Source organism: Chryseobacterium ginsengisoli (assembly GCF_039542325.1).
Classification (GTDB): domain Bacteria; phylum Bacteroidota; class Bacteroidia; order Flavobacteriales; family Weeksellaceae; genus Chryseobacterium; species Chryseobacterium ginsengisoli.
The window spans coordinates 57672-115342 of sequence record NZ_BAABHX010000006.1; the positions used below are offsets into that span (position 1 = coordinate 57672).

Below are 57671 nucleotides of genomic sequence, written 5' to 3' on the forward strand. Positions count from 1 at the left end.
CGGTTTTCTTTTATTTTCGAGTAATATTTTTTTTAAAAACCCGTATTTATCTTTTCTTAGTTTAATTATTTTAATTCTCTTAAAAACAATAAATGACATGTAATGTATTTTATAGAAACTTTTTCCCAATTTTATTTCATTAATACAGTCAGATAGAATATTTTCTATTTTATTTCTTTTAGTATATGGAATTCTTAAAAGATTTTTATTTTCCTTTCTAGCAAACCGGTTTTTTATTTCGTCTCTTTTTACAGCTTCTAAAAATTTATTCAAATCATAATGTGGGGGTTTGGGTTTAAAATGATAAAGTCCATCATATTCAATAAGTAATTTTAAACTTTCAATGTAAATGTCTGGTCTTAATTTTTTTTTGTGTTTTAGCTCGGGAAAGACAGCAATATTATTAACAAAATCTAATTTATATTTTTGTGAAATTATCTCTACAATTTTATTTTCATAATAAGAATTATTTTTACATTCCTTACAAAAACCACCTTTAGAATAGATATGCCGATCATAATTTGTGAAAAAAATACCATGTTCGGGACATATTACAGGAATCTTTTTAAAGTTCTCTAAAATGGCGTTATTTATATCGTTTAAATTATAAAGATATTCAGGATGAATCTCTTTCCCTAATTTTATAAATTCTTCTCCAGTATGTTTTATTTTTAATTTTTTTAAAAATAAACTTCTACATTTATCACAAGGAATTGTATTTGTTTTACTTTGAATAATATCAAATTGTTTAGGCTTTATTCGTTGATTTATGTGGGTTTTACAACTAAAGAAAATAAATATTCTTCCTTCTTCTCTTTCAATTTTATGAATAGGGAAATTTTCAAAATTTTGAATTTTATTTTTTATTTCTAAAATTATTTCTTCGTCAGTTTTTCTAGGAGATCTTAGCTCTTGACATATTTTACAAGGTTTTCTTCTGTGCAGATCTTTTGTTCTAAATATGTTTTCCTCTAGTAAACCATGCTTAATACACTCAACATGAGCATAGGTTCTTTCTTCATCATCATTGTAAATTATATCCCGAATAAAGTACAAACCTTCATACTGTTTATTACTATTAATTTTTTCTTGAAATCTTTTTATTTTCCCGGGTTTCTCCTTTTCTCGTTTTCTTTCTCTTCCACAATCCGGACAAGCATCATTTTCATGGAGAAAATTACTTAAATCTTGTGAAAAAGGCTTTTTATGCTTAAAACAAAAAGCTTTTACCTTTATTCGCCTTTCCGATTTAAAAGTATCGTCCACTCGAAATCTATTTGGTGTCTTTTTATCAATTCTATTTTGTATTTCTTGAACTGTGAGTGCTTTTCCCATTTCCTATATTTTTAATTAGCAAATTAGCTTTTTTAACCATCCGATTAATTTTTGTCAAAAAAGATTTCAATTATCTTCTGTATTTCCAAACAAAGCCTTGTCAAGTTCTTTATAATCTACTTTCGGCTTTTCCGCTGTTGTTTTAACTGAATCTTTTGTTATTGCAATTGAGATCAAAAAGATCATTACAATTAATAGGGTTACAATGCCCCAAACTGAAATTTTGCTCTGTAGTATTTTCATAACTTTTTTTGTTTTTTATAATTATTTAATGATTGTTTGATTTATAGACTTCTGCTTGAAAACTTAAAGTTTCTTTCATTCTCTTCAAGCTCAGCCGATGAATTAGTTTCTTCATCTTCAATTATATTGATTCCGCTAAACTCTTCAGAACTATTATCGGGAGCCGGATTCATTTGCCTCGATCGATCATGCTTGCATTCATTCTTATTAATTTCGCCCTTGAAAAGAGAAATAATTTCATTGACTTCATCCCGAACTTTTTCGTAATAATCAGTAATGACGAAATCGGGTTGGTTTTTAAACTGACTGTCTATCTGATAGGCTAATTGCTTTCTTTTAACAGGTAAAAATTTCTCATGAATATAAGCTTCAGAACTTTCGGCAACTCTTCCAATGAATTCACCAACTGGCAACTCCATAAAAACTGAATTTCTGAAAACGTCTCTTTCTTGCACAGATCGGCTTTGACCAACGTTTCTTTTAAATGGATTGAGAAAATGACGTGAAGTATTGTTACTTTCAAAATATTGATCTTTTTTACCAAACTGTTTACTGAGAATATCTGCAGTATGACTACTGGAAACCTGACCGTAAAAATGATTCAGACAACTCGCAAATAACACATCTGCTTTTTCTTTTGTGTAACCATCCGTAAGTTGTGAAAGATCCTGACAGAAAAACATACTTGCAATTTTATTACTTCTTCCTGTATTAGGAAGAGTTTGGATATCATTAATAAAAACAGTTGGAAATTCATCCAGTAGTACAAAAGAATGGTGTTTACGAGGTTGATTCAATTGTTTTGCAGCAACGGAGATAACCAAGCTGCACAAGGGAGCTAACGTAGTTGCTATGGAAGGATTATTTCCCACCGTTAAAACAATTGGGTTGTCCGGATTATTAATATTTAAATCAAAATCCTCCCCTCCGAAAATATACATGAACTCCGGAGTATTAATTTGTGCTACTGCACCCTGTAATGATCCAACTACTCCCGCTAATTGTGAATTTGCTTCGCTCTCTAGAGCTGTAGCAAGCGACAATATCATTGCCTTGGTTTCGGAATTTGAAGATAGTAAAGCAATTAAATCAGTGTGATTTGTCGCAATTAATGCTAGAGTATGCGGAAGATCACAATATTCGGGATATTCTTTCTTTAGAAACCAAATACAGGCTGTCAGAAGATCTGTTGCAGAACGTGACCAAAAATCTTCTTTCTTGATAGATTCTTTCATCAAATTTTTGGTGATGGCAGAAGCGTACTCCCTTGCATACGCTGAATGAGGTAAATATTTCGGATTAAAAGGATTGCATCTATGGCTTTTAAGTGAATCATTAAAATTCAAAACATAATGCTTAACACCTGAATCTGAATAGAAAAGCTCTATATCATTTGCTAGTGCCGGATATTTAAAATCATAACAGATACCTGAAAACTGTTTTTGTGCTAACTCTCGTATAAATGGGACTGCAAAACTTTCAGATTTTCCTGCTCCGGGGCCGCCTATCACCAAAATCCCACGAAAAGGATTAGGAATTTGAACGGTTCTTTTTTTAGTTTGCAAAGTTAATCCCTGAAATTTTTTCTTTGAATCTCTCAAAAATGAAAAGCCCGTAAACTGTTTATTAATATACCCGAACGGATAAAAAATCAGTTTTTTATAAAAATTGAAAGGTGTTTTCAGTGGCGGAATTAAAGATTTTACAATCCAGAATTGAATCAGAATGTAGAAAAGCTCTGCATATCCGAAACAAATTCCTACTACTAAAAATTTTAATCTTGCCATGAAACTTGCTTCAGAAGATACCACTACTGAAAATCCGTACTGAGATATATTGTAGAAGAATGAATTAATACCTATAATCTTTACTCCTAGCATATACAATAAAAATAGAGACATTGCGACAATGATAAATTTTATCATTAAAATTGGATCTTTTTCCATGTTTATTATTTTTTATAGGCTTAAGCCCTGGTTATTTTTTTTATTTTGTTCAACAGTTTTTTTAATTTCATATTGCTTTGCAAATTCCTGCTTTATCGCTGTTTCTATTACTCTTTTTCTTTCTTCTATTGTACCGTTTTTAATCGCATTACAATATTCAAAAGATTGTTGATAGTTTCTTTGAAAGGCAAACTTCTTATCAAAAGCATCTTCGGATTTTTGAATGAAATTTTTACGGTCAAAACCTCCTTTCACCTGTCCTCTAGTTGTATTTTTATGGTTTGTCATTGGAGAAAGTTTCATTCTTTTGTCTAAAGATTTTCTGCTAACAACTACATGAACATGCATATCAATATTATTTTTCATATTTCTTTCATGATGGATCTTAGCGTAATACATGATATCTTTTGCCTGTAATCCTTTTCCAAAATTTTCTGCATATTTTTGCATCACTTCGTTTCTTACATAATCTTTCAGAGCGTTGCTTCTTTCTTGGGAGGTTTTACCAATTTGTTCTAATTCTTTTTCTGAAGGACTCACAGTAATGACAAAGAATTTTGCATCTTCTTTTGTCAGCTTTTGTTTATTGTTGTCAAGAGATTCAATTACTTCAGTTGAAGGAACTCTATCTTGGTCATAAGAGAAAAAGTGTTCAACCTGTTTTCCCTCCTTCATTCTTTCCAGGTCTTCATGTTCTAAATAATCAACTAGGTTTGATGAACTTCCGGAATTTGAATATTTACCACTTTCACCACCCTGAATTTTAATGTTCATTGTGATTACTTTGATTTAATAATTTCAAAGAATTTTTAGTTTCCATAGCAAAAGAATTAAACCCTCTAATGAACTCATTAAAATGTTCAATTTTCAGAATTTTTGAAAGATCATTTTTAATTCTTTCCTCACTCGAGACAATTGCTTCAAAACTTGGACGTATAGTTTCTTTCTCCTGAGTTTTTATAAAAGCAACAATCTGATCTATTCTTTTTATCACTTTTTCAAGTTCTGCTTTTGGAGATTCATGTTTAACCGGATCCAATCCGGTACGTTCAAAAAAATCTAATGAAACTGTAATAAATTCTTTCTTCGAAAGTCCTTTTTTTCTTACAAAGCTCTCCAGTCTTTTCAGGTCTTGTTGAGAAATAGCAATTGTTGTATTTGGCTTTTTAATAGATTCCATTATATTGATTTATATGTAATAACTTCGATGAATAAAGCTCTACAAGAGATTTATATATCCTTGATATATACTTTCAAAAAGATTAAATATTGTAATTTATTGACGGTCAGTTATTTCCCCGAAGGGGCAAGATGAAACAGTGGCTCTGCCCAGTTTCGTCTTGCTGGATAAATCCACCCTTATCAGCCACGAGAAACTCATTAAAATCCTTGTAATCTTTATATATAAAACTATAATCTACTGCATTGGAAAACGAAGACAACAATTCATCTTTTGTCTTTTTTCCGGCAAGATCATTGTCAAGAAAAAGTAATATTTCCGAATAGTTTTGAAGGTAATTTTTGGCTTTGTTTAACATCGAAATTGAATTCAGAATTAGAATATCTTCTTTCAATTTTTCTTGAAGTTCGATATAAGAAAGCGCATCAAAAAATCCTTCAAAAACAACAATTTTATTGCTGTCATTTTTAATTATCGAAATATCTTTTTTCAAAAGTGAACCTTTATAAAATGAATTTCTTAGTTCCCATCCTCCGGATAAATTTTCGAATCCAACAGCATACAATTTTTTATTATTGATCGTAAATTTTATCTCTTTTAAAAATCTGAATGATCTTTGAGTAAGACCTCTTTCAAATAAATATTTTTTCAGATTCCAATTTTGAATTTCCGCAACATCAGTGATGTTATAATTTGGCTTTTCAATTTCCGTCTGCTGATGAAAAGAAGAAAAACTTTTTTCGGATGCCCAGGAGAGAATTTCGTTGATGGAATAATTAAAATATTTCTTTAAAAAATCGATGTTATTTCCGCCAACACCTTCAGAGTGTAAATACCATATGTTTTGGCGCTTATCGAGCTTAAAAGATGCTTCAGTTTCGGTTCCGAAAGGATTGAGAAACCAAGCTTCTTTTTCATTTTGTTTTTTTGGAAGGTGTCCGAGAGAAAGGAGGACTTCTTCCAATTGTACTGAATTAAATTGTTTACAGTTCATTTTTTTATTTTGATCAGCAAAAATTCCTTTTAATAAAAAAGAGAACTTTTAAATACTTTTAATATATATTTTAGTAATTCCAGCAAACCGTTTGCAGGTGGTCGTTTGAGTTAAAAATGACAGGAGTGCAATACCGCAATTGACAGGAGCGCAATACCGCAAAAACAAGAGTGCAATACCGCAAAAACATCAATTATGTCCGAGCGGAATACCGCAAACAATGGGTGAATTCACCAAGATTTTTCCTAATTACTACTTTTCAGCTAAAAATTTGATGTAGAAAAGAGCGCAATACCGCAAACCTGACGATAAAAACTAGAATTTTAACATTTCCTTAACTTCAGAGAGTGCAATACCGCAATTTGAGAGAGCGCAATACCGCAAATACAGGAGTGCAATACCGCAAACTAAATTATATGATGACTGGATATGCATCCGGAAATCTTTTTCCGGTTTCTGATTCCCGGTAAACTTCAATAAGAAATTCTTGTAATTTCTGAAGGAAATAAATCCCTTTAATATTAGTAGAAGTTTTTCCTCTACTCCTATTTTCTTTAATGAATCTTTTGTAAGCTTCTTCTATTTGGAGCCTTATCTTTAAAATATTAGAATAACTATACAAGAATCTGGTTAAGTCAATATTTTCTAAATAATATCGTTGTTTAAAATATCTTATCCTTCGATTTATAAGTCTAACATCATTAGCTTTCTCTGTTAAAAGCCCTTCTTCAATATTCTTATTTAAATACGGGATAATTGAAATTGCATCATGTTGGTATTTATAATTGAATGATAGATGATTTAATTTATTGAGGTTTAATCTGATTGGCTTCAAAAACTTAATGCAGAAATCATTTGAATTCTTATAATTAAGATTAAACTTCTGATTAAAAGTCGAGAGTTTCAGAGTCGTACCGTTCTCAGGAATCTTCGATAACCATATTGCAAACAAAACGTGTTTGTTATTTCTGATTTTATAAACCAATTCATACATAACATGATTATACTCTGTCAAGACAATCAATTTTTTAAGCCAAAAACTACTTATTAAAAAAGATGTATATCCTCTTTCTTCATATGTTGGTAAAGAGATCAGCCCTCCAAAAGTTTTAATATCCTTACCTGCTATATTTTTTGATGTGTACCAACCCATTCTGAATTTTGTAAGATATTCATATGCTTCAACAATTTGTTTACTGGATCTTTTTTCTGAAATCTTTCTATTTCTGATTTTCATCGAGATAAACACATTATTTTCAGTTTCGAATTCTTCATCAAAAAGAGTGAGTTGCCTCACCTGTTTTTCAGGCATAAACTGATCATTTCTAAGAATTGATATTATATTGAAAATAATTCTTAACGCATTTATGGGTATATCCGTTGCTTTATTATTCTGAAACAAAAAGTCATCTGCAAATTGGTTACCTATTCTTATAAATTCAGCCTTCTCAATGTCATCATAGCTTTTCTTAACAATTTTTCTACTTTGATCGGAAACCATATGTGTCATTTTTAATTTCTCCTTAACGCTTTAAAAATCCTTTGAAAAATTGAAATTGTTTTTGAAAATAATTTCTCTAACGTTTCAATAAAATTTTCTCTGTAATACTTGTCTACGAAATTTTCCTGCACTAGAATGTTACAGGCTAATCTCCGAAGATGGTGTCTTGATAGTTCCGGATTTCTTTGAATAGAATTCAAAAATTCTTTCCTGGTTGTATTATTACGTAAAGAATCTAGCTGTTTAATCAATTCGTGTAATTCGTTCATTACAATTCTGACTATTTACGATTTCTTCTACCGTATTCTAGAAGCTCTTTTTTCGAATAGTAAAACCTCCCACTGAAATTATAATGCGGAAGATTCTTATTTTTTCTCCAGTCAATAATTGTAGGAATAGAAACATGTAGAAATTTTGAAGCTTCAGTCTGAGAAATTAGATCTTCAGGTTGGCTTTCTTCATTTTTTAAAGGAGCTATAAAATTATGAGCCTTATTAAGAATAATCTCAACGGCTTTTTCTAAATCACCTTTAGAATGTGAATAAAGTTGTATTGACATTTTAGTAAACTTTTATTGGTTTTTCTAATGCCAAAGTTCAAGTTTAAAAAGACAAAAAAATAAATTCCGCTAAAAAACGGAATTTAAAAACATTGTAAAATAATGATTATCAGATGAATAATTTTACACTATAAAATTTTTATCGGACTAATGAGTTTAGCTCGTATTGTATTTCTTTGTCTAATTTAAATCTATCCATTCTATGAGCTCTATCTATAGAAGTATTTTTATCTTCTTCTGGTTTATTAGCAAAATGTGTTAATAAATACTGTAAATCAGAAATACTGTAATCAAACTCAATACTTTTATAATTTCCGAAAAAACGCATAATATATTTTATATTTTCAACAGTCAGTTCATTGGTTGTTGGAAATACTGTAATAGATTCATCAGTAATAAACTTAAATAGATCTTTAAAGTCTTTTTTCAGTCGTTTGTTACCGTACAAGCATTTGTCAATAAAGCCATCAAACAATATAATAGTCTTTTTAAGATCGATATTCACTTTAAGTAAATTTCTGTATTTACTACTATTTAGCATATTTTTAATATTATCCTTCAATAAACTCTCTTCTTTCACTTCATCACCGTAAATAAGTAATTCCTTATAACCATAAATACTATCGTAAATATTAATATCATCATCAAAATAATATTTTTCATTATAGTTTTTTACAAATTCCAAGTCAGGTAATTCAAAATCTATTGAAACAATGAAAAAAGTAACATAGTATTGAGGATCATATTTTCTCAGTTTTCTTGGAAAAAAATATTTGTCTAGATATTTAAACAATTCATCATTTTCATCTGAATACCGTAATGCACGACTTCTAAAATTAAAGAAGTTATAACACTTAATATAGTTACATTTAGTTCTCGAAGTAATTTCTTCAAAAACCAAATGAATTTTATTATTAATAATTTGAAAATTATCAATAATTTTATTTTTATCGAAAAAATTGAATTTCTCTGAAATAACATTCATATGACTCTCTAATTCTCTAGTGCCTTTGAATAAAAAAGGATAAAGATTGATTACATCTAAGTCATTAAAAGCAATATCATAGTTTAAAAATTGTGATCTTCCGTAATTAGAATGATCTTGATATCGTTCCATTACTAGTCTCATTATTTTATTAAGTTCTATATTAAAAAACAAATCAATAATACATATGGAGCTATCATTATCTGTGAGTCTGTATTCAATATTAACATCTTCAGGAAAAGAATGATCTGGGGGGATGACCCTACCATACTCACCATATACCGGATCAAATATTGAACAGTTTCCTGTCATATAACCATTTGTTTCTATCATAAATAATAATCCCATGACTGATAATAAATGAGCTGAATGCTTATGAAGAATTTCATGATTTCTATTTATAAATTTTTCATGCTCTTTAAATAAAAAGAAAAATTTTTCTGAAGGACCTAAATATGAAATTTCTTCATATTTTTCTAAAATTGAATATGTACTTGAATCCTTTTCTAAATAAGTCTTTAAAATATTAACAGATTCAGGTGTAATATATTTTAATATAGTTAAATCGTCTATTTCCATGCTTTATCCATTTGATCATCAGTAAATGCTTCAGTAACTTTCATATATTTATCCAGAACAGCATCTTTTTTAATATTTGCTATCTTCTTAATTGCCTTCGGCTCCATACCCAACAGTAGAGAATTTGTGATAAATGTTTTCCTGGCTGTATGGCTTGTAATAAATTTACATTTGGGTTTTGTCAATGATTTTTTTTGATTGCCAACAAACCAATGTATTGTGAAAGGCTGTGTAATTTCGGCTTCCTCACAGCATTCTTTAATATAATCATTGAATTTCTGTGATGAAATATGTGGTAACGGCTCGTAAATAGTGCCTTTATACTTATTCAAAATCTCTTTTGCGTATTTATTTAGCTTAATAGCATGATTTTGAGTTTTAGTTTTTTGAATTGATAAAATAATGTGTTCTTCAGAAATATTTGCCAGGTGAAGCTTTGAAAGATCGGAAAATCTTAATCCGGTAAAACATCCCATACAATAAAAATCCCTTACGTGGCTTAATCTCTCGCTTTCAAATTCTTTATTATAAAGAACCATCAGCTCGTCAAAAGTAAGATAAACGATATCGATATCATGTTCTGAAGCTTTGAAATCTTCGAATTTCCGATTTTCGTTATAGCCTTTTTTAATACTCCAGCGAAGCATTGTTTTAATTACCGCAATAATTTTAGCGAAGTAGTTATTTTTAATCTTCTTTTCAAAAAAACAATACTTGGATAATTCTTCAAAAAAATAGTCGTCAATACTGTCAAATTCAATTTTGAAATTTTTGTCATTTTGAAATTCTTCAAGGAAATTTTTAACCGTATTTTGGGCTTTTGTTGTATTGTAGGCTTTTGAAAGTTTACCACTTTCTATAAATTCTTTAAAACAATCAAAGAAGTCAAAGTGAGCAGTTTTAATTTCTTCTTCACTATCATACTTTTTTAAAAATAGTTCTTTGGAGAACTCAAGCTTATTTGCCCGGAAAAAGAAAAATATATCATTGATTTTCTCTTCAGCTTTCTGAAGTTTATCATTCAAAAATTGGTAATTATTACTTGGTTCTTTTTTAGCATTCGGTTTAACTCTGGAACCACTCCAATATTTTTCCAATACTGAAACGCCAACATTTTTCCTTATTCTTTCTCCTTCAGCTCTAACAACAAACTGAACGGGTATTAATCCATTTGCATTAATTTTCTCTTTTCTTAATTCAAAACTTACTTTCATTTCAATTAAACCTAAATTAAATAAATTAAAGGGTGGCTAAAAAGGTGGTTTATTTTGAAATTAAGTGAATGAAAAATCAGACAAAATTCTATTTCAAAATTCTACACTATTCAAATATACTGATATTTAGATAGTTTAAGAACATTAAAATTAACTAAAAATATACGGTAGTTCGGTCCTGGGTACAGAAAACCTCTGAATTTTTCAGAGGTTTTTATTTTTTAATATATTCACTAAGTATTTTATTGATAAATAATATATAATTTGGTGTAAAATACTTAATTACAAGAAAACACAATATCTTTTAACAGCAGCTGGACAACCCGGAACAGACATATAAGTTAAGCCTGGTCCCGGCTCTAGCTGACAATCAAAAGACTGCATACTGGCTAGACATTCTGGAGTATATCCTCCTTGTACACTTCTTAAATTCTCTCTTGATAGTTTTTTTAGATTTTTCATAATAATTAATTTTTTGTTTAGTTTTTCGGAGTCTGTTTTTATTTTATCCCAAATTAGTGAATTTAATTTATAAAACAAGAATTATTTTAACTTCTTTATCATTAATTAATTCAACAAGATAGATCAAACAGATTTTACGGGTTACAACGGAGGTGAAGTTGAAGAAGCTGGAAAACGTGTTGCGAAATATGCACTTATTGATCAGAACGTACCAAGCGACAAATTTTTCAGTGAAGAAACGAATCCTGAAACGGGTGAAGTCGGGTGGTAAAATAACAAAATTATGCAGAGGTAAAATTATTATCTCTGCATTATAATTTTAAAAACTATTTTCCAATTTAGTTTACTTTTCATTTTTTTCTATCCATTTATATAAAGTTGTTTTTGGAATATTGTAGTCTTTTATGATCTGTTCTTTGGTTTTTTCTTTATTTTCAAGCATTTCGAGCATAAAATCGATAATCTCTTTTGTATATATATTTTTTCGGAAATGAGGAATTTTAGCCTTTCCGTCATCTTCATTTTTAGCATTCCGTTTCAATGGCGGAGCGTACAACATCAAATGCTGTGAATACAGTCTGAAAAAATCATATTTTAAAAGCTTGCTCCATTTCAAGAGAATATCAGTCCTCAGATCGTGAGAATTGAACATATTTTCAATGTCATCTTCTGAAACGTCAAAGAAATTACATATTCGAAGCATCTCTATTTTATTTTCATCTACAATTTCGGTAATTAATTTTCCAATATGTATTTCTTTCAAATTCATTTGCTTACAATAATTTTAATCTATCCTTACAATGTTTATTTTATAAGTAGCTCCCGTCATATTTCCTGTCGAACCATACATTAATCCATAAAAAGAAATTGTCTGACCTGCATTTAATTTGATCACTGCTTTTGCATTTGCATTTTGACCGACCATACTCAATCCATTTTCAGGCGGAACAACTTTGGTTACATGAAAAGCTGGTGAAAAGGGCAAATTAATATACGCATAAGCCGAATAGCCATCTCCATGATCTAATGTGGCAGATCGTTGCGGATATAAAATACTGAGTGTTACAAAATACAATCCTGTTTGTGAAGCTGTAAAAGCATTTCCGCTAAACTCATTAAGATTATCAAATTCTTTTATGGGAGTACTTGTCGCATTTGTACCGTAAATTGTATTATTTACAGGCATATCCAGATTTCCGGAAACACGAACGGCACTTACAGTATTAAGATTTTGTCTTTTAACAATTCCGCTTGAAGTAGAAACAAGATTTTCCAAATTTGAGGCACCTGATCTTATTCCTTCTATTCTTAAAGCATCAGAAACACCGTTTCCTTTAATATGAAGCATATTTGTAGGTGAAGAAGTATTTATACCTACCTGACAAAAAACCTTAATTCCTACAAAAATACTTAGATATACTATTTTTTTCATTTGATTTTAGTCTAAACGTGTAATATGGATATCATATTGGGCTCCTGCAGAAGCATCTGCTCCATAAGATTTAGCCTGAAAACTCAATTGCTCGGAAGCATTCAATTTAATTATAACCGTCGCCTCGGAACTGTAAAAATCAGGAACTCCATTGTTTTCCGGTAATGCAATTTTTGCAGAATTACTTTCTATAATTGTTCCGTTCTTTAAAATGACAGCATATCCTAAATAACCGTCACCTGTGGTTTGCTGCATAAAATCGATTGTAAAAGTTGCCAGATACAAACCCGCTTGAGTTGCTGTGAAGGTATTTCCGCTAAATTCACTAAGATTATCAAAATTTTTCACAGGAGTTGAGCTTACATTTGTTGCATACAAAGTATTGTCTGCCGCAAGATTCATACTTCCTAAAACTCTTACACTGCTTATTGTATTAAGGTTTTTAAGTCTTGTAACTCCATTGGAATCTGCTACCAAAGTCCCCGCCGTATTCTGTGCAAATAGAAGATTTTCTATCCGCAAAGGATCACTGGTTCCGTTTCCTTTGATATGTAAAGTGTTTGTAGGATTTGGCGTATTGATTCCGACATTTCCTGTTTGTGCATACATATACACAGAAGTCATAATCTGTATGGAAGTAAATAATTTTTTTGTCATTGTTTTTTTCTAAAAATTGAAAACTAATTTTGAAATTTTTTAAAGGGAAAAAATTCATCATTTGTGTTATTTTTCATCTGTTTTTGTATTTAAAGAACCGCACAACTCTTGCTAATGTATTTTTATACATTAATTTTTGTTGATCGTAGATTTCTTTGGGTTAAGCTCTTTTATTGGGAAATTTAGAAGAGCTAAAAAGTATATGTGAAATTTGTGTTTTAAAAGCTATTATAAACTTTTCAAAGACCAGGTAACGATATTTGCCATCAGAATTCCAACTCCGGAATCTGTTCCGTTCGCAGCACCTGCCCCGCATTTCATAGGAGTTCTTCCTCTTACTCCGCCAATTGTTGGTGTAAGACACGCAGGTCCTACAGTTGGCTGTCCTCCATAAAATGGAGCTCCGTCGGCAATAACGAAAACATTTTTATTTTTAATTTTAAAAACTCCAACTTTAGAATTCGTTTGAGGTATACCATTTACTAAACCGTCCGCTGCAATAACCTGAATGTTTGAACTTTGACTTAATTTATTATAAGCAAATGATGACGAACCTCCTGCATGATCTACAAACCTGTGAACACCTGCCTGAAGTTTTCCGAAAGGACCATTCACATAAGGAGCATTAAGCGGATCTGCCGTTAAAAAATAACACGGATTTGTAGTGTTTGCATCTCCATTTGCTCCGACAGAACCTACAATATCTGCGCTCGTTAAAGTAATATCGCCAATCAACTGATTCAATAAATTCAATTTTTGAGTCTGGTTAAAATTTTCTGTGAAAAAGTACAGGTGTTTTTTAGAAGTATTGGCAAAAGTCACCATTGCAGTTACTTCAGCAGCAGTTAAATCGACAAACGGACGATAAGAAACTCCGATGATGTCATAACTCTGAAAATTGGTTGTAGCAAAATTCGTATACTGAACTTTATCCGGAACTAAAGATGAGCCATCTGTTCTTACTGTAGAATAAGGAAACGTTCCGAAATTATCCGTCGAATTAAAAAATTCACTAAACTCAGTAGTAGCAAAAGTATACGTTGGATCTTGTTCATAAGACATCAGTTTTACACCGGAAAGTGGCTGCGTAAGAGTCGTTGAGCTTCCTCCTCCACTTCCTCCACAGATAGAAATCCATTGTGCACGATTCCAGAAATCATAGCATTTGGTATCTGTATTGTAGATCCATAATCCGTCTACTGCGGCATCCGTCGTTCCCGGATTGATGGCATCTCTCTGCGCAGTCGTTAATCTTGGGAATAAAACACCTGAATTATTATTTTTAGAAATAATATCCAGTGTAGATTTCATGTTCGGATTGGGCGTATTAATACCCACTTGCGCAAATACAATACGTAAAGAAACGATTGCCATTGCAGATAATAACTGTTTTTTCATCCGTCAAATTTTTAAATGGTTTAGAATTTGGATTGTTTTATAATAAAATATTATGATAAGTCGAAAGTCAATAAATTTTTTCAATCGTTATGTGATTCGATCTATATTGTTAAATTTGTAACTTTATTTTGCAAAATTAGTTGATAAAAGCAATCATATTTCTCAAGTATAAGTAAAATTTTAAATTTCACTCATATTTCATAATTAACTAAAAACCAAATAATTAAATAAATCAATTTAAAAAAAACACTGAGATGATTAATGATATAAAACCAAATAACAACTCTGTAGACTCCTTAAAGAGGAAACTGATAGAAAAATATATCTATTTTATGTCTGCAACATTATTTGGATATTCCACGATATTTTATTTTCTCTTCGAGGATTCTCTTTTTGCGATAAGCACACTTACTTATTCTATTTTAATGCTTCATGTATTTTTAATTATCCGCAAGAATTACAACATAAATACACTCATACATCTCTACCTTACCTATGCTCCATTATTTGCAGCTTATATCATGCTGGATTTCTGGAAATATTCTGCGGCAACCTGCATGTGGCTTTTGCCGGTACCTATTGGTGCGTATGTTTTTTTGTCTAAAAAATTTGTTTATATCTATTCAGCTTATATTTTATTGATAATCATTTTGGTAAACATTTTAACCAAATACTATGATTTCAATTATTTCAGTTTCAAAGACGTAAAATATATGGTAATTTCTGATACATTCGTAGGACTTATCAATATTTCCGTGGTTGCTCTTTTACTGTATTATAACGAAAAAATAAGAAAAATAGAGATCGAAGAAAGTTTCAAAAATACCATGAATCCTTTAGCAAATCTTGAAGATCAGGAGCAAAAAATGGATGATGAAGATACTGTAATTGATATCGAAGATCCTGAAGAAGCCAAAAATTTTGAAAACAGCGAAAGCTTAGAAAAATACATTGCTATATTTGATGATATTAAAAAAGTGGTTGAAAAAGATGAGTATTTTAAAAATGTTGATTTTACCATTTCTGAGCTTTCCAATATATTAAAGGTCAATAATTTATATCTATCAAAATCAATTAAAACCAATGGATATTCCAATTTCAATCATTATCTGAATACATGCAGAATCGAAAATGTAAAAAAATTGATCCAGGAAAATGATATTAATAAAATTACTCTGATGTATATTTACACAGCTGCAGGATTTTCCAACCAGTCGACTTTCAATAGGGTTTTTAAACAAATTGAAGGAATAACTCCATCAGAATACATCAATTCTCAACCTAAAGAAAATTAATCGGATACATAATAATTCCGAATATTTTTTGTGCAGTCTTTTAATTTAGAATCTGTTTAAATTTACAATACGCAAAAAAATACTTGCGTCTTCTTTAACAATTTATCTATTTTCGCTCTTCCAAAAGATTTAAATAAATTTTACATCAAGATAAACTAAATATGCCCACCAATGTCTCTCACAAATTGATTCCGATGACAGATTTTGTTATTGAGTATTATTCAAATGAAGGATATGCCGATCTACAGACATTAAGTCTGATGAATAACTACGCTAATCTCTTAAAAAAGGAATTGGTATTGGGTATGTTTGTTCCTGTGGATTCTGCCGGAAATATCCTGAAAGAACCCAAAAATTACGAAGCATGGAAATCTCTTGCTCACAATAGCAAAAGGAGAGAAACTGACTCTGATAACGAAAGCTTTGAAGAACACAAATCATATCAAAAAGCGGAAAGAAAATGTCTTTTTGAAGGATTTAAAATTGCTTACAACGGTTATTCAGTGGTAAGGATTGTTGCCTCATACAATGATTCTATAGAGCTGTCATTCAATAAAAATGACAAAACATTTCAGAACTTCAAAGATATTGAATCGTTGACTCACTTTGATGAAATCTACCTAAATAATGCCGCTTTGAAAAAGATAGGCATCACTAAATAATTCATCGTATAAAATGATGAAATAAGGCAATAAAAATAAAACAGCAAGGAACGATCGCAAAATATTTCCCGAATTTTGCCAAAGCTTTTGCATATTTATTATTAAAACCTACCGATTGCATCGATGAATAAAAGCCGTGCCAAAGGTGAAAACCCAATAATACAAAAGCACAGCAATACAAAAATACACGGATCGGATTTTGAAATTTGTGAACCAATTCTGTGTAGTATCTTGTCTCATTCGGAGCATTCATTTCTATAAATTTATAGTTCAATTCCTGAAACCAGAAATCATACCAGTGTAAGCAAAAATAAGCCAGAATCACGGCTCCGGAAATGATCATATTTCTCGAACTCCATGAGCTGTTTGATGAACTTGAATTAGACGCATATTTTACAGGTCTTGCTTTACTGTTTTGAATTTCTAAAATAAAACCCATCACAAAATGAAAAACAACCCCGAAAATCAATATCGGCTGTCCAATATATTGCACCAAAGGATTGTAACCCATGAAATGTGAAATCTGATTAAAGAGATTTTCACTAATCACTGAAGTAAAATTCAGCGAAACATGCAATATCAGAAAACTGATGAGAAAAAAACCGGAAAGTCCCATCGCTACTTTCCTCACAATCGATGAATTCATAAATTGCTTTGCCATAATCTTAATTATTAGTTGATAATTTTTATAATGACAAACAGGAATTTATTTTTGGACAGCAAGTCGAAAAATAATTAATAAAAATCCATATAAAATCAACGAAATAAAAAAGTTAGAAGACCGAATTATTCAAATTATTGTTCTTTTACAGCTTTTCCATAAATTTCCAATGCTCTTTTTCTGGCAAAAACATGTTCAACAATCGGCTCAGTATTTATATCTTTTTCGGAAAGCCATTGTTTGATATATTTATGATCTTTATCAAATTTTTTGGTCTGTTCAGAAGGATTAAAAACCCTGAAATAAGGAGCAGCATCACAACCGCAACCCGCCGCCCATTGCCAGTTTCCGTTGTTGGAAGACAGTTCATAATCCAGTAGTTTTTCGGCAAAATATGCTTCTCCCCATCGCCAATCGATCAGCAAATGTTTCGTCAGAAAACTTGCAACAACCATCCTCACTCTGTTATGCATAAATCCGGTTTCATTCAATTGTCGCATTCCTGCATCAACAATTGGATATCCTGTTTTTCCTTCACACCAAAGTTTGAATTCTTTTTCATCATTTCGCCATTGGATATTTTCATACTTTTCTTTAAATGAATGATGAACAACTTTTGGAAAATGATATAAAATCTGCATAAAAAATTCTCTCCAGATCAGCTCACTCAGCCAAGTTTCATTATGTTCTGAAGCAAACTGCACACATTTTCTAATAGAAATTGTTCCGAAACGTAAAGCAATTCCCAAATGTGTTGTATGATCTAAAGCCGGAAAATCTCTGTATTGACCATAATCATCAATAATCGATTTCTTTAAAGTAGGTTTTGTAAATTTTATTTCAGTTTTTTCAAAACCAATATCTTTCAAACTTGGAAATTTTGGAGCTAAGTATTGTAAGAATTTAGAAAAATCTGTTGTATAATTTTCAATTGTATTTGAATGTAAAACCTCCTTCCATTTTTTTGAATAAGGTGTAAAAACTGTGTAAGGCGTTCTATCTTTCTTTACGACTTCATCCTTTTCAAAAATCACCTGATCTTTGAAACTTTTAAAACCAATATGATTCTTTTGAAGAAAATTTTCAACCTTTTTGTCTCGTTTTATAGCTTGAGGTTCATAATCTTCATTGCAAAAAACCGTTTCAACATCATAATCTTTGGATAGTTTTTCAAAAATATCTAACGGTTTTCCCTGAAAAACAGTCAATCCGCTTTTATGATCTTTTAATTCTTCGTGAATTTCACTTAAAACCTGATGAAAATAGTCAACTCTCTTGTCTGATTTATTTTCTAATTTATCCAAAATATCTGTGTCGAAAATAAAAACCGGTAATACTTTTAGACCTACTTTTAATGCGCGATGAAGACCACAATTATCCTGTAATCTCAAATCTCTGCGAAACCAGAAAATATTTATTTTATTCTTAATTGTAGACATGCTGAAATTTATTTATTGAAACGATCTTCAAGAATTTTATATCTGTAATTAAAAATATGTTCCAATTTACTTTTGACGAAAAGTTTGTGAGCAATTTCTCCCAGAAACCCGAAAGGCAATTCATAATCTACTGTATCTTTCATCAAAACGCCATTTTCATTTGCGATAAATTCGTGATGATGATGCCACAATTTGTACGGTCCTTTCTTCTGAAAGTCAGTAAAACTCTTCTGAAAATCAACCTGAATAATCTCCGTTTTCCATTTCATTTTAATTCCCAATAAAGGAGAAACGAAATAATCAATTATCATTCCTTCAAAAATTTCATCGTTTTCAAAATGTGTTAACACAATGAATTTCATATCTTTTGGAGTAATTTTCTCAAGATTATTTGCCGAAGAAAAAAATTTCCAGGCGGTTTCGATGTCACAATTGAGTTGTTGTTCACGGAATAGTTGATGTGTCATTATGATTTAAGTTGATTCAGATTGGATTTGTTACATGCAAAAATCAGACTAAAAAATTTTAATCCAAAACTTATTTATACTTTAAAATTTACGCTTAATTATAAATCCACATCAAAACAGGTTTCTTAGAATTTTGAAGCATCGGATCAATTTCCTTCATCGTATTATTGGAAATCGTAGGACAACCCCATCCTTCGGGAGAACCTTTTGGAAAAACTTCATTATCGCTCATCAAATTCCATGAATGAAAAACGATAACCCTTTTCAAAGAATTGCTGTTAGTTTCTTCCAAACCATGCATTAAATATTTCACATGAATTCCCCAATCACTGTAACTTCTACCCTCCAATTTATATTTTCCTAAAGAAGAAAGATGACTTCCGTCTTCATTACTGAACTTAGGACTATCTTTGGATTCGTCACTACTCCACTGGTTTGAGCCACAACCATGACCAACCAAATATTGTTTCGAAACAGTATTAGTTTTAAAATCCCAAACGAAAAAACGCTTTACGCCGGAATGCAAACTCATATCAATCAGAATACAAAAATCTGTATTGAATTTTTTTGATTTACAGAATTGTAAAGCCTCTTCAGCTTTAGCTTTTATTTTATTTGAATCTATTTCAGGCTTCTTTTCAGCAACAATTTCAGAAGTTTGTTCATTCACAATACGATCTTTCTTTGATTCTGTTGTACATGAAATCAAAAGAAAAACAGAAAGAATTATATTTAAAAAATTCACCGAAAATTATTTGTAATGCTGGAAAATCCCTGAATCTGTAGGCGTCCAAAATGCAGCTTTTTGTCCGGAAGCTTTTAAAGCATCATTCGCCCATGTGTTGCACGTATTTAGAAAACTATATTTTCCCTGAGCATCATAAAATGCATCATTATTACCATAAACCGCATCGGTAGGAATCAAAATATAATTTCCGTTTTCGCCTTTATCGAACTTTTTATCAACAAATTTCACCAGATCTTTATATTGATTTTTGCTGATCATAATTATTTTGCAGTCATCACCTTCCTTCATTGTTTTGTAATATGTACAATGCATCGCAGATTCGCTTAACCAGAAAGCCGCTTTGAAAGCCGTTGAAAACTTCAGATCTGCCCAAGTAGGAGTGTCGAGATAAAAACCTTTGTCACCCCAACCAACACCGACAAAATTATAATCTGTCTGTTTAGATTTTATATTATTAAAAGGAATTTTTGTGCTCCAATCCTGTAAATCGTTCTTTACAGGCATTACAATATCCGTGTGAACTCCGTTTGTATAAATATAGATAGGAACTTCTTTTTTCTGTCTGTCATCTTTCGCAGAAATTTCGATAAAAGGCAATAAATATCCCATTGCAACGTACAAAACAACAATTCCTACAATGACTCCTAAAGTTTTAAGAATAAGAAACAGCATTTTTTTCACAGTTATGTTTTTTAATGATGGTTAATAAAATTTAATCTACAATTTCTAGTAAAAGTATTTGTTTTAATCGGAATTTTCATTAAATTTAAATACAAAATATATCACAAATATGCACAAAAACACGAAATCAAACAAAAGATTTAAAGTTAGAGTAAAAATTGCTCCAAAAAGAGTACAAAAAAGACGTTGATTTTTGGTGAGATTTAATCTTCCGAAAGTCAATTTTTCTTTTTAGGAAAGACTTTTCATAGTTTTTATTCTTAAAAATCTTCACCTCCTTGAAGCTAAAAGTTTAAGGAATGGTCGACAACCCACTTTACTCTGGAACTTCAAAAACTCCAGATAAGGGTTTATCACCAAAAATTTCAATTATTTTTCTCTGAAGATTTCTCCAAAAATTCAATATTTCTTTTCAGCCCGGCAAATTTTGTACGTTTTACAGGCGATTTTCTGAAAATTTCGGAGAACAGTTCCTGAGTTAGTTCTTTCCATTCTCCTTTTTTGAAGTTTTTCAATGCTTCATTTGGCTGGAATTTAGTTTGAAGATTAGGTGCTGAAAATCTGTTCCACGGACAAACATCCTGACAAACGTCGCAGCCGAACATCCAATCGTCCATTTTATCTTTAAAATAATCGGGAATAGCGTCTTTTAATTCGATTGTGGCGTAAGAAATACATTTACTTCCATCAATCAATTTTTCAGAGACGATTGCATTGGTAGGACAAGCATCGATACATTTTCTGCAGGTTCCGCAATGATCAGTTGTTTCATGATCCGCAATTAATTCCAAATCGCAAATAATTTCTGCTAAAAAATAAAATGACCCGTTTTGTTTTGTAATTAAATTAGCATTTTTCCCAACCCATCCAATTCCCGATTTTTTTGCCCAGCTTCTTTCTAAAACCGGCGCAGAATCTACGAAAACCCGAAAACCAAACTCACCGATTTCTTCCTGTAATTCTGCAACCATTTCTCGAAGAATATCTTTTATCACTTCATGATAATCTTCTGCATAAGCATATTTGGAAATTTTGAAATTTTCCAATGTTGAAATTTTCTCTTCAGGAAAGTAATTATAAGAAAGCGATATCACTGATTTTGAACCTTCTACCAATAATCTCGGATCGAGTCTTTTATCGAAATAGTTTTCCATGTATTTCATTTCTCCATGAAAATTATTCTTCAACCACGCTTCTAAAGGTTTTGCATCTTCTTCAAGAAAATCTGCTTTCGAAATTCCACAGCTTTGAAACCCAAAACTATTTGCTTTGGATTTTATTAATTGTGAATATTTTTCTGCGTTTGAATTCATGATTTTACATTGCAAAATTAAGATTATTTTATAATTTTGCCGACGTTTAAAAAAGACCATCAATTAAAAGGTCGTAGTTATTATAAAACTAACAGTGTACCCATGAAAAAAATCATCCTGTTGACAGGAATTATTTCGGCTTGCTTTTTCAATGCTCAAATTAAATTTGAAAAAGGTTATTTCATTGATAATTCAGGACAAAGAAACGAAGTTTTAATCAAAAATCTTGACTGGAAAAATAATCCGACAGAGTTTGAATATAAAACAAACGAATCTTCGAGTATTAACAAAGAAAATATTAAAAATATTCAGGAGTTCGGAATTGATAACGAACGAAAGTATATAAGAAAAACTGTGATGGTGGATCAATCTGTTGAAATTTTGGATAAAATATCACAGGAAAGAGCGCCTGATTTAAAGGAAGAAACCGTTTTTCTGAAATCTTTGGTGGAAGGAAAAGCCAGTCTCTACTATTATGAGAATAGAAATATTCAGAAATTTTTCTTTAGTGTAGATAATTCTGAGATCAAGCCACTTATCTATAAACCTTTTTATCTTAACAACACACAGATTTCTTATAATGAAGATTATAAAAATCAGCTTATTGAAAATCTAACTTGCGGTATTGATAATAAGAATATAAAAAAAATAAAATATCAGCCTAATGATCTTTCGAAAGCTTTTATGAATTATAATATGTGTTCCAATAGTACGAATACCGTAAATTATAATCAGATAAGTGAAAAAAAAGACCTTTTCAATCTAAACATAAGACCTGGAGTTAATTTTTCATCATTTAAAACTACTTTTGCCTCCTATTACAATGTTGCAGATGAGGTAACTAAATTTGATAGAGAAGCTGCATTCAGAATTGGTTTAGAAGCTGAATTTTTATTGCCATTTAACAAAAATAAATGGGCGATTTTCGCTGAACCGACGTATCAGTATTACAAAACAGAAAAGGAGTCTATTGCCTACGCAGGACAGTTTTTTGAGGCAAAATCGACAAGAAACGTTGATTATAAATCTATTGAAGTTCCTTTCGGAATAAGACATTATTTTTTCCTGAATGACAAATCGAAGATCTTCCTTAATGTTGCATACGTTTTCGACTTTCAATTAAACTCGAATATACAGTATGATTATCAGACTTTAAAAATCAATTCAGGAAATAATTTTGCGTTTGGTATCGGATATAAGTACAACGATAAATTCTCGGCAGAATTCCGTGCTACAACAAACAGAAACCTTTTACAAAACTATAACAACTGGACTTCAAATTATCAGACAATGTCTCTGTTATTGGGATATACTTTGTTTTAGGAATAAAAAAACCTTATAACAATCATTTATTATCATTAAAATTTTCCGTATTTTCGTTTAACATTTTTAATCATAAAAAATAAAACAGTTATGTCTTTATCAGAAGTTATAAAATCAGGAAATTATGAATTAATCGACGTTCGTGAACCAATGGAGTTGGAAATGGACGGAAATATAGAAGGTGCTAAAAATATTCCTCTTGGAGAAGTGGAAGACAGAAAAGACGAAATTCTGTCGATCGAAAAACCAGTGATTTTATTCTGCAGAAGTGGAAACAGAAGTGGAAAAGCTTTAGAATATCTTAATTCTCAAGGTTTAAAAGACGGTCACAACGGCGGAGGCTGGGCTGAATTGAAAGCAAATCTGGAAGCAAATCAAGGAACTTTTTAAAGTTCCTTTTTTTATCTAAAAATTTCACTGATGAGCTTAAAAGAAAGATTTTCACAAAACTGTATTTTATTCACTAAAGATCAAAATCTTATTGAAAATTTATGGTCTGAAATTGAGAAAAATTATTCTGAAAAAGACAGACATTATCACAATCTTGAACATCTTGAAAATATGTTTTCCGAGCTTGATTCTGTAAAAGATAAAATTTCAAACTTCGAAAACATTTCTTTCTCAGTATTTTATCACGATGTCATTTACGATGCAACTTCAAAACTGAATGAAGAAAAAAGTGCTGAGTTTGCTGAAATCAAATTGAAAAAATTAAATCTAGATCAAGATTCTGTTGAAAAAATTTCAGAGCAGATTATCGCTACAAAAGCACATCAACAATCAGAAAACAATGATATAAATTATCTTTTGGATGCTGATCTTTCTATTCTTGGAAAAGATTTGGAAACATATTTAGATTACACCCGAAAAATTCGAAAAGAATATTCTATTTATCCGGATCTTCTGTACAGACCAGGAAGAAAAAAGGTTTTACAACATTTTCTAGAACTGGAAAATATTTTCAAAACAGAAGATTTTAGAGAAAAATATGAAGATCAGGCAAGAAAAAATATTTTATTTGAGATTGAAAGTTTAGGTTAAAATAAAAAAGTGAACTCTGATTATGAGTTCACTTTTTTATTTTTTTTAATTTAGAATTCTATTTATAAATTCAATTGATCTGTTCAAAACCACCTTCGGATTTTCTTTGTGTGGAGTATGTCCAATATTTGGAATAATAAATTTTTCTGCGCTTCCGCTCACCTGCGAAATTGTTTTCTCAACCTGATCCAAACTACCATATTCATCGGCTTCTCCCTGAATAAATAATAACGGACTTGTAATATTCTTCAATAGATATTCGATATTCCAAGATCTGAAGCTATCGCTGAGCCAGATTTCTGTCCATGCTTTTACTATCATTTCAACCTTATTACCGTGATACTTGTGCAAACGTTCGGGAAGATTGGTTTTCTTATAAGCTTCAAAAGCATCTCTTACACCTTTTACAGTCACATCCTCCACGAAAATATGTCCGGCTTCACAAATGGTAGCTTTTACTTTTTCAGGGTATTTTGAGGCCGTAATTAACGCAATGGTTCCTCCGTCGCTGTGACCAAAAAGAATCGTTTCTTTGATATGTAATTCATTCAAAAGATCATTTAACAAATCGGCTTCTGCTTCCATATAATTGTTCCCTCTTTCATGGGTAGTCATTGGAAAAGATTTTCCGTAACCTAAACGATCATAAACCAAAAGATTACATTGTGCAGCTTCCGCTAATTTTGCAGGAAAATCTCTCCAAAGTTGAGTGCAGCCTAAAGAGTCATGCAAAAACACAATTGTTGGTTTATTTTCAAACGAATTGTTGTATTCTATATAAAATTTTTTACCATTTACATCAATAATCCTACCTTCCATTCATCTAAACTTTAATTATAAACTTGGATTATTTGCTGCTTCAAATTCTTTTAATAAATTTTGAAAAACTGTTTCCACAGGCAAAACATCATCAATCAAAGCTGAAACCTGTCCGATTTCCAGTTCACCATCTTCCATATCACCTTCGAACATGCCTTTTTTTGCTCTAGCTCTGCCTAAAGAAGCGATCAAAGATTCTTTGTTTCTCCCGACATTATAGATTTCTTCAAGCTCGTTAAAGAATTTATTTTTTACCATTCTTACGGGAGCTAATTCTTTCAATGTCAAATGAGTATCACCTTCCTGAAGCTCAGTAATTTTATGTTTCCAATTGTCATGTGCACTTGCTTCAACCGTTGCGGCAAAGCGAGAACCGATCTGAACTCCATCTGCTCCAAGAATCATGGCGGCTTTTATCTGTGAGCCTAAAGCAATTCCACCTGCTGCAATCAATGGCTTTGAAATATGTTTTCTTACGTTGGGAATCAGGCAAAAAGTTGTCGTTTCGTCTCTTCCGTTATGACCACCTGCTTCAAAGCCTTCTGCAACAATAGCATCAACTCCTGCATCTTCACACTTCATTGCAAACTTTGTTGATGAAACTACGTGAGCTACTTTTATTCCTTCTTTTTGAAGAGTTTCTGTATAAGCTTTCGGGCTTCCTGCAGATGTGAAAACAATTTTTACACCTTCCTCCAAAATAATATTGATAATTTCTTCCAAATTGGGGTAAAGCAAAGCGACATTTACACCAAAAGGTTTATCGGTAGCCTTTTTACATTTTTGAATATTTTCACGTAAAATATCGGGATACATACTCGCAGAACCAATTAAACCCAATCCGCCACAGTTAGAAACCGCAGAAGCCAGCTTCCATCCGGAATGCCATATCATTCCCGCCTGAATTATTGGATATTGAATATTAAATAGTTGTGTAATTCTATTTTGACTTTGCTGCATTTCGTGAAGTTTTTTAGCCGAATTAAAATCTATAAAATTGCTCATGTTGTAAAAATACTAAAAACAGTTCTTTTCAGTGAATAAAAAATATGGAAAATCGTTTAAAATAAAGGTTTATTAAGATTTAAAACTATCTAAAGTCTCATCAATAATCGGACTTATTTTTAAAAAATTCAAAGCCAAATCAATGATATCACTTTGAATGGTTTCGATATTTAAATTGATCCACCCTTCCATTAAAGTTAGTGGTCCAAAATTTATATCTACATTTTTCCAGTCTTCCTTATATTCAATAAATTGAGTTCTGAATTTTTCAGCAAAATCTCTACTTGAAATTTTATAACCTTTCAATTCACGAAGTTTTAAAGCGTGAATATTATAATACATTTTTCCTTCTTTAATAGTTTTATCATTTACCCAAACCGAAAAAAATATTCTACTTTTTGAGTTTAAGGGAGATTGAATCTCATTTGCCCATTCAGGTTTATAAATTTTCAAAGCAACAGATTCTAAAACTTCTTCAACAGATAATTTCAGACCAAGATCATCAAATTGCCTGAAAGAAATATCTTCCAGTGCTTCTCCAAAATTTCTCCTGTAAAAATTATAATCCATTCTTTACTGTTTGTATCAAAAATAATAAGTTTTTATAAATTTCAGACATAAAAAAAACCTCCAGAAATTCTGAAGGTTTTTTTTATTATTTTTTGATCGAATCTTTTTTCCAGCTTCCCTTGAAATTACAAGAGTTGTAGCGGCTGTCGATTGAAATAAATGTAGTTGGTAATTTTGAGTTCACAAACTTTTCAACCATTTCGTTTCGTTTTTTGTTGAGAGCCAACTGTTTTATTCTGTCGTAATCCGTTTCCAAAGTAATCTGGTGTGCAGGAATTACATCTTCAACTTTTACAATTTTTACAACTTTTCTATCTCTTTCGTCCTTATCATCAAAAGCATTTGTAATATCTCCTTTGTTCAAACCTGCCAATTCGTAGCTGATTGTTCCCGGAACTGTTTCTCTTTCGATTTTACTAGAACCATCTGCACCAGGAATTACCCCTGCGTTGAATTTTGTTCTTTTATCATCAGAAAACTTGAAAGCTGCATCCTTGAAAGTTATTTTACCACTATTGATCAAACCTCTGATACTGTCAAGCTTTATTCTCGCTGTTTTCACCTCATCGTCGGTTGGAGTTGTCATTAAAAGAATATGTCTTGCTTCATAGATCTTACCCGATTTTTTAACCAATTGAATCAAGTGATATCCAAACTCTGATTCTACAGGCTCCGAAATTTCTCCTTCCTGAAGGTTCAAAGCTGCAGCTTCGAAAGGTTTTACCATTTGACCTTTAGAAATATTTTTCATCAAACCTCCGTTTGAAGCTGTTCCTGTATCTTCAGAAAAAATTCTCGCCTGACTTTCAAAAGTTTCTCCTCCCTCAATATCTTTCTTGATCTTCTTCAACTTGTTGACCAGCTCCTGTTTATGAGCTTCTGTCAATTTAGGAAACATCATGATCTGAGATAACGAAACCTCGTCTTTGATCTCCGGAAACTGAGATTTGTACATATTGTAAAAATCAGTCACTTCATTTGGTGTAACGTCTGCTTTATCAGTAATTCTCTGATATTTAGCCTGCCCGTAATATTGATCTGCATCGATTTTTTCGATGGCATTTTTCATTTCGTATCCGTTTCTGAATTTATAAGCTGTTAACATTGCTTTTTCGTCAGGAAACTGAGAAAGTAACTGTTGATATTTTGCATTTGCACCTTCTTTAATCTGTGCAGTACGGTTTTCAATCAACGTATCTTTCTTTGCTTCGTAAACAAGAAGTTTGTTATTTAGAAGATTTTCCAAAAACTCACACTTATCTATATTAGAAGCTCCCTGCTGTTTTGCATAGTTCATCTGTTCGTTCACATCAGATTCCAGCACGATTTCATCACCAATTACAGCAGAAATACCATCCACTAAATCTCCTTGTTTCAGCTGTGCATTCATTGTATTTGCACCAAACAACATGATGAAAATTCCAAAAAGAAAAGTGATCTTAAGTTTATTTGTCATTTTACTATTTTAAACAAGTTGCAAATTTAGAATTCTTAATGAATTACACTAAATTTTTTATTATAAATATTTCTTAAAAAGACGTATTTATTGTAGTTCTACGTCGAAAGTTGTCAATTCTTTGAATTGTCTTAATCTTCCGAACATATCAGATTCGTTAACTTCCTGAATTCTTTCTGTTCCGAATTTTTCAACGGTGAAAGAAGCCATTGCAGAACCAACGATCAATGCAGACTTCATCGTCTCGAAATCGAATTTTCCTTTTTTAGCCAAATAAGCTGCAAAACCTCCTGCAAAAGTATCTCCTGCTCCAGTCGGATCGAAAACATCTTCCAAAGGCAATGCAGGAATCGCAAATACTTTATTATCATGGAAAAGTAAAGCTCCGTGCTCTCCTTTCTTAATGATAACATATTCAGGTCCCATTGTATGGATTTTCTTAGCTGCTTTTACCAAAGAATATTCTCCTGAAAGTTGTCTTGCTTCCTCGTCGTTGATTGTGATTACGTCTGTTTTAGCAATCATATCCATCAAAATATCCAATGCAGAATCCATCCAGAAATTCATTGTGTCCAGAATAACCAGTTTCGGACGGTTGTTCATTTTTTCAAGAACTGAAAGTTGTACTCCCGGGTGAAGATTTCCTAGCAACAATATTTCCGCATCCTGCATAGAATCTGGAATTTTCGGATCGAAATTTTCCAAAACATTAACTTCAGTTGCTAATGTATCTCTTGTATTCAGATCGTTGTGGTATTTTCCTGCCCAGAAGAAAGTTTTTCCTTCTTTTACAATTTCAATTCCTTCAATATTTACGTCTCTTTCTGTAAACATATCAAGATATTCTTGTGGAAAATCTCCTCCTACTACAGAAACGATTCCAGATTTTACACCCAAAATAGATGAAGTGATCCCGATATAAGTCGCTGCACCTCCTAAAATTTTATCAGTTTTTCCAAATGGCGTTTCGATTGCGTCGAACGCAACACTTCCTACAACTAAAAGTTTCATATTTTTTTCAAAGTATATTTTAAAATTAATTTTTCCATTCAAATGTGTCGAGCAAATGTTTCATATCTTTTTTGATATAATCCACTGCAGGAGCCAAAGAATCCGGCTTCGGTCTTGTGTTAAAGTATAAATAAGCAGTCACGAAATGTTTCGTACTATCCGTAATGTAAAATTGAAGATTGGAAGCACTCTGTCCTTTCAGTTCATAAAAATTCCCGTATACCTTTTTTGCAGGATATTCGAAAGATTTAGTGTCGATTGCGCTTGCCTTAATTGTGTGTTCGTAAACCATTTTTTCAGCTTCCTGAATGTGTGACGCAAAATCGTTTTGTATCGGATAATACGTTACGAATATTTTCGCCTTCATTTTAGGGTAGTTCAAGTAATACCAACAAGGCTTTTTAGCATCTGTTATTTTCGCAAAATCAGAATATTCAAATGTATAGTTACAATTGTTTTCAAATTTCTGATATTTCGGTTTGGGATATTCCAAACGAAGCTCTCCATAAGGTTTGGGAGTCGTTTCTTTATTACAAGACACCAAAAGTAAGGCAACAAAAATAAAAATGGCGTTTTTAAACATTTTGCAAAAGTACAAATTAGATTTCAGATATTGGAAGACAAATTTCAGGATTTCAATGAGTTTATATTTGAATTGATAAACTTAATTTGTTTTTAACGCAAAGAGCTATCATATGTCTTTAATTTCGAAAAGGTGCTTCATACTTTTTAATTGCATTGCTATCATTCTGACGAAGGAAGAATCTGTAATAATCATCATTAATCAATTTCAAGGTTGTCATTCAGAACGAAGCAAAGCATCTAAATAAGCCCAATAGATTTCTCCTTCGTCGAAATGACAAGCTGAGCATTTAATTACAAAATCCTATACGCTGTATGATAGTTTTCAATATAATTTTCCAAAGGTTTCGGGAAGGATTTTTCGTGAGAATCTTCAACGTTGGTGACAATGAAGTCATTTTTAGCAATAAAATCTTTCCAGACTTCTTCTGAATCAACCTCAACATTAAAAATTTCTATGCTTAAATTTTTGTGTGTAAGTTTATGATTAACCGTTTTTACACTTTTAATAAAAGGAATTAATTCCTCAGAAATCTCAGGCGGAAATTCAAACAATTTTTTCCAAATGAAATCATCTTTTCTTTGTTGAATCAAAAATTCTCCGTTTCTGTGAACGAAATAATATTTCAAATCTAAATCATTTGCTTTTACTTTTTTCGTTTTAACAGGAAATTCAGAAACTTTGTTCAATGAAAATGCTAAACAATTTTTATTTAAAGGACATTCATGACAGAGAGGATTTTTCGGTTTACAGATTTCCGAGCCCAAATCCATCATCGCCTGATTGAAATCTCCAACATTTTCGGGTAAAATCAAATGAGCTAATTCAGAAAAATAAATGAAAGCTCTCGAATTTGAAATATCAAAATCATCAGCAAAAATACGGCTTAAGACACGGTAAAAATTTCCGTCAACCGCAGGAATTTTCCCATCAAAACAAATACTTGAAACTGCAGCAGCTGTATATTTTCCGACACCTTTTAATTTTAAAATTTCATCGTATTCATGAGGAAAAGCTCCATGATAATCGTTCATGATCTGTTGAGCTGCTTTATGAATATTAATTGCTCTGGAATAATATCCTAATCCTTTCCAATACAGTAAAACCTCATCTTCCAGAGATTCTGCTAATGTTTTCACATCCGGAAATCTTTTAATGAAATTATTATAATGATTTAATCCCTGATTGATTCTTGTCTGCTGAAAAACAATTTCACAAATCCATATTTTATAGGGATTTTTTGTCTGCCTGAAAGGTAAATCGCGAGCGTTTTCCTTGTACCAACTTAAAAGCTTGTTACCGATTTGTTTAAAGTCTGAATTTTCTATTTTTTCCAAAAGTTTTCTTCTTCATTTTTAGATGTTTCGACAGACTCAGCATGACAACGCTACAATATTCTGCTATAAAACAGTTAGTATTAGAAATATCATGTTGAGCCTGTGGAGACATCCGTTTATTAATGCAAAGATAAAATTTTATTTATCAGCTTTCACGGAATAAACAGGCGCTGCTTTCAACCATTGATATTTTAAATTCATTTCTTTGGCAATAAAACGATAGCCTTCAAGTTTTTTAAGATAAATATAAGAAACAGAGTCTTTTTTAAACTTTAATTCCTGATTTGCAAGAAATTGAAAAGGAAAATCCACAATAGAATCTCTCGTCGTTTTCTCAACTTTACCAGAATGAACTCTATAGATAAAAATAGCTTTTCCGCGACCAGAAGATTTGTCGATAAGTTTAATATTTGATGAAGAAACAACCATATCACTTCCCTCAAAACACTCCTGAGGTTTCATAATATAGGCTTTTCCCTCCTGTCTTTCATCTGCAAAAAGGTCAATCGGATGATCTTGCTGAAGCTTTTTCTCCTCGCAACTGAAAATCACAAGAATTATTGGCAAAAAGTATAGCAACCTGCCTTTCATATTCATAATTTTTAATGATTTGGTAGAAAAAAACCGATGAAAAATTTGCATCGGTTTTAGTATTTTAATTGGAGTTAAATTAATCCTGAATGTATTCAGCATCCCATTCGTTTCCGTCGTCTCCTTTGTGTCCGTCCAATTTAATAACGAAACTTTTAGTAGGAAAATAAGGCGTCAAACGAATATCCAGCCAAACTCTGTCTTTGTTCACTTTATCCTGCTCAAAACGAACAATTTTGAACTTTTCGATCAGCTTATCTGCACCTTTGATACCGTCTAAGAAAGTAACGATTTGTCTTCTCAAGTCATCCTCGTTTCTTGCATTCCAGTTTTCGAAAGCTCTTCTGTTTAGGAAATCAAGCAAAACTTTCGTCACATAATCGAATACACGAACCACGGAATACGTCTGAAGTCCGATATTGTCTCCTGTAAATAATGTTTTTGCAGAGAAAGCCATAATTTTACCGTATTCGTTCACCATCGGAACCAATCCCATTTTTTCCAACTGAGAGATTTCACTTTTCTTCAATTCGAATTTTACGGCATCAACTTCATTAATGTTACCATGCTTTTTACCTGCAGCAACCTGAGACATCAGTGTTTTATGGATTTTCCCAGCCAATGAAGTTGAAGGCGGAAGTTCTACGTTTTCCTCTTCACCTACTTCTTCGGCTCTTCCACGACCAACCAACCAATTACACGTCATAATTACATTACTTCTGTGCAATTCGCCTCCCGTAAGGTTTGCAGAATGGAATAAATCTACAACGTCGTCCGGTTTATCAAGATTTGCGAAATCCGTAACCATCATCACTTTGTTCTCGTTACAGATCTTTGCCCATTTTTCAATGACCTTATTTGATCCCAAATATCCAGGAATTGCCAAAATTGAATAATTATCTCTAAGATCTAAACGATCGTAGTAATTTTTAAACTCATCTGCAATTGCATCAATGAAAATTGGATTATCCAAATCTGAAACCTGATCAAGACTTGCATTAACAATACTTACATTGTCAACTTTGTCAAGCTCGGTATTTTTGTAGAATTGAGCGACAGTTCTATAGTTTGTTTCCAACTGACGAACTGCGTCAAGAGTATTTTTTAAATTTGATTTTAAATTTTGATCCGCAGATTGCGCTTTTGTTTTGCATGTATCCGCCATTTTATCAGCTGATTCGTTTCCTTCCAAAAGATTCATCCAAAGATTGATTTTTTGAAGAAGCTCTTTTCTTTCGTCTGATTTATTATTGTCCGTAAGGAAGATTTCCTTTCTGGCTTTTCTCGTCGGGTTCATGTTTGCGATGCCGTCTACAACGGATTCTACAAAACCAAAACCACCAATTTTATTAAGTTCGGCAAGCGGATTTCCTTTCGGTTGTCCTGCGTGTTGCTGCTGCCCTTGTTGTTGGTTATCAGCTGCCTGTAATTTACTATCCATGATTAATGTAAAGTCTTTAGATTATTTTTCAAGTTCTTGTGCCACTTCTTTCAATACTTCTACAAACGCAGCTCTTGTCTGATCGTTTTCCAGCATATTACGCAGAATTTTATTCGTTTTCAACTGGCGCACAATTTTGTTATATTGTTCCTGCTCCATGCTGAGTTGCTGTAAATAATCTGATTTCTGAGTAAGACTTTTCGGGGTGAAGTCCGCAAGATTTTGAAAACGGAACTCCTCTTCCACTACATTACCGTCCTCCGTTTCGTGTTGTACCGCCACAGAAGGTTGGAAATGTTTGAAGACGTCATCCACAGTTTTTAATCCTGTTACAATTTCAGGAACGTAAGATTCATCTGTTGTAAGCTGGCTCACAATCAGCGACTTATTCTCCTGGATTTCCTGGATAGCTTCATTAGCGTCTACTTTTACTTCGTTTCCGCCAACGCCATAATTAAACATTGCCATATTATTGTTATTTTGAGATTTTATATTTTGGTGTGAATCGTATTTATCAGCATCAAATAACTGACCAATCCAATGTTTAAATTTAAAAAAAAACTGTAACATACAAAATTTTGTTAAGAATTTTCTTGAAATATTTAATATTAGTAGTTAAATATTAATCAAAAATCGATATTTAACGATGTCACTAAACTAGGAAAAATTAAATAAAAAAACGCATCATTTCTGACGCGTTTTTCGTTTCTAACAATTTTTGGCTTGTCTTACCAAATTTTTATTCTGTCTTGTGGGGCTTTATACATTTTGTCTCCCGGTTTGATATCGAATGCTTTGATGAAAGAATCCTGATTTACCAATGGACCAAATGCTCTGAAAACTCCCGGAGAATGCGGATCTGTCTTCACCTGATTGGTCATATATTGGTCAGTAGATTTTGTTCTCCAAACTGTTGCCCAGCTCATGAAAAATCTCTGATCCTGATTGAAACCACTGATTAATCCAGGATTTCCATGATCTTTAAGATACATTTGAAGAGCATCGTAAGCAACCGCTACTCCACCTAAATCTCCGATATTTTCGCCACTTGTAAATTTTCCGTTTACGAAACTTCCTTTTACAGGCTCATAACCACTGTATTGAGCTGCTAACTGACCAACTTTTGCATCGAAGTTTTTACGATCTGCATCTGTCCACCAGTTATTTAAGTTTCCATCTCCGTCGAATCTTGAACCGCTATCATCAAATCCGTGAGAAATTTCGTGACCGATAACTGCACCGATTCCACCGAAATTTACTGCTGCATCAGCTTTTGGATTGTAAAAAGGTGGCTGAAGAATCGCAGCAGGGAAAACGATCTCGTTGTTTGAACCGTTGTAATAAGCATTTACCGTTTGTGGAGTCATTCCCCATTCTGTTTTATCAACTAGTTTTCCAACCTTATCTAAGCTTCTCTGATACTGCCAAGCAGAAACATTCTGAAGATTTGAATATAATGTTGCACCCGCATTTGGAGATTCTACTTTCAATTGAGTGTAGTCTTTCCATTTATCAGGATAAGCGATTTTTACTGTGAATTTTGATAATTTATCCTGAGCTTTTATTTTTGTTTCAGGAGACATCCAATCCATATCGTTGATGTGGGTTTTGAATGATTTTAAAATGTAATCAATATACATTTCCATCTGAGCTTTTGCTTCAGGAGTAAAGTATTTTTCAACATATAATTTACCAAAAGCTTCACCAAGAACACTGTTTACCAAAGAAAGACCTCTTTTATCCATTGGACGTTGTTCTTTTTGACCTTGTAAATATTTAGAATAGAAATCAAACCTGATCTGTTCTAAATTTGCATCTAGGTTGCTTGCATTTCCATTAATTAAGTGATACTTCAAATAATCTTTCAGCAAGGGAAGGTTCTTTTGAGTAAGAAATGAATCCATATTCTGGTAATATTTCAACTCGCCAACGATAACTTTATCGGTATTTACTCCGGCTTCTTTCAAATATTTCGGAAGGTTGATATTTTTAACCAAAGCTGGTAATTCTTCTACCGTTTTTGGATTGTATCTTAAATTGGCATCTCTGTTTTGCTCCAAAGTCAATAAATAATTAGCTAATTGCTTTTCAAAATCAACAACATTTTTTGCAGCTGCATCAGAATTTTTATATCCTAAAACTCCGAATAATTTTCTAACATAAGTTTGATATTCTGCTAGTGTTTTTGTGTTGGCTTCATTTACTTTCTGATAATAATCTCTTCCTAAACCAAGATCAGGGCCTCCAAGATATACTGCATTCATTTTAGAATTCTTCATATCTGCGCTCACTCTCCATCCATAGAAAGAATTGTCACCTAATTTTGTTGCTTCCAATAAGTATTTTTGAAGATCATTAATATTTTTAATGGCATCAATTTTCGCTAAATCACCTTTAATTGGAGCTAAACCATCTGCATTTCTTTTATTTAAATCCATAAAAGAAGCATACAAATTCTGAATTTTCTGACCTTCAGAACCTGTTTGATATTTTTCAGATAAAATTTTATTTAAAATATCTAAAGAAGCATCATCTACATTTTCTCTCAATGCATTGAAAGATCCCCAACTTGCTTTATCCGAAGGAATCTGAGTAGTTTTTACCCAATTTCCGTTTACAAAGCTAAAAAAATCATCCTGCGGACGAACGCTTTTATCCATATAAGATAAATTGATTCCCTCTTCTTTTGCTTCCTCTTTTTTCGGTTCTACAATTTCAACTCCTTTCATTGTCTCAGGTTTTTGAGTATTGGCCGTTTTCGTTGTTCCACATGAATTTAAAAATACCAAACCTGAAAAGGCAAGTATTCCGATATTTAGCTTTTTCATTAAAGATTGTTTTTTGATTTTACACAAACTTACCAAATATACAAAATTATGTTAATTAGATATTTGGTAAATATTCAGAATGGCGTTGAAATTTTAATAAAATATTGGAAAATGCTTCGAGAACCTCAGCATGACACCGTTGAAATTTAGTTTTAGTGATGTCATGCTGAGGTTCTCGAAGCATTAGATCAAACAAAAAACCGCTCATTTCTGAACGGTTTTACTATTTTTAATCTGATGATTACCAGATTTTAATTCTGTCTGCAGGAGCTTTGTAAAGTTTATCTCCTTGTTTTACGTCAAATGCTTTGTAGAAAGCATCAACATTCGTTAAAGGACCGAAACTTCTGAAATATCCAGGAGAGTGCGGATCTGTTTTCACTTGGTTTACCATGTATTTTTCACTAGATAAAGTTCTCCAAACTGTTGCCCAGCTTAGGAAGAATCTTTGATCTTGCGTATAACCGCTGATTGATCCCGGATTTCCTTTATCTTTTAAATACATTTGAAGTGCATCATAAGCAATGTTTACGCCACCTAAATCTGCAATATTTTCACCGTTTGTGAAAGTTCCGTTTACATTAGTTCCTTTTACCGGCTCATATTTATCATATTGAGCTGCAAGAGCTTTTGTAGCTTTTTCGAAGTTAGCTTTATCTTCTGGAGTCCACCAGTCAACCAAGTTTCCGTCTGCATCGAACTGTGCTCCTGAATCATCAAATCCGTGACTCATTTCGTGACCGATAACTGCACCAATTCCACCGAAATTTACAGCAGCATCAGCTTTAGGATTGAAGAAAGGCGGTTGAAGAATTGCAGCAGGGAAAACGATTTCGTTGTTTACCGGGTTGTAGTAAGCATTTACCGTTTGCGGAGTCATTCCCCATTCTGTTTTGTCAACAGGTTTTCCGATTTTAGCTAAATCTTTGTTGTATTGCCATTCTGCAATGTTCTGAAGGTTAGCATATAAGTTTCCACCTTTAGCTTCAGAAGTGATATTTAATTTGGAATAATCTTTCCATTTATCAGGATAAGCAACTTTTACTGTAAACTTATTAAGTTTTTCCATTGCTTTTACCTTCGTCGTAGAAGACATCCAAGCCAAATTATTGATGTGAACTGCGAAACTTTTCTTTAAGTAATCGATCAATTCAACCATTTGAGCTTTAGCTTCAGCCGGGAAATATTTTTCAACATATAATTTTCCAAAAGCCTCTCCCAAAGATCCGTTGATCAACTCATACCCTCTTTTGTTTAAAGCTCTTTGTTCTTGTTGACCTCTTAAATATTTACCATAGAAAGCAAATCTCATGTCACCCAATTTTTCGCTTAGGTAAGAAGCACTTCCGTGGATCATGTGGAATTTCAAGTAATCCTTAATTACAGGAAGATTCTGAGCATTCACCAATTTGTCGAAATCTTTATAATAACCGATTTCTCCGATGATCACTTTATCTGTACTTACCCCAACTTTCTGAAGGTAAGCCGGAAGATCAACACCTTTTACCAATGTCTTAAGTTCAGCCATTGTTCTTGGGTTGTACTGAAGTGTATTATCACGACTTTGTTCGTTCGTAAGGTAAGTTTTTGCAATACTTTTTTCGTAATCTACGATACCTTTTGCAGCTGCATCAGCATTTTTGTATCCTAATTCTTTCAACATTGAAGCTACATATTTTGTATATTCTGCAAGAGCTTCAGTGTTTTTTTCGTTTACTTTCTGATAATAATCTCTTCCTAAACCTAGAGATGCATTTCCTAAATAAACTGCATTCATTTTAGAATCTTTCAAATCTGCATCTACTCCCCATCCGTACAAAGTATTATCGCCTTCTTTCGTTACAGAAGTAAGATAATTTTGAAGATCCGTAAGGTTTTTTATAGCATCAATTTTGTTGATATTTGCTTGAATAGGCTTGATTCCGTCTGCATTTCTCTTCGTCATGTTCATGTACGTTGCATACAAATCCTGAATTTTTTTACCTTCAGTTCCGTCTGCAAATTTGTCCTTCAAAAGAGAGTTCAAAATTGTCATTGAGTTATTGTCTGTATCATCAGCCAATTTGTTGAAACTTCCCCAAGTTGGTTTATCAGAAGGGATTTTGGCAGTTTTCATCCAAGTTCCACTCACGTAGTTATAAAAGTCATCTTGTGGACGAACTGATTTATCCATCAAGCTAATGTCTAGACCTTTGTCTGTAGCTTGCGCGTTCACTGTTTGTGAACAAATCCCTGCTAATAAAAACAAAGAAAGCGTTAATTTTTTCATTATAATTACAATTTATACAATAAGTATATCACTTATATTATTTGTTACTTTTTTATGAAAACAAATTTAATTAAATATTAAGAAGTTGCAATTTCTTTTACATTTCCGGTTCTTTTTAAGAATCCCCAAGACTGCATTTCGCCTTTCAGAGCCTTTCTTAAGCTTCTGAACAATACAATGTACATCAACCATCTGTAGCCAAATCTTTGTGGAATCACGTACAGAATATTCACTAATTTTTCTTTCTGCATGATAAATGCTATTAAAGCTAAAGAAGCATCCACTAAAAGAAATAATAAATAATAACTAAATATTTTCTCGCCGTTTCCAGATAAAATCCCGAAAAACATAATAACATCAGCCAAAGGTGAGAAAAACGGAATGATATATTGGAATAACAAAATATTCGGCATAGCCCAAAGTCCCAAACCTTTATATTTTGGATTAAGGAAAGTCTGTCTTTGTTTCCAGAACATCTGCATGATTCCGTAAGTCCATCTGAAACGTTGTTTTAAAAACTGTTTTACACTTTCCGGAGCTTCGGTTATGGCAACAGCTCTGTTTTCATTAGCAACAGTATATCCTGATCTTAAAATTTTCACCGTAATATCGCAATCTTCTGCCAAAGTATCGGAAGAATATCCTCCAACCTCATCAATTACAGATTTTTTGAAAGCACCAATTGCTCCCGGAATTACCGTAATCGCATTGATATTTGCATAAGCCAATCGATCAAAATTCTGACTGGTTGTATATTCAATAGACTGCCATTTTGTTAGCCAGTTTACCGTATTTCCAACTTTTACATTTCCTGCAACGGCTGCGATTTTTTCTTCTGAATTTGAGTTTAAAAATCTTGCAATTAAGTATTTTACAGCATTTTGCTCCAGTTTTGTATCGGCATCAATACAGACTACATATTCTGCATCGGTTTGAGAAATTCCGAAATTTAAAGCGGTTGCTTTTCCGCCGTTTTTCTTTGTGAAAATTTTCAACTTAGGATGATTTGGAAACTCTGCTTTTGCTTTTTCATAGGTTGAATCCTTACTTCCGTCATCGACCAAAATCACATCGAAATTCGGATAAATCTGTTTTAATAAATTATGTAAGGAAGAAATAATATTCACTTCTTCATTATATGCAGGAACAATAATCGAAACTTTCGGATAAGACTCAAGAATAGGGAAATTTTCCAGCTTTTTCTCTTTTTTTCTTTCTTTAAAAGCCCAATACAGCATGATGATTAATCTTATCAATCCCAATCCAATAAAAATCGTAAAAAGTGCCACCAGAAAATGACTGATTCCATAGATAACCGTTGCCAAAACCAAATTAAGCTGCATCACATAATATGATCTCGTTTTCGGAACTTCCGGCATCAGTTCATTTTTATTTTTATGAAGAATGCTTGCTAAGTTTGTAAAATGATACCCTTGTTTTTGTAAAGTCGGAATCAAAATTTTAAGCGCTTTAATAGTTTCTTCTCTCGTTTCCCCACCTGCGTCATGAAGAAGAATGATATTTCCTCTTTCGGCTTTTATTCCTGCCATTACGCGTTTTACGATCTCATCGGCTTTTATTCCCGGTTGCCAGTCTTCAGGGTCAATGCTTTCACCGATATCCAGATAATTTTGCTGTCTCGCCAAAGCTACCGGAATTATTTCTTCGGAAGTTGTCGGTTCAGAATCAGCATTGTAAGGCGCTCTGAACAAAATTGTACTGTGCCCAGTAATACATTCGATCAACAATCTTGTGAGTTTCATTTCAAGTAAAGCTCTTTGCGGACTTACTTTTGCCACATTTTCATGGGTAAATGTATGATTTCCAATTTCGTGACCTTCACGGTAAATCCTTTTAACTAAAGGAAGATTTCTCTCCGCATTTAATCCAACCAAAAAGAAAGCTGCCGGAACATGATATTTTGAAAGAACATCCAAAACTTGAGGAGTATAGGTTTCATCCGGACCGTCATCAAAAGTTAAAACTAATTCTTTTTGAGGCGCTTCACCATATTTTTTTACTTCATAAGAACTTGGATACGTTACGTAATTTTCATCTGTAATGATCTTTTCTTTCGGATCAATTTCAAGAGCAATTTTTCCGTCGTGTGGTGTATTTAAGACATCCAAAACTTCACCATCCCCAATATAATCGACCATGGTCTGACCTTTAACATTTTCAAGACTTTTTAAGTTTAATTTTGATAATCCTGCAAAAGTCAAATCTTTATCATAAAAATTCCACACACGGCTGTCTTCACTTCCCAATCTCCAGAGCGCCGTTCCTGCCAAAGGATATTCCGAAGAAAAACGCATCGTATTAAAAATAGACGCTGCATCATTGAAAAATACAGTGTGCGTATTTTTTTTTGAATCTGTGTATGAATAATTTAAATTAAAAGTATTATCATCAAAATTAATCACCGCTTTACTTGCACTCGCTTTCGTAATCGCCTGCATATACGTCACAGAAGTATTATTGTCTTTGTTGGTACTCCAATCGTAACCGTAAGCTCCCAATCCTAAAATGATCTTATTGGGAGTGGTTTTTTCTAAAATTTTATCTGTTTGTGCTTCGATCCATTTTTGGGATGAAACAGGTCCTGCATCGCTGTCCGCAGAATATTCATCATAAGCCATCAACACAAAATAATCAACATAAGGATTCAGTTTCTGAACATTATAATCGTCATTATCGGTCATAATATCCATCGAAACCAGCAATTGATTTTGTTTGAAAGTCTCGGAAAGTTCTTTCATGAAAGCAAGCAACGGTTCATCAGAATCGAGATTCATATCCTCAAAGTCGATATTGATTCCTTTGAAATGAAGTTTTTGGCATTGTTGCGTTAATTTTTGAATAAGCTGCGTTCTTTTCTTAGGATCTTTCAATACTTTTCCCAATCCTTCAGAATGAAATTCCTGTTGAAAATTATTACTCAAAATCGGCATTGCTGCAACACCTGTTCTTTTAATGACTTTATAACCTTCCGGATCGACGTTGGTTTTCAGATCTCCGGTTTTAGGATCAAGAAAAAACCATTCTGGAAAAACCAGATTGATATGTTTAATATTTCTTTTCAAAGACATCAAAGACTGCGGATCCCACGCAACATAAAATGCAGAACGGATTCCTCCCGGAAATTGTGCCCAGTTTCTGTTTTGATTTTTAAGTCTTTCTGCTCTCGCTTTTTCAATTTTAGCAAGACTTGTGTGAATTGTTTTCTCGGAAATAAAGTTTCGGAAACCTTTGTATTCTTTAGAGATTTTGTTTTCCTGAAGATAGGGTTTATTTGCTGTAATAACGGCTTTATAGTCTTCCTTAAAAGGAATTTTCGGACTTTTATCCAGTTTCATCATCAGACCTAAAGCCAGAAAAAGCAATACGGCAACGAAGATAAAAATACGACTTCCCCACTGTACGTTTCTCCAACGTTTTTTGTTGTCTGTCTGAAAAATCTGTTTTGAGTTTTCCACGATTATAATATTTTTTGAATGGATTACAAAAAGCGTGAAAAAGTACTTTAGATTTAATTAAAAAAATATTAAAATCACAAGTAACATTTAATTATTAATAAGAATCCCCACCAAATCCTGAATAATCTTCTGTGAAACAAAATTCATAAAATCCAGTCTTTCCAAATGAGGCATGTATAATTTTGACGTGACTTCTTTCTCATCAACTCTAATTGTATAAAAAACCGTTCCTACATCTTTCCCATCCTCTCCTTTTCCGGGACCTGCAACTCCAGTCGTTGACAAAGAAATATTAGTATTAAATAATTTCTGACAGCCTTTTGCCATTTCAGAAGCGACCTGTTCGCTTACAACTGTAAATTCTTCTACAGTTTCTTTTTTTACTTTTAAAATATCGATCTTTTTCTCCGTTGCATAAGCAATCATTCCGCCGAGAAAATATTTTGAACTTCCGGAAACCGAAGTGATCATTTTTGCCAATTCTCCGCCTGTACAGCTTTCTGCTGTTGAGATTGTCAGTTTCCTTTCCGTTAAAATTTCGGCTAGAATTTTTTCAATTTTATCTTCGGAAGTTGCAATGACATTATCTTTAATTAAAGGCAGCAATTTTTGAATTTCTTCTTCTAATTGCTGTTGCAAAATGGTTTCATTTTCTCCGGTTGCCGTCAATCTCAACTTTACACGAGTTCCGACCGGAAGATACGATAATGCTAAATTTTTAGGTAAAGCCAGTTCCCAATCTTCGATCATATCTGCCAAAATACTCTCAGGAATTCCGACCACGGAAACGATTCTTGTAGAAATATAATGTAAACTAAATTTTTCCTGCAAATACGGAACAATCTGATCTTTTATCAACGGTTTTACTTCATAAGGGACTCCTGGAAGGCTAAATAATAATTTCCCGTCCTGCTCCATCATCATACAAGGCGCCGTTCCGAAATGATTCTGAAAAACTTTAGATTTTGTAGGTACAAAAGCCTGTTCACGGTTTCTTTCCAGGATTTCCAGACGTCCGCGTTTTTCCATGTAGTTTTTAAGATGATCAAAAGTAACCTCATCCAAAGCAATTTCGTCATTAAAGAATTCGGCAATTGCTTTTTTTGTTTTATCATCTCTTGTTGGTCCTAAACCACCCGTTGTGATAATGAGATTTCCAACTTCAAAGGCAGATTGAATCGTTTTTTTGATGGTATCAATTTCATCTGAGATCGTAAAGATTTGTGAAACTTTAATTCCAATGTTTTTAAGTTCGGTAGCAATGAAATTTGAATTGGTATCAACCGTATTTCCAGAAAGGATTTCGTCACCAATAGTAATCAGAACAGCATTTTCCATATTTTATTTTCGAAAAAATTCTTTTACAAATGACGGGAAATTCTGCATGACGGACAATATAAATTGATTTTTTCTATTTTTGACAGAAATTGTTTAAAACTATAATTAAAAATATGTCTAAATATGACGATGCTTCATGGCATTATGGAGGAGATTTTCCCGAAGGACTTCCTGAAAAAAACGGAGCAACACACACCGGAATGTTCCTGAATTGGTGTATTAATAATGATTTAATCTCCGAAGGACTGAAAGAAGATGCCACAGAAGAAATTGAAAAATTAAAAAGAAGAGAAATCACAGGTGCAGAATTTGTGATGGATGCTTTGGATGGAAAATTTGCCGAACATGACCTTAATGATTTGGGAAATGCTTTCGCAAAAGATTATTATAAAGATGACACCGATTTCGGAAACAGATTCAGTTCATTTGCTGACGATTACGTGAATCTTTTTGATACTAAAGCCGAAGAAAATGATTATGAATATGAGACTTTTTATCATATCGAAGACACTTACGAAAATTATGATATGATGAAGCAAATGATTGATTATCGTTTTGAAGAGTGGAAGGAATATAAAAATTTGAATTAAAATATACAGTTTGTCATTGCGAGGAACGAAGCAATCTCCAATTATTTAAATTCAAAAATGAATAAAAGATTGCTTCGTTCCTCGCAATGACTTAATTATGCTTCACCCAAATTAATTCATCCGTATTGTAGCCAATTTTCTTTGCTTTTTCTAAAAAACGCTGACGAATACTTTCAGGAATTTCTTTTGTTCGGGATAAAATCCAAAGATATTTTAAGCTGTTTCCGACCACAAGAGCATATTGATAATCTTCGTCGATATCAACAACATTATATCCCGCCCATATCGGTTTGAAAAATGAAACTTTTAAACGAGCTTCTGTCTTTTCATTCACAAATTTTGCTTCACCGATGGATTCTTTCCATTCTTTTTTGACGTAATTATAACCTTTATTATCAACGCGAATTGTTCCGTTTGGATTTTGTGAGTAGGTTGCAGTTACATTGTCTATATCTTTTTCGAATTTGTAATCGAAACGGGCAATTTCATACCATTTTCCGAGATATTTTTCTGCATTAAAATTTTGAACTGCCGTTGCTCCTTTCGGAATTCCAACCGAACAGGAATTGAAAATGAGTAATCCCAAAACACCTAAAGAAACAGGAATTGCAATTTTTTGAAACGTTTTCATAATAGAATATTTTTTGTGGTATTATGAAAAGTTCAAAAATAGTGCCTTAAAATTATTAGTGATGATTTAAAATTTATGAAAAAACCTTTAAGAAATTATCTTTGAAACTTCCGGAAACTTCGATTTCAGTGTTATCGGAAAGTGTTGCGGTTCCGCTTTTATGATAAGATTTTACAAAACTTGTGTTGATGATATGTGAACGGTGAACTCTTACAAAAGGTGTTTCCAGCAAATCATCGAAATGTTTTAAAAACCTGCAGACCATTTTTTTTGAACCGTCCGTAAGATAAACCTGCGTGAAATTTCCATCTGCCTGAAGACGAACAATATCTTCGGTTTTCACGACATCGAAACCTTGTAGGGTTGGAAGAATTAATTGTTGCTTTTCGGGTTTTAATTTTAAATTTTCAAGGAGAATTTTGTTTCGGTTGAGTTCTTCTTTTTTTTCAATGCTTTCTGCCACTTTATTTACAGCCAAAATAAGCTCCTGAATATCAATTGGTTTTAAAATATAATAACTTGCCGATTTATTTAACGCCTGTAAAGAATACTGTGAAAATGCCGTAATGAAAATCGTTTCATAAGAAAATTCTTTCGTCGCTTCCAACACATCAAAAGCATTTCCGAAAGGCATTTCAACATCCAAAAAAACCAATTTTGGTCGTGTTTCTGCGATCAAAGGAACGGCTTGTTTGATATTTTCCGCTTCACCCAAAATCTCAATTTGTGGACAGTATTTTGTGATGTAATTTCTCAAAACATCTCTTGCAATGGTTTCATCGTCGACGATTACGGATGTGATTTTCATACTTTTTAGTTTTTAGATGGTAGATTTTAGGTTGCAGTGAAGGAGAATTAAAAATTGACGAATCATTTATTCACCAATTTATAATTTATTTCAACGAAAACGCCCTGCATATCTTTCTTATCAGTGATTTTACATTGAATTTCCTGATGGTACAAATCATTCAAAAGAGTAATTCTTTCCAGCGTATTTTTCATTCCGCGACCTTCTCTGTTCTTTTGATGTTCAGTCTTTAATTTTTTGCTTTCCTCAATTCCGATTCCATTGTCTTCAATCGTAATTTTCAGGTGTTGATTGTCTTTTCCAAAGCTTAATTTCAAAAATCCTTTCGTCGTTCTGTAACGAAGTCCGTGCCAGATTGCGTTTTCGAGAAATGGCTGTACCAACATTCCCGGAACTTTCAAACTTTGTGTATTTAAGCTTTCATCGACATCAATTTCATAATCAAATTTATCTGTAAAACGTGTTTTTTCTAATGCTAAATAATTCTGAAGCAAATCCAGTTCCTGCTGAAACGGAATAAAATCTTCCGTAGAATTTTCCATCACGCCTCGCATTAATTTTGAAAACTTGGTTAAATATTGATTGGCTTCCAGTTCATTATTCGTTGCAATAAAATGATTGACAGAATTTAAGCTGTTAAAAATAAAATGCGGATTCATCTCACGACGAAGCGATTGCAAGGCAATTTTTTTATTCTTGATCTGAACTTTTTTCAAGGTTCGGAAAATGAAAATTATTAATCCGATTAATACAATCAAAGCTCCGATTAAGCTGTAATTAAAAACATTCTTCTTGCGTATTAATTCATCTTTTAACTTTTTTTCCTGCTCTAATTGAGCAATTCTCTGCTCTGTATCTTCCAGAATTTTGTTATCAACCAGACTTCTGTCCTTTGAAACCAAATCGGGCAATTTTCCAAGAAAATCTCTGTATAACTGAACAGATGCATCTGTATTTTTGGAAACATTATAAAGGCTGTCTAATTTTTTAACGCTCTTTTGAGCTTCCAGTGTATGACCTTTATCAAGAGCAATTCCGTAGGATTTTTTTAATAAATTAATCGCTTCTTCAACATCATTTTTTTTAATATAAATATCCGCTAACTCCTGAATCTGATTAACTTTTTCCTGAGAATTATCTTCGACAAAATCTTCCTTCAATACCTTTTTCTGAGCTTCAATCGCTTTGTCAAAATTTTTATTTTCAACATAGAAATTGGTGAGTTTTTTATTGATTTCCAATGCTTGTTGAGGTGCTTCTTTTTTGGAAATTTTATAGGCGTCATTCAAATTTTTTTCTGCTTTTGGGATGTCTTTCTGTTGGATATTAACATCCGCCATCTGGCTGTAACTTGCCGCCAAATCGCCTTTGTCATTTTCTTTTTCGTTAATCTGAATATTATTCTGAATCGCTTCTGCTTTCATTTCCGCAGAATTGGTAGAAAGCCTTGTAACGTCGTTAGAATTAACCATTTTATTTCTGGAATACCCGACTTCTGCCGCTCTGCTGTAATTACTGATTGCCGGAGTAATTTTGTTCTGTTTTTCCTGAGATTGAGCTAATTTTCTACTCGCTTTTTCGATATTGGATTTATCATTTAATTTCTCGTAGATATTTTTTGCTTTCGTGTAATATTCTTCGCCTTTCTGAAAATTTCCGTCATTGAAAAATGTTTCACCGATATTGTAATAGGAATCAGCTTGTGCACTCTCATCTTTGTTGTCAACCGCTTTCTGTAATTTTTTACTTTGAGCCTGAACTTCTGATGCAGTATTTACTGCCTGAGAATATACATTATTCCCAAAAATCATTACTAACAGGATCGTAAAAAAGCGAAACATTTTCATAAAACAAAGATATACATATATATAATTTGCCCAACAACTATTCACCAAGTGAAATTCATCGCTCACCAAGTTTACCTTTTCCTACCGCGATTATGAGGCTAAGTTTGTCCCATAATTCAAATTTAACTATCATGAAAGACATTACATTATTGGCTTCTGTTTTATTTTTTCAACTTTCGTTTTCACAGGTTTCAGGAAATATTAATTACAGAAATCAGACTCAATACGCTGATAATAATATTAGTATTGCAACCCCTGTTCTCAACGAAAACGTCATCAGTGTAAAAGGATTAGCCAATGTAAAATCAGACCAATACGTTGCTATTTTCAGTATTACACAAATAGGCGAAAGTGCAGAGGAAGTGAATGAACTAATGGATAAACGTATTAATACTTCTTTGGTCCAGATAAAACTCAATAAAGCTGTCGAAACTTATGTTGATATGATTTCTTTTGTGCCTGTTTATCAATACAATGTTGAGAAAAAACTTTTCAGTAAAAAAACATACAATGAACTTCCAGCCGGTTTTGAGCTTAAGAAAAATTTACATATTAAGTTTACCAACCCGTCTCAGCTTAATGATTTCATCTCGATTTTATCTAAAAATGAAATCTATGATCTTGTACGCGTAGATTATTTTTCCAGTACCATCGAAAATATAAGGAAAGAACTTATGAATAAAGCAAAAGTGGCATTACAGGAAAAAGTGAAAAATTTCGAAACAATATTAGGAGAAAGTTTTACTGCGGCAACAAAAAATATCAGTGACGGATACAGAATTACCCTTCCCACAGAAATGTATAAATCTTACGAAGCTTATAACAGTTCTTCATTGGCATTGAATAAGATCGCAAATGTAAATCAAGTCAATAAAGCAACAACATCATATTATCAACCAGTTTTAGATAAAGAATTTGACTTTGTAATTAATCCCGTGATTCATGAGCCTGTAATTCAGGTAATGTACGAGATAAAACTTACGATTAATCGAGAGAAAGAAAAGAAGAATGAAGCTAAAGAAACCAACAATTATATTTTGGTTACTCCCAATGGAGAAGTTAAAAATTTAAATCTTCTCACAAAACCTTAATATTAATTGAAATTCAGTTAACAATCAACAGATTAGCATTGATTAAATTTGTAAACACACCATAACTATGAAAAAACATTTTTACTTTTTATTCTTGTCTGTTTTATTTCTGAACAGCTGTTCGTTTCTTGAACAAAGCGATTTTATTGAAACCAAAATCATTTCGAGTGATCTCAACGAAAAAATCATTTACAAATATTATCAAACGGGAATCGGTAATTATAAAGTTGATTTTTATTCTGTCAATAAATCCGATTCTACCAAATTATTTGAGCATTATATTAACGATGCGCTTTTCACTTCAAACACTTATAATATTTCAGAAAACGAAGATGAACTTATTATAAGAACAAAGCTTTTTTCCGAAGTGAAAAAACTCGTCACCCGAGGCGGAAAATCAATTATTTTGACTAACAGATAAACAGTTCTTTTTGAACTGTTTTTTTATTTTAAAGTGTTTCACCAAGTCAAAGTTCCATTTCACCAAGTCTCCCGATTTTCAGTTTTAAATCTTAGTAATTTTACTCTAGAAGTTTAAAATTAAAAAAAGGAAATTATGAAATTGAGACATTTTTTATTGATGGGACTATTAATATTTGGAAGTCTGATCAATGCACAGGAAATCAAGAAAAATTCAATCGAAGTAACGGGAGTTGCTGAAATGGAAGTGGAACCGGATGAAATTATTTTCAATGTCGGAATAAAAGGCGATAATAAAAACCAGCTTGCCGACAACGAAAAACTACTGTTTGAAACATTGAAAAACAACGGAGTGAAGAACGAAGACATCAAATTCAAATCGATGTACCAAAATATTTACTCTAAAACTAAAATTTTTACGAAAAGTTTTCAGTTTAAGGTGAGCAAGAAAACGGATATGAGCAATTTGTTTGAAGGACTTAATCAAAAGTGGGTAAACAATATCAACATTGCAGAAATTAAGAATACTAAAATCGCTGACTTCAGAAAAACCGTTAAAATCAATGCATTAAGAGCCGCAAAAGAAAAAGCAGATTATCTGTTGGAAAGCATTGGTAAAAAAGTCGGGACCCCTCTTGAAATCACAGAAATCGAAGATTATACAAGTGATATGATCGTTCCGATGGCTTACAGAAGTAAAGTAGCAAATGTTCAGCTTGAAGCTGCCGATTCGAACGTAGATTATTCATTCGATAATATCGAAAACATCAAGCTTAAATACAGCATCAAAACAAAATACGAAATCCTTTAAAACACAAAAATCATGACAACTATTAAAATTTTAGCATTAACATTGGGAGCAATGACTTTTTTTAATGCTCAAGGTCCAATTAATCACGGTAAGCCTTTAATCAGAAGAAATATTGTTCAGAATGAACCTTCAAGATCATCAATTAAAGAAAATAAAATTCAGGTTGCCTTGCTTCTAGATACTTCAAACAGCATGGACGGATTGATCGATCAGGCAAAATCCAGACTTTGGAATATCGTAAATACGTTGACTACTTTAAAATACAACGGGAAAGCTCCACAAGTAGAAATTGCCTTGTATGAGTACGGAAATGATGGACTGAAAGATGAAAATTACATCCGCCAGGTTGCGCCACTTACTCAGGATCTGGATTTAATTTCAGAAAAATTATTTGCTTTGAGAACCAACGGCGGAAGTGAATATTGTGGAGCGGTAATTCGAGACGCTTTCATGAATCTGAACTGGGACGGAAATGATAAAAGCATGAAGCTAATCTATATCGCAGGAAATGAACCTTTTGATCAGGGAAAAATTAATTATAGAGAAGTGATTTCTGGTGCAAAAAAGAAGAATATTTATACCAATACGATTTTCTGTGGCGACAGAAATGAAGGAATCCAAACTTTCTGGCAAAACGGAGCTTCGTTGGGAGATGGAAAATACTTCAATATCGACAGCGACAGAAAAGTAATTTATATTGAAACGCCTTATGACGTAAGAATTTCCGAATGTAATGCAAAATTGAATGACACTTACATTTATTACGGAAGTCATGGTTCTGAATATAAAAATAAGCAAATTGCTCAGGATAAAAACGCGAAAGTACAGTCTGTTTCCAATGCTGTTGAAAGAACTGTCGCAAAGTCTAAGAAAAATGCTTATAAAAATGATCATTGGGATTTGGTCGACAAAGCTGAGAAAGATCAGGGCTATATTTCAAACATTAGACAAGAAGAATTGCCTTCTGAATTAAAAGGAAAAAGCAAAACGGAAATTCAGAAAATTGTTACTCAAAAATCTGCTGATCGAGATAAAATCCAGAAAGAAATTGAAGAATTGTCGAAAAAACGTCAGGATTTCATTGATACAGAAATGAAAAAACGCGGAAGTTCAGATTCTGATGATCTTGGAAAAGCTATTGAAAAATCTGTGATCGAACTTGCTAAGAAAAACGGATACACTTCGTAATTGTTAGAAATTGTATTGGTGGCTAAAATTTTTGAAGTCACCAATTTTTATATCTAAATGTGATGTCTATTAAAAATTATAACCAAGAAAACCTTTTTAATAGTTGTGAGGCGTTATTTCCATATGGAAATAACGCCTCCTCAGTTTCAGGGTTTCGGCGGCTTCGCCGCCGAAACCCTGAAACTTCACTAATATTTGCTCTATCTTCCAAACTTAAAATATCTCGAAAGCAGATGTTTTTTACCTTTCATAAAATCGGAAGCCATTTCCATTCCCGTCACAGAGAAAGTAATTCCGTTTCCTCCAAAACCCAAAACGAAATAAGAATTTTTAAAATTTTTATGCTCGCCAATATAAGGAAGTCCGTCTTTCGTTTCCCCGAAAGTTCCTGCCCAAACAAAATCTGTATAGAAATGATAATCAGGCTTAATTTTTTTCAACGTTTTCAGAATTTCTTTTTCCTTTTTATGTAAAAGTGAATCACGCTTTTTGGCATCATAAAAATCTTCGTCTCCTCCACCAATTAGCAATCTCGCATCGTCGGTTGTACGCATATACATGTAAGGTTCATCGGTGTTCCAGACCAAAGTGTTGGTAATATTTTTAAATTTATCGTGATCAATCTCAGAAACAATGGCGTAAGTACTTTTTAAATTAACAAAGTTTTCTTTGATTAAATTTTTACTTTCATATCCGATACAATAGATAATTTTTTTAGCCTTGATTTGAAATCCGGAATCGACAGTAATTAAATTATATCCTTTGAAATATTCGACCTTTGTCATTTCGGTTTTATCGAAAATTTGTAAACCTTCTTTTACATTTAACTTAAATAATTCATGTGAAAATTTAAATGCATCAATACTTGCTCCCTGTTTTGACAAAATTCCGCCAAAAGTATTTTCAAAACCGAATTGTTCTACAATTTCATCTGATTCCAACCATTTTACATCGAATCCTGCATCTTTTCTTGCTTTGAATTCTTTCTTCAACCATTCGACATCTTTCTTTTTCGAAGCATAATACAATGATTTTTTTCTCTTAAAACCTGAAGTTGATTTGATTTCTTTTGAAAGCTTTTCAATCTTATTAATTGAATCGGAGCATGCTTTATAACTTTCAACAGCTCCTTTTTCACCAATTTGGTCGATCAATTCAAAAAGAGGAGTATCAATTTCATATTGAAGCATAGAAGTTGTCGCTGAAGTACTACCGTTACAAATTTCACGTTTATCAATAAGAATAGTTTTATAGCCTTCTGTTACCATCTGATGAGCAATTAAACTTCCTGTAATCCCACCTCCGATAATTAAAACATCGCATTCTTCATTTGATTTCAAGGATGGATAAGATTCGATAAGACCGTTTTTTAAAAGCCAAAAAGGTTCATTAGATTTAAGATCCATAGTAATATTTTTCTCAAAATAAACAAGAATTGCGCCTTTCATTCATTAAAAATTAAATAATGGTTTAATTTTTGTTATCAACCTAAAACCAAACCACAAAATATTCAATATATGATAACGATTATTCCAGAAGCTCCGGAGAATGTTGCGGCTTTCAGTGCAACGGGCGAAGTGACGAAAGAAGATTTTGAAAATCTTGTATTTCCACACGTAAAAGAAAAAGTAAATGAATTTCATGAATTGAATTATTTGCTTTATCTAGACACAGATCTGGATAATTTTACAATGGGAGCATGGTTTCAGGATGTACTTTTAGGATTAAAAAATTTAACAAATTGGAACAGAACCGCCATTGTGACGGATAAGGAAGGAGTACAGAATTTCACTGATATTTTCAGTGTTCTGATGCCGGGAGAATTTAAATCTTTTCCAAAAGAAAACCTGTATAATGCACTTTACTGGTGCAAAAACGGGAATGAAGTAGAAGCGTAATGCTTATTATAAAAACAAACGAGTGAGGCTGTCTTTTTTAAGACAGTCTTTTTATTTACCTAAACATCAATCAATTAAGTATAAACACTTAATTATCAATTTAGTACAATATACTGTAATTATTTCCCTTTTGTGTGACTACATTTGTAATGTTAAACAAACAAAAACTAAAAATCATGTCAACATTCAAAATTAACATCATTGCGGGACCACTTTGGAGCAATGACGAGGCACAAAAATTAGCTCCGCGTATCGCAGCAGCACACTTAGGAAAATTCACAGGACAATGGTCTACTATTGTTGAGGGTGAAATGAGTGTAATCGAAGTTGAATTAAACACTCAACCAACAGGAAACAATGAGTACACTTTAGACGTTTTAGCCGGTCCTATCTGGAGCGACGAAGATGCTAAAGCAATCTGTCCGGCAATCTGCGCTTCCTACGGAGGTACTTGGAACGGACAATGGACAACAGTTGTAGAAGGTCAAATGAGCGTTTGCGGCTGTGTATTCAAGTTCTAAACTTAGAAGAAATTAAGAAAAAGGCTGATTCTAATTGAATCAGCCTTTATTTTTATTGATCACAAGAAATACATTCCGAAGCAATTTCTTTTTCGTCTGTTTTTTGCGAACTGTATAATTGTTTGTATCTGAAGGCGATAACTAAGCCGATAAGTGTCATTCCTACTCCTACCAAAGACGGATAATTAAATGTATATCCTTTTTCCAGAGGAATTCCTCCCAAAAATGCTCCCATTGCATTGGCACAATTAAAAGCAGCCTGCATGAATGCCGCAGCCATCATTTCACTTTTTGGCGCAGCTTTCATCATCATAATGTTGATAGGCGCTGCAACAGACATCGACAATGCTCCACAAATAAACGTTAAAGCCAATGAAATGTTTTGATATTCTGAAAGGAAAAATACTCCCGCCAAAGAAATCATCATTAAAAAAAGTAATAAAACACAAGTCTTTTCAGGACTTAATCTGTCTGATAAATATCCTCCGACAAGATTTCCTACGACCATTCCGGCTCCTGCAAGAATCATTACATAAGCCATCTGACTTTCTTTAATTCCCGAAACAACTGTCATTAAAGGAGTTATATAACTAAACCATGTGAAAAGCCCTCCAAAACCGATTGCTGTAATCATTAAAACCAGCCAAGCTTGTTTTTTCTTAAGGAATTTCAGCTCTTCCATGAAATGTGTATCTTTATTTGCATCCAGCATCGGAAGCCAAAGTTTCAGAAACAATAAGGCAAGCAATCCGATTACTCCGACAATCGCAAAATACCATCGCCAGTGGAAAGTATGTCCAATGTAAGTTACTAACGGAACCATTGCAAGATTAGCAACAGTAAGTCCCGTAAACATTAATGAAATATAAAATGCTTCTTTCCCTTTTGCCGCCATTCTCGTCGCTACAACAGTTCCCACTCCGAAAAATGCTCCGTGAGGAAGCCCGGAAAGGAAACGAATAATCAGCATTGTGTTATAATCCGGTGCTATTGCAGACAAAGCATTGAATAATGTAAAAATGATCATTAACGCCATTAAAACTTTTTTAGGCGGAAATTTTACCGAATATCCTATTAAAAGTGGAGCTCCAACGACAACTCCAAAAGCATAAGCTGAAATCAAATGTCCCGCTTCGGGAATGCTGATCTGTAAACTTCTTGCAATATCAGGAAGCAATCCCATAATCGTAAATTCGGTTGTTCCGATTCCCAAACCGCCTATTGCCAACGGTATTATTCTTTTATCTATCTTCATTTTTAGTTCCTTTGATTGTTTATTTGAATAGAATAATTAATTCCATCTTTTGAAAGTGCAAAATTCGATAGAAATAATCATTTATACTTTAACAGAAATGATATAAATTTGCTCTGTATTAACCTTTTTAATTAAATTTAAATTAATTATTAATCAAATGAGAACCTAATGAAGATTCAGAAAGAAATAATCCAGTTCGACGAAGGTAAATCTTTCAAGCTGTTTTCGCCATCATTAAAAAACTGTTTTTTCTGGCATTATCATCCTGAAATAGAGCTCGTTTACGTAGAAGCTTCAAACGGAATCCGCCATGTCGGGAAAAATATTTCTGATTTTAAAGAAAGTGACCTGCTGCTGATTGGTTCAAATGTTCCGCATCTTAATTTCGATTATCGGATTCAGACAGAATGCAAACAATTGGTGCTGCAAATGCGTGAAAATTTTCTTCATGAACTTATTTTTCCAATTCCTGAATTTGATACTATTAAAAAATTGTTGGAACGTTCTTATCTTGGTTTATCATTTTCAGGAGAAACTAAAAAAATGGTGGTTGAAAAACTTCATCGGATTAAAGATGAAAATTCTTTTAGTTCTTTTATCGGCTTAATTGAAATTTTGCAAATTCTAGCCAATTCAAATGAAGTGAAAGAACTTAATGATGAGGACACAAGAATTAAGTGGTTTTTAAACGACAAGATCCGAATGGGAACTATTTACGATTATATTCACGAAAATTATGATAAAAATCCGAATGTAAATATTATTGCTGAAAATGTGAATCTAAGTACTCCTGCTTTTTGTCGCTACTTCAAAAAACAAACGAATATGACGTTCACCGATTTTGTGAACAATTACAGAATCAATCAGGCTAAATTGCTGCTTCTGCAAAATTCCTGCATAACAGATGTTTGTTTTCAGGTGGGTTTTGAAAGCCTTTCTTATTTTAATAAATTATTTAAAAAATATATTGGTGAAACGCCTTCTGCATTTAAGAAAAAGCATTTGAGTAAAGTTGAATAGTTTTTTCAACACTTCTTTGTTATTCTGACGAAGGAAGAATCTATTTTTTTAGCGCAATAAACGCAAAGATTTATTTTAAATTATGCTGTATATTTTCGTTCGCAAAGGCGTTTCACTCAGCAATGAAACTTACCGTTCAGTTGTCATTCCGTAGGAATCAAAACGAATATTAGATTCCTACGGAATGATAAACTCGATGTTTTAATAATGGAGATTGCTTCGTCGCTTCGCTCCTCGCAATGACCATAAAAAAATCGCTCCAAAAATTTGAAGCGATTTATATGTTTTAATGAATATGTTTTTCAGCGTGATAAGAACTTCTCACCAAAGGCGAACTTTCAACATGTCTGAATCCTAAACTTCTTGCAAAATCTCCGAACTCATCAAACTCTTCTGGTGTAATGAATTTTTTAACAGGAAGATGTTTTTTCGTCGGCTGCAAATACTGCCCCATTGTAATAACATCAACATTGGCATTTCTGATGTCTTCAATCGTTTGGAAAACTTCATGCTTTTCTTCACCTAAACCAAGCATTAATCCAGTTTTTGTACGATTTTGCCCTGCCTCTTTTAAATATCTTAATACTTCAAGACTTCTTTCGTATTTTGCCTGAATTCTCACTTCTCTTGTCAGACGTTTTACTGTTTCCATGTTGTGAGAGATCACTTCCGGTGCTACATCAACTAATCTGTCAAGGTGTTTTGTTAATCCTTGAAAATCAGGAATCAGAGTTTCCATTGTTGTTCCGGGAGAAATTCTTCTTACAGCATTCACAGTTTCACCCCAAAGAATTGAGCCCATATCTTTCAAATCATCACGATCAACAGAAGTCAAAACAGCGTGTTTGATTTTCATTAATTTAATTGAACGGGCTACTTTTTCAGGTTCATCCCAGTTTACGTCAAGTGGTTTTCCGGTTTTTACTCCGCAAAATCCGCAACTTCTGGTACAGATATTTCCTAAAATCATGAAAGTTGCTGTACCTTCTCCCCAACATTCTCCCATGTTTGGGCAGCTTCCGCTTTGGCAGATTGTATTTAATTTATATTTATCAACCAAAGTTCTTAATTCTCTGTAATTCTTACCTGTAGGAAGTTTTACACGAATCCATTTTGGTTTTTGAACGGTTGTATCTTGAACTAAATTCTCCATTTATTTCTCAAATTGAGGTTCAAAGTTAGTGAATTTTTTATCGAAACAATCAAAGACAGACATTGATGAAACAGATAATTTCGTAATTTTAAGCATCAATATTTTTTATGAAGACTACATTTTGCTTTCTATCTCTAATTTTCAGTACATTTTGTTTTGCTCAAAAAGAATTTCAGCCAAAAGGTTCTGCCGTTAATGAAACTGTTGACGGAGATTTGGATGGTGATAAAATTCCGGAAAAAGTAATTGTTTATGATATTAAAACCAATGATGATTCAGGAGACATTCGCGAAATCCAGATTTTGAAAAAAGTTAATAACAAATGGACACTTTTAGAGAAATCCAAAAATGCAATTTTAGGAAGTAAGGATGGCGGAATGATGGGCGATCCTTACATGAATACAACCATTGAAAAAGGAATTTTAATTATTACTCATTATGGCGGAAGCAGCTGGAAATGGGGGATTACAGATAAATACAGATTCCAAAACGGACATTTTGAGCTAATCGGATATTCTGGAGATGGCGGAAGAGAAGGAGATTATTTAACGACTGTTGATTTTAATCTTTCAACAGGACAACTTAATTATGAAAAAGAAGTTCAGAATGTTGCGGAATATGGTCAATCTAAGAAGGAAACCTTTATTAAAAAAGGACTGAAAATTAATCTTCAAAACAGAAATCAAGACAAACAAAGAGAAATTATACTTCCAAAAACTAAGGAAAAAGTTTATTTATAGACATTTTTCTTTTGTTCTTCGAAGATTTGAATCTTGACAAGACTCATTAATTAATTATCTTCAAATTCATTATTTTTTAACAGCTCAGCTAAAACTTTTTTAGCGCGCATCACACGAACTTTTGTATTAGCAACAGAAATTCCCAGTTCTTCAGCGATTTCTTTAATACTTTTTTCCTCAAAAAACCTTAACTTAATAATATCCTGATAATTAGTATCTAAAGATTCAATGGTTTTGATGATCTTTTTCTGTTCTTCATCTGAAATCATCAGTTCTTCCGGAGATTTTGCGTACTGATTTTTTACTTCATCCAAATTTTCTGTAGGATCCTGATTTTCGCGACTTCTTCTTCTCCAAAAATCGATAATCGTATTTTGGGCGATCGTTAAAATCCATGTTTTAAACTGGAAATGCGGATCGAACATATCCAATTTCGACAGAACTTTTGAAAAAACATTTACTGTAATTTCATCGGCATCATTTTCATTATGAACTTTCTTCATCACAAAGGAAAAAACATCAACCCAAAAAATATTAATGAGTTTTGTCTGAGCTTTCTGGTCTTTTTCCTTCGCTTTCCCGATAAGCTGGAATAATTGTTCGTCGTTCATTATTAACAAATATAATTTATTTTGATGAAAATTACAAAGAAAGTCGGAATTGGCTTTTTTATATAAAATTTCTATTGATACCCTAAGTTTTAGCCCCGATCGAAGCATTTGTTTAAGCTCATTTTTTTGGTTTCGGCGAAGCGGCAAAGCCGCTTCGCCGAAACCAAAAAAATAGCGAGTGCGGAGAGCGGGAAATAGCTCCTAAAAAATTAAAATAATTACAAAAAAATAAATTCGTTCTTCGTCAG

The 57671-nt window shown here is 32.5% G+C and carries 56 protein-coding genes (1 of these 56 only partly in view); 14 read left to right on the plus strand and 42 right to left on the minus strand.

What is annotated here, in order from left to right; translation table 11 throughout:
• The 15 genes from ABD940_RS16920 to ABD940_RS16985 all read right to left on the minus strand — a co-directional run.
• A protein-coding gene (locus ABD940_RS16920; protein WP_345206637.1) for a hypothetical protein crosses the window boundary here: on the minus strand, window positions 1-1335 show its 5' portion. It extends 54 nt beyond the left edge of the window; 1335 of the gene's 1389 nt are visible here — the first part of the coding sequence; the start codon lies at window positions 1333-1335; its stop codon lies off the left edge, out of view.
• A 66-nt stretch (window positions 1336-1401) separates the two neighbouring features.
• Window positions 1402-1578 (minus strand): hypothetical protein, encoded by a 177-nt coding sequence (locus ABD940_RS16925; RefSeq protein WP_345206639.1) that lies wholly within the window; start codon window positions 1576-1578, stop codon window positions 1402-1404.
• A gap of 41 nt (window positions 1579-1619) precedes the next feature.
• Window positions 1620-3524, minus strand: a complete 1905-nt coding sequence (locus ABD940_RS16930) for a type IV secretory system conjugative DNA transfer family protein (protein ID WP_345206641.1) — start codon at window positions 3522-3524, stop codon at window positions 1620-1622.
• Window positions 3525-3536: 12 nt separating this feature from the next.
• Complete coding sequence (locus ABD940_RS16935; RefSeq protein ID WP_345206643.1) at window positions 3537-4298, minus strand: DUF5712 family protein; 762 nt, start codon at window positions 4296-4298, stop codon at window positions 3537-3539.
• Window positions 4288-4704 (minus strand): BfmA/BtgA family mobilization protein, encoded by a 417-nt coding sequence (locus ABD940_RS16940; protein ID WP_345206646.1) that lies wholly within the window; start codon window positions 4702-4704, stop codon window positions 4288-4290. Before ABD940_RS16940 ends, ABD940_RS16935 begins: the two co-directional genes overlap by 11 nt.
• 106 nt (window positions 4705-4810) lie before the next feature.
• Window positions 4811-5698, minus strand: coding sequence for a toprim domain-containing protein (locus tag ABD940_RS16945; protein ID WP_345206648.1), 888 nt, complete (start codon window positions 5696-5698; stop codon window positions 4811-4813).
• Window positions 5699-6110: 412 nt separating this feature from the next.
• A complete protein-coding gene (locus ABD940_RS16950; RefSeq protein ID WP_345206650.1) occupies window positions 6111-7199 on the minus strand; it encodes a hypothetical protein in 1089 nt (362 codons plus the stop codon).
• A gap of 280 nt (window positions 7200-7479) precedes the next feature.
• Complete coding sequence (locus tag ABD940_RS16955; RefSeq protein ID WP_345206652.1) at window positions 7480-7758, minus strand: helix-turn-helix domain-containing protein; 279 nt, start codon at window positions 7756-7758, stop codon at window positions 7480-7482.
• 139 nt (window positions 7759-7897) lie between these two features.
• The gene (locus ABD940_RS16960; protein WP_345206654.1) at window positions 7898-9322 is read right to left on the minus strand and encodes a hypothetical protein; all 1425 of its coding nucleotides are present in this window, start codon (window positions 9320-9322) and stop codon (window positions 7898-7900) included.
• The gene (locus ABD940_RS16965; RefSeq protein WP_345206656.1) at window positions 9313-10536 is read right to left on the minus strand and encodes a site-specific integrase; all 1224 of its coding nucleotides are present in this window, start codon (window positions 10534-10536) and stop codon (window positions 9313-9315) included. Before ABD940_RS16965 ends, ABD940_RS16960 begins: the two co-directional genes overlap by 10 nt.
• Before the next feature lie 282 nt (window positions 10537-10818).
• Window positions 10819-10998: a bacteriocin-like protein gene (locus ABD940_RS22920; protein ID WP_425550370.1), complete on the minus strand. Its 180-nt coding sequence runs from the start codon at window positions 10996-10998 to the stop codon at window positions 10819-10821.
• 343 nt (window positions 10999-11341) lie between these two features.
• Window positions 11342-11767, minus strand: coding sequence for a helix-turn-helix domain-containing protein (locus ABD940_RS16970; RefSeq protein WP_345206658.1), 426 nt, complete (start codon window positions 11765-11767; stop codon window positions 11342-11344).
• A gap of 15 nt (window positions 11768-11782) precedes the next feature.
• Complete coding sequence (locus ABD940_RS16975) at window positions 11783-12430, minus strand: hypothetical protein (RefSeq protein ID WP_345206660.1); 648 nt, start codon at window positions 12428-12430, stop codon at window positions 11783-11785.
• A 6-nt stretch (window positions 12431-12436) separates the two neighbouring features.
• Window positions 12437-13087: a hypothetical protein gene (locus ABD940_RS16980; protein WP_345206662.1), complete on the minus strand. Its 651-nt coding sequence runs from the start codon at window positions 13085-13087 to the stop codon at window positions 12437-12439.
• Between the two features lie 228 nt (window positions 13088-13315).
• The gene (locus ABD940_RS16985; protein WP_345206664.1) at window positions 13316-14485 is read right to left on the minus strand and encodes a hypothetical protein; all 1170 of its coding nucleotides are present in this window, start codon (window positions 14483-14485) and stop codon (window positions 13316-13318) included.
• Window positions 14486-14817: 332 nt separating this feature from the next.
• Between ABD940_RS16985 and ABD940_RS16990 the strand changes: the two genes are divergently transcribed.
• Both ABD940_RS16990 and ABD940_RS16995 read left to right on the plus strand, forming a co-directional pair.
• Window positions 14818-15780: a helix-turn-helix domain-containing protein gene (locus tag ABD940_RS16990; protein WP_345206666.1), complete on the plus strand. Its 963-nt coding sequence runs from the start codon at window positions 14818-14820 to the stop codon at window positions 15778-15780.
• Window positions 15781-15941: 161 nt separating this feature from the next.
• Complete coding sequence (locus ABD940_RS16995) at window positions 15942-16442, plus strand: hypothetical protein (protein ID WP_345206668.1); 501 nt, start codon at window positions 15942-15944, stop codon at window positions 16440-16442.
• A 1-nt stretch (window position 16443) separates the two neighbouring features.
• Here the strand turns inward: ABD940_RS16995 and ABD940_RS17000 are convergent, their stop codons facing one another.
• From ABD940_RS17000 to queG, 6 genes are all read right to left on the minus strand, one after another.
• On the minus strand, window positions 16444-17103 hold the full coding sequence (locus ABD940_RS17000) for a succinate dehydrogenase cytochrome b subunit (RefSeq protein ID WP_345206670.1): 660 nt from the start codon (window positions 17101-17103) through the stop codon (window positions 16444-16446).
• Between the two features lie 134 nt (window positions 17104-17237).
• The gene (locus tag ABD940_RS17005; protein ID WP_345207046.1) at window positions 17238-18533 is read right to left on the minus strand and encodes a cryptochrome/photolyase family protein; all 1296 of its coding nucleotides are present in this window, start codon (window positions 18531-18533) and stop codon (window positions 17238-17240) included.
• A gap of 17 nt (window positions 18534-18550) precedes the next feature.
• On the minus strand, window positions 18551-19009 hold the full coding sequence (locus tag ABD940_RS17010; RefSeq protein WP_345206672.1) for an SRPBCC family protein: 459 nt from the start codon (window positions 19007-19009) through the stop codon (window positions 18551-18553).
• A 94-nt stretch (window positions 19010-19103) separates the two neighbouring features.
• Window positions 19104-19754, minus strand: coding sequence for a murein L,D-transpeptidase catalytic domain-containing protein (locus ABD940_RS17015; protein WP_345206674.1), 651 nt, complete (start codon window positions 19752-19754; stop codon window positions 19104-19106).
• Window positions 19755-19760: 6 nt separating this feature from the next.
• Window positions 19761-20438 (minus strand): TIGR02117 family protein, encoded by a 678-nt coding sequence (locus ABD940_RS17020; RefSeq protein ID WP_345206676.1) that lies wholly within the window; start codon window positions 20436-20438, stop codon window positions 19761-19763.
• 365 nt (window positions 20439-20803) lie between these two features.
• Window positions 20804-21751 carry a tRNA epoxyqueuosine(34) reductase QueG gene (gene queG / locus ABD940_RS17025; RefSeq protein WP_345206678.1) on the minus strand — a complete coding sequence of 316 codons (948 nt, stop codon included), beginning with the start codon at window positions 21749-21751 and terminating at the stop codon, window positions 20804-20806.
• A 102-nt stretch (window positions 21752-21853) separates the two neighbouring features.
• Between queG and ABD940_RS17030 the strand changes: the two genes are divergently transcribed.
• The 3 genes from ABD940_RS17030 (at window position 21854) to ABD940_RS17040 (ending at window position 24115) form a co-directional block, all read left to right on the plus strand.
• Complete coding sequence (locus tag ABD940_RS17030; protein ID WP_345206680.1) at window positions 21854-23074, plus strand: porin family protein; 1221 nt, start codon at window positions 21854-21856, stop codon at window positions 23072-23074.
• Between the two features lie 90 nt (window positions 23075-23164).
• Window positions 23165-23464 (plus strand): rhodanese-like domain-containing protein, encoded by a 300-nt coding sequence (locus ABD940_RS17035; protein WP_345206682.1) that lies wholly within the window; start codon window positions 23165-23167, stop codon window positions 23462-23464.
• 30 nt (window positions 23465-23494) lie between these two features.
• A complete protein-coding gene (locus ABD940_RS17040) occupies window positions 23495-24115 on the plus strand; it encodes an HD domain-containing protein (protein ID WP_345206684.1) in 621 nt (206 codons plus the stop codon).
• Between the two features lie 45 nt (window positions 24116-24160).
• Here ABD940_RS17040 and ABD940_RS17045 read toward each other — a convergent pair whose 3' ends face one another.
• From ABD940_RS17045 to ABD940_RS17110, 14 genes are all read right to left on the minus strand, one after another.
• Window positions 24161-24934 carry an alpha/beta fold hydrolase gene (locus ABD940_RS17045; RefSeq protein ID WP_345206685.1) on the minus strand — a complete coding sequence of 258 codons (774 nt, stop codon included), beginning with the start codon at window positions 24932-24934 and terminating at the stop codon, window positions 24161-24163.
• 15 nt (window positions 24935-24949) lie between these two features.
• Window positions 24950-25939, minus strand: a complete 990-nt coding sequence (locus ABD940_RS17050) for an NAD(P)H-dependent flavin oxidoreductase (RefSeq protein ID WP_345206687.1) — start codon at window positions 25937-25939, stop codon at window positions 24950-24952.
• 72 nt (window positions 25940-26011) lie between these two features.
• Window positions 26012-26509, minus strand: a complete 498-nt coding sequence (locus ABD940_RS17055) for a hypothetical protein (protein ID WP_345206689.1) — start codon at window positions 26507-26509, stop codon at window positions 26012-26014.
• Window positions 26510-26594: 85 nt separating this feature from the next.
• The gene (locus tag ABD940_RS17060; RefSeq protein WP_345206691.1) at window positions 26595-27965 is read right to left on the minus strand and encodes a peptidylprolyl isomerase; all 1371 of its coding nucleotides are present in this window, start codon (window positions 27963-27965) and stop codon (window positions 26595-26597) included.
• Window positions 27966-28052: 87 nt separating this feature from the next.
• A complete protein-coding gene (locus ABD940_RS17065; RefSeq protein ID WP_345206693.1) occupies window positions 28053-28976 on the minus strand; it encodes a PfkB family carbohydrate kinase in 924 nt (307 codons plus the stop codon).
• A gap of 25 nt (window positions 28977-29001) precedes the next feature.
• Window positions 29002-29559 carry a gliding motility lipoprotein GldD gene (gldD, locus tag ABD940_RS17070; RefSeq protein ID WP_345206695.1) on the minus strand — a complete coding sequence of 186 codons (558 nt, stop codon included), beginning with the start codon at window positions 29557-29559 and terminating at the stop codon, window positions 29002-29004.
• A 293-nt stretch (window positions 29560-29852) separates the two neighbouring features.
• On the minus strand, window positions 29853-30896 hold the full coding sequence (gene mutY / locus ABD940_RS17075; protein WP_345206697.1) for an A/G-specific adenine glycosylase: 1044 nt from the start codon (window positions 30894-30896) through the stop codon (window positions 29853-29855).
• A gap of 138 nt (window positions 30897-31034) precedes the next feature.
• A complete protein-coding gene (locus ABD940_RS17080) occupies window positions 31035-31487 on the minus strand; it encodes a hypothetical protein (RefSeq protein ID WP_345206699.1) in 453 nt (150 codons plus the stop codon).
• Window positions 31488-31566: 79 nt separating this feature from the next.
• A complete protein-coding gene (locus ABD940_RS17085; protein WP_345206700.1) occupies window positions 31567-32928 on the minus strand; it encodes a DUF5458 family protein in 1362 nt (453 codons plus the stop codon).
• A 21-nt stretch (window positions 32929-32949) separates the two neighbouring features.
• Window positions 32950-33498 (minus strand): type VI secretion system contractile sheath small subunit, encoded by a 549-nt coding sequence (locus tag ABD940_RS17090; RefSeq protein ID WP_345206702.1) that lies wholly within the window; start codon window positions 33496-33498, stop codon window positions 32950-32952.
• Between the two features lie 158 nt (window positions 33499-33656).
• Window positions 33657-35756: a M13 family metallopeptidase gene (locus ABD940_RS17095; RefSeq protein WP_345206704.1), complete on the minus strand. Its 2100-nt coding sequence runs from the start codon at window positions 35754-35756 to the stop codon at window positions 33657-33659.
• Window positions 35757-35997: 241 nt separating this feature from the next.
• Window positions 35998-38025, minus strand: a complete 2028-nt coding sequence (locus ABD940_RS17100) for a M13 family metallopeptidase (protein ID WP_345206706.1) — start codon at window positions 38023-38025, stop codon at window positions 35998-36000.
• Between the two features lie 77 nt (window positions 38026-38102).
• Window positions 38103-41501 carry a trifunctional glycoside hydrolase family 18/polysaccharide deacetylase/glycosyltransferase family 2 protein gene (locus tag ABD940_RS17105; RefSeq protein ID WP_345206708.1) on the minus strand — a complete coding sequence of 1133 codons (3399 nt, stop codon included), beginning with the start codon at window positions 41499-41501 and terminating at the stop codon, window positions 38103-38105.
• An 87-nt stretch (window positions 41502-41588) separates the two neighbouring features.
• A complete protein-coding gene (locus tag ABD940_RS17110; protein WP_345206710.1) occupies window positions 41589-42839 on the minus strand; it encodes a CinA family nicotinamide mononucleotide deamidase-related protein in 1251 nt (416 codons plus the stop codon).
• A 113-nt stretch (window positions 42840-42952) separates the two neighbouring features.
• On the opposite strand from ABD940_RS17110, the gene ABD940_RS17115 reads away from it, so the two are divergent.
• Window positions 42953-43429: a DUF7832 domain-containing protein gene (locus ABD940_RS17115; RefSeq protein ID WP_345206712.1), complete on the plus strand. Its 477-nt coding sequence runs from the start codon at window positions 42953-42955 to the stop codon at window positions 43427-43429.
• 91 nt (window positions 43430-43520) lie between these two features.
• On the opposite strand, the gene ABD940_RS17120 is transcribed toward ABD940_RS17115, so the two are convergent.
• From ABD940_RS17120 to ABD940_RS17130, 3 genes are all read right to left on the minus strand, one after another.
• Window positions 43521-44060 (minus strand): lipocalin family protein, encoded by a 540-nt coding sequence (locus tag ABD940_RS17120; RefSeq protein WP_345206714.1) that lies wholly within the window; start codon window positions 44058-44060, stop codon window positions 43521-43523.
• Between the two features lie 73 nt (window positions 44061-44133).
• On the minus strand, window positions 44134-44868 hold the full coding sequence (locus ABD940_RS17125) for a LytR/AlgR family response regulator transcription factor (RefSeq protein WP_345206716.1): 735 nt from the start codon (window positions 44866-44868) through the stop codon (window positions 44134-44136).
• Window positions 44869-44930: 62 nt separating this feature from the next.
• Entirely contained in the window at window positions 44931-46715 is a 1785-nt protein-coding gene (locus tag ABD940_RS17130; RefSeq protein ID WP_345206718.1) for a tetratricopeptide repeat-containing sensor histidine kinase, read from the minus strand.
• A gap of 131 nt (window positions 46716-46846) precedes the next feature.
• Between ABD940_RS17130 and ABD940_RS17135 the strand changes: the two genes are divergently transcribed.
• The 4 genes from ABD940_RS17135 to ABD940_RS17150 all read left to right on the plus strand — a co-directional run bounded on the left by ABD940_RS17135 (window position 46847) and on the right by ABD940_RS17150 (window position 50225).
• Window positions 46847-47806: an SIMPL domain-containing protein gene (locus ABD940_RS17135; RefSeq protein ID WP_345206720.1), complete on the plus strand. Its 960-nt coding sequence runs from the start codon at window positions 46847-46849 to the stop codon at window positions 47804-47806.
• Between the two features lie 67 nt (window positions 47807-47873).
• A complete protein-coding gene (locus ABD940_RS17140; RefSeq protein WP_345206722.1) occupies window positions 47874-48227 on the plus strand; it encodes a hypothetical protein in 354 nt (117 codons plus the stop codon).
• Between the two features lie 135 nt (window positions 48228-48362).
• The gene (locus ABD940_RS17145; RefSeq protein WP_345206724.1) at window positions 48363-49037 is read left to right on the plus strand and encodes an SIMPL domain-containing protein; all 675 of its coding nucleotides are present in this window, start codon (window positions 48363-48365) and stop codon (window positions 49035-49037) included.
• 12 nt (window positions 49038-49049) lie between these two features.
• Entirely contained in the window at window positions 49050-50225 is a 1176-nt protein-coding gene (locus tag ABD940_RS17150; protein ID WP_345206726.1) for a vWA domain-containing protein, read from the plus strand.
• 200 nt (window positions 50226-50425) lie between these two features.
• On the opposite strand, the gene ABD940_RS17155 is transcribed toward ABD940_RS17150, so the two are convergent.
• Window positions 50426-51673, minus strand: coding sequence for an NAD(P)/FAD-dependent oxidoreductase (locus ABD940_RS17155; protein WP_345206728.1), 1248 nt, complete (start codon window positions 51671-51673; stop codon window positions 50426-50428).
• A 69-nt stretch (window positions 51674-51742) separates the two neighbouring features.
• Here ABD940_RS17155 and ABD940_RS17160 point away from each other — a divergent pair, with 69 nt between their 5' ends.
• On the plus strand, window positions 51743-52123 hold the full coding sequence (locus ABD940_RS17160; protein ID WP_345206730.1) for a SpoIIAA family protein: 381 nt from the start codon (window positions 51743-51745) through the stop codon (window positions 52121-52123).
• A gap of 176 nt (window positions 52124-52299) precedes the next feature.
• Window positions 52300-52644, plus strand: coding sequence for a mannan-binding protein (locus tag ABD940_RS17165; protein WP_345206732.1), 345 nt, complete (start codon window positions 52300-52302; stop codon window positions 52642-52644).
• A gap of 52 nt (window positions 52645-52696) precedes the next feature.
• Here ABD940_RS17165 and ABD940_RS17170 read toward each other — a convergent pair whose 3' ends face one another.
• Window positions 52697-53899 (minus strand): MFS transporter, encoded by a 1203-nt coding sequence (locus ABD940_RS17170; protein WP_345206734.1) that lies wholly within the window; start codon window positions 53897-53899, stop codon window positions 52697-52699.
• Window positions 53900-54067: 168 nt separating this feature from the next.
• Here ABD940_RS17170 and ABD940_RS17175 point away from each other — a divergent pair, with 168 nt between their 5' ends.
• On the plus strand, window positions 54068-54919 hold the full coding sequence (locus ABD940_RS17175; protein WP_345206736.1) for an AraC family transcriptional regulator: 852 nt from the start codon (window positions 54068-54070) through the stop codon (window positions 54917-54919).
• A gap of 286 nt (window positions 54920-55205) precedes the next feature.
• On the opposite strand, the gene lipA is transcribed toward ABD940_RS17175, so the two are convergent.
• On the minus strand, window positions 55206-56072 hold the full coding sequence (gene lipA / locus ABD940_RS17180; RefSeq protein WP_345206738.1) for a lipoyl synthase: 867 nt from the start codon (window positions 56070-56072) through the stop codon (window positions 55206-55208).
• 107 nt (window positions 56073-56179) lie between these two features.
• Between lipA and ABD940_RS17185 the strand changes: the two genes are divergently transcribed.
• Window positions 56180-56812, plus strand: coding sequence for a hypothetical protein (locus ABD940_RS17185; RefSeq protein WP_345206740.1), 633 nt, complete (start codon window positions 56180-56182; stop codon window positions 56810-56812).
• A 50-nt stretch (window positions 56813-56862) separates the two neighbouring features.
• Here the strand turns inward: ABD940_RS17185 and ABD940_RS17190 are convergent, their stop codons facing one another.
• Entirely contained in the window at window positions 56863-57423 is a 561-nt protein-coding gene (locus ABD940_RS17190) for an RNA polymerase sigma factor (protein WP_345206742.1), read from the minus strand.
• Window positions 57424-57671 lie beyond the last annotated feature (248 nt).

What these genes read in the sequence shown, in the direction of transcription:
- ABD940_RS16925 (WP_345206639.1), bottom strand. Translation starts at nt 1,578, where the DNA reads ATGAAAATACTACAGAGCAAAATTTCAGTTTGGGGCATTGTAACCCTA.
- ABD940_RS16930 (WP_345206641.1), bottom strand. Translation starts at nt 3,524, where the DNA reads ATGGAAAAAGATCCAATTTTAATGATAAAATTTATCATTGTCGCAATG.
- ABD940_RS16935 (WP_345206643.1), bottom strand. Translation starts at nt 4,298, where the DNA reads ATGAACATTAAAATTCAGGGTGGTGAAAGTGGTAAATATTCAAATTCC.
- ABD940_RS16940 (WP_345206646.1), bottom strand. Translation starts at nt 4,704, where the DNA reads ATGGAATCTATTAAAAAGCCAAATACAACAATTGCTATTTCTCAACAA.
- ABD940_RS16945 (WP_345206648.1), bottom strand. Translation starts at nt 5,698, where the DNA reads ATGAACTGTAAACAATTTAATTCAGTACAATTGGAAGAAGTCCTCCTT.
- ABD940_RS16950 (WP_345206650.1), bottom strand. Translation starts at nt 7,199, where the DNA reads ATGGTTTCCGATCAAAGTAGAAAAATTGTTAAGAAAAGCTATGATGAC.
- ABD940_RS16955 (WP_345206652.1), bottom strand. Translation starts at nt 7,758, where the DNA reads ATGTCAATACAACTTTATTCACATTCTAAAGGTGATTTAGAAAAAGCC.
- ABD940_RS16960 (WP_345206654.1), bottom strand. Translation starts at nt 9,322, where the DNA reads ATGGAAATAGACGATTTAACTATATTAAAATATATTACACCTGAATCT.
- ABD940_RS16965 (WP_345206656.1), bottom strand. Translation starts at nt 10,536, where the DNA reads ATGAAAGTAAGTTTTGAATTAAGAAAAGAGAAAATTAATGCAAATGGA.
- ABD940_RS22920 (WP_425550370.1), bottom strand. Translation starts at nt 10,998, where the DNA reads ATGAAAAATCTAAAAAAACTATCAAGAGAGAATTTAAGAAGTGTACAA.
- ABD940_RS16970 (WP_345206658.1), bottom strand. Translation starts at nt 11,767, where the DNA reads ATGAATTTGAAAGAAATACATATTGGAAAATTAATTACCGAAATTGTA.
- ABD940_RS16975 (WP_345206660.1), bottom strand. Translation starts at nt 12,430, where the DNA reads ATGAAAAAAATAGTATATCTAAGTATTTTTGTAGGAATTAAGGTTTTT.
- ABD940_RS16980 (WP_345206662.1), bottom strand. Translation starts at nt 13,087, where the DNA reads ATGACAAAAAAATTATTTACTTCCATACAGATTATGACTTCTGTGTAT.
- ABD940_RS16985 (WP_345206664.1), bottom strand. Translation starts at nt 14,485, where the DNA reads ATGAAAAAACAGTTATTATCTGCAATGGCAATCGTTTCTTTACGTATT.
- ABD940_RS16990 (WP_345206666.1), top strand. Translation starts at nt 14,818, where the DNA reads ATGTCTGCAACATTATTTGGATATTCCACGATATTTTATTTTCTCTTC.
- ABD940_RS16995 (WP_345206668.1), top strand. Translation starts at nt 15,942, where the DNA reads ATGCCCACCAATGTCTCTCACAAATTGATTCCGATGACAGATTTTGTT.
- ABD940_RS17000 (WP_345206670.1), bottom strand. Translation starts at nt 17,103, where the DNA reads ATGGCAAAGCAATTTATGAATTCATCGATTGTGAGGAAAGTAGCGATG.
- ABD940_RS17010 (WP_345206672.1), bottom strand. Translation starts at nt 19,009, where the DNA reads ATGACACATCAACTATTCCGTGAACAACAACTCAATTGTGACATCGAA.
- queG (WP_345206678.1), bottom strand. Translation starts at nt 21,751, where the DNA reads ATGAATTCAAACGCAGAAAAATATTCACAATTAATAAAATCCAAAGCA.
- ABD940_RS17030 (WP_345206680.1), top strand. Translation starts at nt 21,854, where the DNA reads ATGAAAAAAATCATCCTGTTGACAGGAATTATTTCGGCTTGCTTTTTC.
- ABD940_RS17035 (WP_345206682.1), top strand. Translation starts at nt 23,165, where the DNA reads ATGTCTTTATCAGAAGTTATAAAATCAGGAAATTATGAATTAATCGAC.
- ABD940_RS17040 (WP_345206684.1), top strand. Translation starts at nt 23,495, where the DNA reads ATGAGCTTAAAAGAAAGATTTTCACAAAACTGTATTTTATTCACTAAA.
- ABD940_RS17045 (WP_345206685.1), bottom strand. Translation starts at nt 24,934, where the DNA reads ATGGAAGGTAGGATTATTGATGTAAATGGTAAAAAATTTTATATAGAA.
- ABD940_RS17050 (WP_345206687.1), bottom strand. Translation starts at nt 25,939, where the DNA reads ATGAGCAATTTTATAGATTTTAATTCGGCTAAAAAACTTCACGAAATG.
- ABD940_RS17055 (WP_345206689.1), bottom strand. Translation starts at nt 26,509, where the DNA reads ATGGATTATAATTTTTACAGGAGAAATTTTGGAGAAGCACTGGAAGAT.
- ABD940_RS17060 (WP_345206691.1), bottom strand. Translation starts at nt 27,965, where the DNA reads ATGACAAATAAACTTAAGATCACTTTTCTTTTTGGAATTTTCATCATG.
- ABD940_RS17065 (WP_345206693.1), bottom strand. Translation starts at nt 28,976, where the DNA reads ATGAAACTTTTAGTTGTAGGAAGTGTTGCGTTCGACGCAATCGAAACG.
- gldD (WP_345206695.1), bottom strand. Translation starts at nt 29,559, where the DNA reads ATGTTTAAAAACGCCATTTTTATTTTTGTTGCCTTACTTTTGGTGTCT.
- ABD940_RS17080 (WP_345206699.1), bottom strand. Translation starts at nt 31,487, where the DNA reads ATGAAAGGCAGGTTGCTATACTTTTTGCCAATAATTCTTGTGATTTTC.
- ABD940_RS17085 (WP_345206700.1), bottom strand. Translation starts at nt 32,928, where the DNA reads ATGGATAGTAAATTACAGGCAGCTGATAACCAACAACAAGGGCAGCAG.
- ABD940_RS17090 (WP_345206702.1), bottom strand. Translation starts at nt 33,498, where the DNA reads ATGTTACAGTTTTTTTTTAAATTTAAACATTGGATTGGTCAGTTATTT.
- ABD940_RS17095 (WP_345206704.1), bottom strand. Translation starts at nt 35,756, where the DNA reads ATGAAAAAGCTAAATATCGGAATACTTGCCTTTTCAGGTTTGGTATTT.
- ABD940_RS17100 (WP_345206706.1), bottom strand. Translation starts at nt 38,025, where the DNA reads ATGAAAAAATTAACGCTTTCTTTGTTTTTATTAGCAGGGATTTGTTCA.
- ABD940_RS17110 (WP_345206710.1), bottom strand. Translation starts at nt 42,839, where the DNA reads ATGGAAAATGCTGTTCTGATTACTATTGGTGACGAAATCCTTTCTGGA.
- ABD940_RS17115 (WP_345206712.1), top strand. Translation starts at nt 42,953, where the DNA reads ATGTCTAAATATGACGATGCTTCATGGCATTATGGAGGAGATTTTCCC.
- ABD940_RS17120 (WP_345206714.1), bottom strand. Translation starts at nt 44,060, where the DNA reads ATGAAAACGTTTCAAAAAATTGCAATTCCTGTTTCTTTAGGTGTTTTG.
- ABD940_RS17125 (WP_345206716.1), bottom strand. Translation starts at nt 44,868, where the DNA reads ATGAAAATCACATCCGTAATCGTCGACGATGAAACCATTGCAAGAGAT.
- ABD940_RS17130 (WP_345206718.1), bottom strand. Translation starts at nt 46,715, where the DNA reads ATGAAAATGTTTCGCTTTTTTACGATCCTGTTAGTAATGATTTTTGGG.
- ABD940_RS17135 (WP_345206720.1), top strand. Translation starts at nt 46,847, where the DNA reads ATGAAAGACATTACATTATTGGCTTCTGTTTTATTTTTTCAACTTTCG.
- ABD940_RS17140 (WP_345206722.1), top strand. Translation starts at nt 47,874, where the DNA reads ATGAAAAAACATTTTTACTTTTTATTCTTGTCTGTTTTATTTCTGAAC.
- ABD940_RS17145 (WP_345206724.1), top strand. Translation starts at nt 48,363, where the DNA reads ATGAAATTGAGACATTTTTTATTGATGGGACTATTAATATTTGGAAGT.
- ABD940_RS17150 (WP_345206726.1), top strand. Translation starts at nt 49,050, where the DNA reads ATGACAACTATTAAAATTTTAGCATTAACATTGGGAGCAATGACTTTT.
- ABD940_RS17155 (WP_345206728.1), bottom strand. Translation starts at nt 51,673, where the DNA reads ATGAAAGGCGCAATTCTTGTTTATTTTGAGAAAAATATTACTATGGAT.
- ABD940_RS17160 (WP_345206730.1), top strand. Translation starts at nt 51,743, where the DNA reads ATGATAACGATTATTCCAGAAGCTCCGGAGAATGTTGCGGCTTTCAGT.
- ABD940_RS17165 (WP_345206732.1), top strand. Translation starts at nt 52,300, where the DNA reads ATGTCAACATTCAAAATTAACATCATTGCGGGACCACTTTGGAGCAAT.
- ABD940_RS17170 (WP_345206734.1), bottom strand. Translation starts at nt 53,899, where the DNA reads ATGAAGATAGATAAAAGAATAATACCGTTGGCAATAGGCGGTTTGGGA.
- ABD940_RS17175 (WP_345206736.1), top strand. Translation starts at nt 54,068, where the DNA reads ATGAAGATTCAGAAAGAAATAATCCAGTTCGACGAAGGTAAATCTTTC.
- lipA (WP_345206738.1), bottom strand. Translation starts at nt 56,072, where the DNA reads ATGGAGAATTTAGTTCAAGATACAACCGTTCAAAAACCAAAATGGATT.
- ABD940_RS17185 (WP_345206740.1), top strand. Translation starts at nt 56,180, where the DNA reads ATGAAGACTACATTTTGCTTTCTATCTCTAATTTTCAGTACATTTTGT.
- ABD940_RS17190 (WP_345206742.1), bottom strand. Translation starts at nt 57,423, where the DNA reads ATGAACGACGAACAATTATTCCAGCTTATCGGGAAAGCGAAGGAAAAA.